The sequence below is a fragment of the Candidatus Polarisedimenticolia bacterium genome (genome assembly GCA_036004685.1).
GTDB lineage: Bacteria > Acidobacteriota > Polarisedimenticolia > Gp22-AA2 > AA152 > DASYRE01.
Genome location: DASYRE010000038.1, coordinates 1 through 42,662, shown reverse-complemented (window position 1 = coordinate 42,662; position 42,662 = coordinate 1). Strand labels below are relative to the sequence as shown.

The window sequence follows — 42,662 nt, the reverse complement described above, 5'->3', positions numbered from 1 at the left end:
CGGCCCCCGATCCATCCCGGCTCGCCGCGTTGCGCCTCGCTTGCGTACCGCCTTGGGTACGCGACGCTCTGGCGCGCCTTGCGATCCGGGCGCCTCGGCGACCTCGGTGTTAACATGATTTCCGAAACGCAACACTAGCGGAGCCCGGGAAGGATGAAGGGGGTCTTTTCCCGGTAGGCGCGATACTCGTCGAATTGGCGGGCCAGCTTGTCCTCCTCGATCCGGGCGCGGAAGAGCTGCAGGGCGTTGATCGAGGCCCAGAACAGAAGGGCGGCGGCGCTCCCGAGAGTGAGGCAGAGTCCCAGCATCGTCAGGGCCTCGCCCAGATAGAGGGGATGCCGCACGAGACGGTACGGGCCCGTGGTGACGGGACGGCGAGCCTCCGCCAGGATGGAGAAAGAGTTGCGGAGGTGGACGAGAGCCCACAGGCTGCAGCAAATCCCGCAAGAGGCGAGCGCCAGCCCCGACAGGACGAGCGCCGGATGCCGCGGCACCTTGTAGCGCAGCACCAGGATGGCCATGCCGGCGATCCCCGCCAGGAAGACGAACATGGGGAAGACGATCTCGCGCAGACCGCGCGCCTTGTCGACGGCTCGCATCCGGGTGAGGTAGGTGCTGCCCACGAGCGCGATGAAGGCCAGGGTGAGGACGTGCCGCGCCAGCTCCAGCGCCGGATAGAGCGCGAAGCCATCCCGGAGCAGCGTCGCGATCGACGCGGGGATCTTGCGGCCGACGCTCACCAGGAACAAAGACCAGAAGGCCATCGGAACGGCCTTGCCGGTGAGCCATTCCCTCCAGGAGGGGGAGCGACTCAAAACGCCACTCCGCGGCCCAGAAATCCCGCCATGTTGTTGATCCCCATCAGGAAGATCAGGACGAACAAGGCGATCGCCGCCGCCGTGAGCCGGCTCTGGGCGCGCCGGTCCGCGGCGATCCCCCAGGTGATGCTGAACGTCCACAAGCCGTTGGCCAGGTGGTAGGCGGTCCCCAGCATCCCGAGGAGGTAGACGGTGAATGTGAGCGGCTCGCTCATCGCCTCCTGCATGTGGGCGAAGTCCAGCGTGAAGCCGCGCAGGGCCGGCTCCACCCGTGTCTTGTAGACGTGCGCGCCGACGAACAGCAGGACGCCGATCCCCGACAAGCGCTGAAGCACGTAGCGCCAATTCCCCAACCGGGGGTAGGCGAGGAGATTGACCTGGCCCCGGAAGGTGATCACCAGCCCGAGGATCGCATGGAAGAGGATCGGCACGTAGATGAAGAGGATTTCGAACGGCGTCATCAAGGGAAGCTCGTTGAGCCGCCGCAGGCGCGCGTCGTAGGCGCCGGCGCCTTTCAGGGAGAATGAGTTGGTGTAGAGGTGCAGCAGCACGAAGAGTCCCACCGGCACCACGCCCGACAGGGACTGAAGGCGAAGCCAAAGGAACTGACGATCCCGTTTCATTCCCTCCCTCTGCGCTCAGCCGCCGCCTGGCGGCGCGAGCTGTTCGAAGAAGCGACGCGCGCGGGCCACGTCCGCGGCGATCTGGCGTTTCAGCTGGTCGGCGGAGTCGAAGCGGACTTCGCTCCGAAGTCGCGCCAGAAAGGCGATCTCGATCCATTCGTCGTAGAGACCGGAAAGCTCCGGGGCCCGATCGAGGAAGTGCGTCTCGATCGCAAACCCGGCCCCTTCGAAAGTCGGCCGGCTCCCGACGTTCGACACCGCGTCGTGCTCGGCTCCGAAGGCGCGGGCGCGCGTGACGTAGACGCCGTCCGCGGGAAGAATCTCGGCCGACGGCGAGAGGTTGGCCGTGGGATAGCCGAGGGCGGCTCCGCGGGCGTCGCCGCGGATCACCCGCCCCGGCACGGTGAAGGGCCGACCGAGAAGCTCGCGGGCCAGCTCGACCTCTCCCGAGCGGACGGCGCGGCGGATGCGGCTGGAGCTCGCGGGGCTGCCGAGGATCAAAAGGTCGGGAAGCTCGGGCACGTCGAAGCGGAGGTCGCGCCCCATCCGCCGGAGGAGACCGACGTTTCCCTCGCGGCCCCTCCCGAAATTGAAGTTGTTCCCGACGAAGACGGCCGAGGCCTTGAGGTCCCGGTGCAGGACGTCGCGCACGAAGCGCTCCGCCGAAAGGGCGGCGAACGCGGGGGTGAAGGGAATCACGACCGCGTGTTCGACGCCGAGCGCCTCCAGGCGGGCCATCTTCTCTTCGTGGCTGATCAGGAGCGGCGGCGCCGATTGCGGGCGGATGATTTTGAGCGGATGGGGGTGGAACGTGACCAGCAGCGCCGGCCGCCCCGTCTGCGCGGAGCGCTTCAGCACTTCTCCGATGACGAACTGGTGGCCGCGGTGGACCCCGTCGAAATTTCCGAGCGTCACCAGGGGACGCTCCAGCGCCGGCGAGATCTCGCCGGCGCTCGCATAGGTCTTCATGATCGGCCGATGAAGTGGATCCCCGCCCGCAGGATCAGGTTGGCATAGACGCCGACGATCAGATCGTCCGCCATGATACCGAATCCGCCGGGCAACTTCTCGGCCCAGCCGGCCGGAGGAGGCTTGAGAACGTCCAGCACCCGAAAGAGGAGAAAGCCGCCCAGGAGGAGGCAGGGGGTCGCCGGAAGGAAGGCCATCGTCACCAGGAATCCCGCCACCTCGTCGACGACGACCAGCGTGGGATCGGTACGCTCCTCCTGCCTCTCGACCACCCCGGCGGCCCAGACGCCGGCGACGGTCGCCGTCGCCACGGCGGCCAGGAAAACCCAAGGGCGGTCGGCCCGCGCCACGAGGTAGGCGAGCGGCACGGCGGCCAGGGTCCCGAACGTTCCGGGGACGAAGGGGATCCGTCCCACGTTGCCGGCCGTGGCCACCAGATACGCCAGTGCCAGGCGCGCGCCGCGTCGCTTCAAGAGGCTCTTCCGCAGGAGGCGTTCACGTCCGCTCGATGTGCCCGACCAGATCGTAGGGATGCGCTTCGAGGATGCGCACCGGCGCGAGCGTTCCCGGCGCCGAGACCCCGTCGGTGATCAGGACACGGCCGTCGACGTCCGGCGACTGGAACTCGGTGCGCCCCGTCAGGAGCATCCGCGTCTCCGTCTCGAGACCGTCGATGCGCACCGGAAGCAGCCGCCCGATCCGGGCGCGGTTATGCTCGAGAGCGATGGCGGCCTGAATCTCCATGAGACGATCGCGGCGCCGGCTCTTGAGGGCCGCGGACACGTCGTCCCGACGGGAGAACGCGGCCGTGCCCTCTTCGTGCGAGTAGGCGAACACACCGGCGTGCTCGAACCGAGCCTCGCGCACGAAATCGCAGAGCATCCGAAAGGAATGTCGGGTCTCCCCCGGAAACCCGACGATGAAGGTGGTCCGCAGCGCGCAGCCGGGAAGGATCCGGCGGATCTTGCGGATCAGCCGGAGGTGCGCGGCGCCGCCGCCTCCCCGTCGCATGCTCCTCAGGATCGCCGGATCGGCGTGCTGCAAGGGGATGTCCAGATACCGGCAGACCTTCGGGGAAGCGGCCATGGCGTGGAGCAGCGCGTCGCTGACCCGGTTCGGGTAGGCGTAATGGATCCGAATCCACTCGATCCCGGGGACGGCGTCGAGGGTTCGGAGCAGGCCCGCGAGATCGGCGCCGTCGCCGAGATCCGCTCCGTAGTCGGTGCTGTCCTGGGCGATCAGAATCAACTCCTTCACGCCGCGCCGCGCCAGAGCCTCGGCCTCCAGGCGGAGGGACGCGACGCTCCGGGAGCGCATCCGGCCCCGCATGGAGGGAATGGCGCAGAAGGAGCAGACGTGATCGCACCCTTCGGAGATCTTGAGGTAGGCGAGATGCGGCCGGGTCGCGAGGACCCGGGCGGCGCGATGATCATAGAGGGCCCGGGCCATTCCCGAGATCGCGGCGGCGGGATCGGAGGCGGCGGAGGCGAGATCCCCCCGGACCGCCTGGACGATCTTGTCGAGCTCGTCGAGCCCCACGAAGGCGTCGATCTCCGGAATCTCATCGCGCAGCTCCCGGTGATAGCGCTGCACCAGGCATCCGGCCACGACGAGCCGGCGGCACCGCCCCTTCTTGCGGTGCTCCGCCATCTCCAGGATGGTGTCGATCGACTCGCGCTTCGCCGACTCGATGAAGCCACACGTGTTCACGACGATGACGTCGGAATCCGCGGGGTCGGCGGAGAGCTCGCAGCCGCTGCCGCGCAGGCTGCCGAGCATCACCTCCGAATCGACGAGGTTCTTGGGGCAGCCGAGGCTGACGAAGCCGACGCGGACCGGTGCGGGGACGGGCATGGGGGTCGCTTTCCCGCCGCTTCAGGGATAGAGGCGATGGAGCATCCGGGGATAAGGAATCGCCTCCCGGAGATGCCGCACGCCCGCGATCCACGAAACAAGGCGCTCGATCCCCATGCCGAATCCGGCGTGGGGAACCGTTCCGTACTTGCGAATCTCGAGATACCACCGGAACGCCTCTTCCGGAAGGCGATGCTCGCGAATCCGCGATAGGAGCAGATCGTGATCGTGGATGCGCTGGCTGCCGCCGATGATCTCCCCGTATCCCTCGGGAGCCAGCACGTCCATGCAGAGCACCCGCTCCGGGTTCGCGGGATCGGGCTGCATGTAGAAGGCCTTCAGCGCGGTGGGATAGTGCGTGACGATCACGGGGCGGTCCAGCTTCTCGGTGAGAACGGTCTCGTCAAAGCCCCCGAAGTCGCCGCCCGGCTCGAACGGAGGAGCGCCCTGCTCGCGGGCACGCGCCTGCACCGCGGGATCGGACAGCGCCTGGGCCGCCTCGTCGTAGCTCATGCGGTGAAAGGGGGCGACGATCTTCTCCAGGCGGGAGGTGTCGCGCTCCAGGACCTTGAGATCCTCCCGGCTCCGGTCGAGCACCCGGACGACGAGGGCGACGACGAGCTCCTCGGCCAGCGCCATGATGTCGGGGAGCTCGGCGAAGGCGATCTCCGGCTCGAGCATCCAGAACTCCGTGAGGTGGCGGCGGGTCTTCGATTTCTCGGCCCGGAACGTCGGGCCGAAGCAATAGACCTTTCCGAACGCCATGCAGGCCGGTTCCAGGTAGAGCTGGCCGGACTGCGTCAGGTAGGCCTTCTCGCCGAAGTAATCGGTCTCGAAGAGGGTGGAGGTCCCCTCGCAGGCCGCCGGCGTGAACATCGGAGAGTCGATGAGAACGTAGCCCCGGGAGTAGAAGAACTCCCGGCAGCCCTGGCAGACCTCGTTCCGGATCCTCAGCAGGGCGTGGGGGCGCGACGACCGGAGCCAAAGGTGCCGGTGATCCAGGAGAAACTCCGGGCCGTGCTCCTTCGGGGTGATGGGATAGTCATGGGCGGCATGCAGGACCTTCAGGTCGCGCAGCCCCATCTCGAATCCCCCCGGGGCGCGAGCCTCCCGGCGGACCGGCCCCCGGACCTCCACCGAAGATTCCTGCCCCAGGGTCCCACACAATGCGAAGACCTCCGGAGGAATCTCCTGCGCCGCGGCCACACATTGAAGATATCCAGTGCCGTCCCGGACGACGAGGAAGCGGATTTTTCCCGACTCGCGGCGGGCGTAGAGCCATCCGCGGACGATCGCCTCCTGATTCTCGCGGCTGCCGAGGTCGCGGATTTCGGTGTGCTCCTGCATCACGGCCTCAGGCTTCCTCTTCCTGGGCCTTCTGCGGCTTGTGCTCGGCGATGATCCGGGTCTGGATCTGGGCGGGAGTTTCCTCGTAGTGGGAGAGCTCCATGTGATAGGAGCCGCGCCCTCCGGTGATCGACTTGAGGGAGGAAGAATAGGTGAGCATCTCCGACATCGGCACCTGGGCGCGAATCACCTGCGCGGAGCCTTGGGAGTCGACGCCTTGCACGCGGCCGCGCCGGCTGTTCAAGTCGCCCATGATGTCGCCCATGAACTCCTCAGGTGTCTCGACCGAGACGTTCATGATCGGCTCGAGCAGCGTCGGCCTCGCCTGCTCCATCGCCTTCTTGAACGCCAGGGAGCCGGCGATCTTGAACGCGAGCTCCGAGGAGTCGACGGTGTGATACGAGCCGTCGTGGAGGACGACGCGAAAATCGACGACCGGGAAGCCTGCGAGATACCCGCGCATCCGCGATTCCTGGATCCCCTTCTCCACCGCTGGCCGGAAGTTCTGGGGAATGGCGCCCCCGAAGATCTCGTCGACGAACTCGAAGCCGCCGCCGCGCGGCAGGGGCTCGATGCGGATCTTGCAGTCGCCGAACTGTCCGTGCCCCCCGGTCTGCTTCTTGTGGCGTCCCTGCGCCTCGGCGCGCGCCTTGATCGTCTCGAGATAGGGAACCTTGGGGGCGTGGAGGATGGCATCGACGCCGAACTTCTTCTTCATCTTGGCCACGGCGACCTCGACGTGCAGCTCGCCGGTCCCGGAGATCAGCATTTCGTGGGTCCGGGGGTCCCGCGAGACCTTGATGGTCGGATCCTCGTCGGCGATGCGGGCCAGGGCGCTCGAGATCTTGTCCTCGTCGCCGCGGCTCTTGGGCTCGATGGCGAAGGAGATGGAGGGCTCGGGGAAGACGACCGGCCGGTAGAGGACGGGGTGCGCCTTGTCGGCCAGGGTGTCTCCCGTGTGCGTCTCTTTGAGCTTCGGAATGGCGGCGATGTCCCCGGCGCGGACCTCGTCGACGTGAATCAGCTCCTTTCCCTGCATCAGGGAGATGGCGCCGAACCTCTCGGCGGCGCCGCGGTTCACGTTGTGGACGACGCTGTCCGACTTCAGCACGCCGCTGAAGACGCGGAACAGGCTGATCCTTCCCGAGAAAGGATCGGCGATGGTCCGAAACACGAAGGCGGAGGCATGCTCTTCGGGGATCGGCCGGCGGGCCACCTCGGTGTTGGTGCGCGGATCCACCCCCTTCACCTCGCCGCGATCGGCGGGGGAGGGAAGGAGATCGACCATGGCGTCGAGGACGGGCTGGGCGCCGACGTTGAGCAGGGCGGACCCGCAAAGCACCGGGAAGATCTTGAGTGCTCGGACCGCCGCCCGCAGCCCGGCGCGCAGGTCGTCGCCCGAGAGATCGCCCGCCTCGAAGAACTTCTCCATGAGGGCCTCGTCGGTTTCCGCGACCATCTCGATCAGCTTCTCTCGGGCCACCTTCGCCTCGTCGGCCAAATCCGCGGGGATGGGTCCCGATTCGAACTTGCCGCTCTCGTCGCGGCTCCAGAGCAGGGCGGTCATGTCCAGGAGGTTCACCAAGCCGCGGAAGTCCTTCTCCGATCCGATTGGCAGCTGCACGGGGATCGCGGTCCTCCCGAACCGGCTCTGGATCGATTCCAGGGCGCGGGCGTGGCTGGAGCGCTCGCGGTCGAGCTTGTTGATGAAGAGAAGGCGCGGAAGCTGGAATTCGTCGGCGAAGGACCAGGCTTTCTCGGTCTGCACCTCGACGCCCGACACGCCGCAGACGACCGTCACGGCGGCGTCGGTCACCCGGAGCGCTCCCTTGGCCCCGGCGATGAAGGTGCCGTACCCCGGCGTGTCGATCACGTTGATCTTCTGCTTCCTCCACTCGCAATGGCAGAGGCTCGAGGCGATGGAGACCTTTCTGTGGATCTCTTCCTCGTCGTAATCCGTCACCGTCGTGCCGTTCTCCACCTTCCCCAGGCGGTTCACGGCTCCCGAATCGAAAAGCAGCGCCGAAGCGAGGGAGGTCTTGCCGGCCGCTCCATGGCCAATCAATCCCACATTGCGGATTTCGGAGACGTCAAAGACCTTCATGCCCGGACTCTCCTGTGACCTCGCCGCGGGCCGGCCGTCCCGACCGGGGCGCGCCGATGGGGACGGCCCCGGGAGGCCGGTCCGTGGAAAGGTTCAATGCGAGCAATGAAATGGCGCGTCAATATAGCACACGCATCAGGAGCCCACAACGGCGACTTTTTCGCGGGGCTAGCCGCCCGCCTTGATCTCGCTGAGGACTTTTTCAGCGAGCCCGCGGACGGTCGGACACTTGGGATCGTTCACCAGGCAGCGCGCAATCGTGTCGTTGGGACAGCCACAGCTGCAGAATTCCTTGTTCACGCGGTCGAGGTACTTCTGCTTCTGCTTCGGGGTCAGCGTGGAGAGGTCGATCCCAGGAAGGTCCAGGTAGTAATTCTCCACGACGGTGACCTCGCCCTGGGTCTGGACCGTGACGTTGGTGGCCGGGCCGGTCTGAGGGGGGGCCTTCTTCGCTTCGGCGGGAGGGGTCTTCGGCTTCTTCTTGGAGGCGGGCTTCGTGTCCGCGGCTGCCAGCAACGCCGGGCCGATCGCGGAGAATGCCAGAAGAACCGCCACGGCGATGGATCGGCGGAATCTCACGTCGAATCTCCTTGACTTGGGGTTTTCGGCGCCTCGCGCCGCGCCATGATGCGAAACTCAAGATAGCCGAAACGCCTTGTCCCGTCAAGGAATGCGCCGATCGGCCGCCGGCGAGGCGCGCCGTGAGCCGGGCTCGGCGCCGGCCTCGGAGTTTGACAGTCCGAGAAGCGCGATGCTACGCTTCAAGCAGGCGCTATTCCAGTCCCTCCCGCCCGTTCTCAAGAGGTCGCAGCTCCCCGATGGCCCGTCCGCGTCGTCAGAATTGTCTCAATCGACCTGTTGCCGAATGGGATCGACTCTTTCGGAGGAGCGATCGGGGCCGAGTGCGGCGCCATCCGGAGCGGAAAGAGCGGGAGATCGCGGGCCGGATCGCGTCCTCGCCGGCCCACGGAATCGTCCGGCCGATTTGCCTGCCGTGAGGCCCAAGAAGCGGGCGGAGCGACGGAAGCGCGGGACGCCCCCGCCGGCTCCCGCGCGCGCCCGGCTCGGAAGCCACATCTCGATCGCGGGAGGAGTGGATCGCGCCGTCCTGAGAGGAAAGACCGTCGGTTGCGAGGCCCTCCAGATCTTCGTCAAGAGCAGCAACCAGTGGCGGGCCGCCCCCTTCCGCGCCGGGGAAGCGGAGCGCTTTGCCGCCAATCTCCGGATGACCGGTCTCGGCCCCGTCATCGCCCATGACTCGTATCTCATCAATCTCTGCTCTCCCGACGACGCCCTTTGGGAGAAGTCGATCCAAGCCTTCGCGGTGGAGCTCGAGCGCTGCGAAACGCTGGGGATTCCTTACCTGGTCACGCACCCCGGATGCCACATGGGATCGGGCGAGAGGGCGGGGCTGGCGCGGCTGTCCCGCGGCATCGATCGGGTGCACGCGAAATACCCGAGCCACCGCGTGAAAATCCTCCTGGAGACGACGGCCGGCCAGGGCTCCGGCCTCGGGCATCGCTTCGATCATCTCGGCGCCGTCCTGAAGGCGGTCGACGACCCCGCACGGGTCGGAGTGTGCCTGGACACTTGTCACGTGTTCGCGGCGGGGTATGATCTCCGCACCGCTTCGAGCTACGCGCGGACCCTCGAGGAGTTCGATTCGAGGGTCGGGACCTCCAAGCTGCAGGCGATTCATCTCAACGACTCCAAGAGGGAGCTGGGAAGCCGGGTTGATCGCCACGAGCAGATCGGCAAAGGGCATCTGGGGATCGAGGCGTTCCGGCTTCTGCTCGTCGATTCGAGGCTCCAGGACGTTCCCATGGTGCTTGAAACGCCGAAGGGCCCCGATTACGCGGAGGACAAGGTGAACCTGGCGTTGTTGCGGAGCCTGATCGCATGACGAGAGAGGCGGAGACGCTCCAGATCACCGAGATCTTCCACAGCATCCAGGGCGAATCGACCCAGACGGGACGTCCCTGCTCCTTCGTCCGCCTGACCGGCTGCAACCTGCGCTGCGTCTGGTGCGACACGTCCTACGCGTTCGAGGGAGGGGAGGCGATGACCGTGCAGGCGATCCTGGAGCGGCTGGCGGCGCACGGGACTCGTCTCATACTGGTGACCGGAGGAGAGCCTCTGGCCCAGCCCTCGGTGCACGCCCTCATGGGATCGCTTCTCGAGCAGGGGAAGGAGGTGATGCTCGAGACCGGGGGAAGTCTCGACATCGGCGGCGTGGATCGCCGGGTCCGCATCGTGATGGACCTCAAGTGCCCCGCGAGCGGCATGGTCGCGCGCAATCTTTGGGAGAACCTGCCGCGGCTGAAGCCCTCCGACGAGGTCAAGTTCGTCATCCAGGATCGCCCCGATTACGAATGGGCCCGGCGCCTCGTGCGCGAGCGGCGTCTGGCGGAAGCGCACGAGGTGCTTTTCTCTCCGGTCTTCGGCGTGCTTCCCCTCCGCTCCTTGGCGGAGTGGATCCTGGAGGACCGGCTCGAAGTGCGCCTGCAGACCCAGCTGCACAAGACCATCTGGCTTCCCGGGACGCGGGGGGTTTGATGAAGGGGAGAGGGGAGCTGGCCGTCGCCCTGGTCAGCGGGGGCATGGACTCCGCCGTCGTGGCCGCGATGGTCTGCCGGGATCACGAGCCGGCCTTTCTCCATCTGGACTATTCGCAAAGGGCGCGGGAGCGGGAGCGGCGCGCCTTCGAGGCGATTGCCGATCACTATGCCGTGCGACGCCGCCTCCTGGCGCGCGTCGATCCGCTGGGCGCCATCGGAGGCTCGAGCCTGACCGACCTGTCGCTGCCGTTGTCGGCGCCGAGTGGCTCGGCGATTCCCGCCACCTACGTCCCGTTCCGCAACACGCATCTCCTCGCCACCGCCGTCTCGTGGGCCGAGGTTCTCGGAGCGACCCGCATCTATTACGGGGCGGTGGAGGAGGACAGCTCCGGTTACCCCGATTGCCGCGAGGCCTATCTGCGCGCCTTCAATGAGCTGGTGCGGCAAGGCACGCGGCCGGAGACCCGTCTCAGCGTGCTCGCCCCGTTGATCCACATGAGGAAAGGGGAGATCGTCGCCGAAGGGATTCGTCTGGGGGCTCCTTTTCATCTCACCTGGTCGTGCTATGAAGGAGGAGAGACGGCCTGCGGAGAGTGCGACTCGTGCCGCCTCCGCCTGAAGGGCTTTCGCGAGGCGGGTGTCGCCGATCCGATTCCCTACCGGAAGGCGCCGTGAGCGGCGCGGAGCGCGCCGGGACGGATCCCGGTGGAAGCGCCCCCGGAGAAGCGCCTATCCTCCTGTCGGATTACGATTACATCCTGCCTCCCGCGCAGATCGCGCAGGAGCCGGTGGCCATCCGGGATCAATCGAAGCTTATGGTCCTGGATCGCCGCCGGGAGACGGCGGATCACGCGAGCTTCGCGGATCTTCCCGGCAGGCTCGAGCCCGGAGATCTTCTCGTCCTGAACGACACGCGGGTCTTCCCCGCCCGGATCGAAGGCAGGAAAGCCACCGGCGGCCGGATGGACTTTCTCTTGGTGCGCGAGCGCCCTCGTCCGGGAGTCTGGGAGGCGCTGTGCGAAGGGGTCCGCGAGCTGCGTCCCGGGATGACGCTGCGCTTCGGGGAAGCGAGCGCGGAGGTGCTCGGAAGATCGGGCGAGTCGATCGTTCTGGCGTTCCCCGCGGAGTGCGACGTGAGATCGCTGCTGGCGCGCTGCGGCTCCGTCCCCCTGCCGCCCTACATCCGGCGCGCGGCGAGCGATCGGCGATCCCCCGGTGATGCCGAACGGTATCAGACGATCTACGCGCGGCAGGCCGGCTCGGTCGCCGCCCCGACCGCGGGACTTCACTTCACCGCCGAGCTCATGCAGCGGCTGGGGGAGCGGGGCGTGCGCCTCGCTTTCCTGACGCTGGACGTCGGGCCCGGCACCTTTCTTCCGATACGAACCGAGGACGCGCGCTCCCACCGAATCCATGCCGAGCGGTTTCGGCTTCCGGAAGCGACCGCCGCCGCGATCCGCGACGCGAAGCGGCGCGGCGGGAGGATCGTCGCCGTCGGGACCACGACCGCGCGGGTCCTGGAGCAGGCCGCCGGGCGGGACCATCTGCTGCGGGAAGACGAGGGCGAATGCACGCTCTACGTCCTTCCCGGCCACCGCTTCCGCTGCGTCGACGCCCTGATCACGAATTTCCATCTGCCGCGCTCCACGCTTCTCCTGTTCGTCTGCGCCTTCGCCGGCCGCGACAGGATTCTCGTCGCCTATCGCCGGGCGGTCGAGAGCGGTTATCGGTTCTACAGCTACGGCGACGCCATGCTGATTCTCTGAGCCTCGGGAGGGAGCTTGTTCTTCCAGGTCACGGCACGCGACCCAGCCTCCCGGGCGCGCCTCGGGAGGATGGAGACGCGGCACGGCAGCGTCTCGACCCCCGCCTTCATGCCGGTCGGGACCCTGGGCAGCGTGAAGGCGGTGGAGCCGCGCGACCTTCGGGAGCTGGGTTTCGAGCTGATCTTGGGGAACGCCTACCATCTCTTTCTGCGTCCGGGGTCGGACACCATCCGGAAGCTCGGGGGGTTGCATCGATTCATGGGGTGGGACGGCGCCATCCTGACCGACAGCGGCGGGTTCCAGGTCTTCAGCCTGGCGAGTCTGCGGCGCATCGATGAGACGGGGGTCGAGTTCGCAAGCCACGTCGACGGACGCCGCTTTCGGATGACTCCCGCGCTTTGCGTCGAAATCCAGGCGGCGCTCGGCTCCGACCTGGTGATGCCCCTGGACGACTGCCCGCCCTATCCGGCGGAGCGCGACCGGGTCGAGCAGGCCGTGGCGCGGACGACGCGCTGGGCCCGGATGAGCCTCGATACGCCGCTCGCCGCCGGGACACGCCGCTTCGGAATCGTCCAGGGCGGCGTCCACGCCGACCTTCGGAGGCGCAGCGCCGAGGAGATCGGCTCGCTGGGATTCGACGGGCTGGCGATTGGAGGCGTCGGCGTCGGCGAGCCGCCGCCCCTGGCGCGCGACGTGGTCTCCTCCGTGACGCCGATGCTGCCCTCGGATTCTCCGCGCTACGTCATGGGGATTGGGACGCCGGAACAGATCGTCGATCTCATCGGGGAGGGCGTCGATCTCTTCGATTGCGTGCTCCCCACGCGCAACGCCCGCAATGGAACGCTGTTCACGTCGGTCGGAAGAATCAACATCAAGCGCAACGAATTCCGCGAGGATGCGGGCCCGCTCGATCCCAGCTGCGCGTGCGGCGTCTGCGGCCGCTACTCCCGCGCCTATCTGCGGCACCTCTATCAATCGGGCGAGATTCTCGCGGCGCGGCTGAACACCCTTCACAACCTCGCCTATTTCGCCTCCGTCATCGCGCGCGCCCGGCGGGCGATCCTATCCGGCGACTACGATCGCTTCCGCAGGCTCGACGAGTTCACGCGCCCGCGCGACCCGTCGCCGGAGGATTCTTGAACCGGTGAAACGGCGGGTGCTATCATGGCGGCGCGCCGCGCTCTTGACGATCCCGCGAACCCGAAGGAGACTCCATGGCCCTCCGCCGACACGCCTCCGTCGCGCTCTCCACGCTGGCCTTGCTGTTGCTGCTCGCCGGCGCCTGCGCCGCCTCCGCGGCGAAACGCGCGGCCGAGGAGGGAGGCCGCCTCTACGACGAGGGGAAGTACGATGAGGCGCTTCCCCTGCTGGAGAAGGCAGCCGACCAGGGGATCGATGACGGGGAGCTCTTCTACCAGCTCGCCTACGTCTACGATCTCAAGTCGATGGCCGACAAGAGCCGGTCCTACCGGGAGAGGGCGGTTCCGCTCCTGGAAAAGAAGGCGCGCGCGAAGGAGGGCAACCTGGAAAGCTGGTACTACCTCACCGCCGTCTATGCCAACCTCGACCGCACCGACGACGTCGCAAAAGCCTCCCGCGAGGGGATCTCCCGATATGGCGAAAAGACCGGCCTCTCCGCGGAAGATCAGTTCCGGCTCGGGCGCCTGTATCAGTTCGCGGGGGACGGATCCCGCGGCGCCGCGGCGTATCGTCGCTCGGTGGAGGCGTTCACGGCTGCCGCCCACCCCAACCCGGTGCTCTTCGCGCTCGCGCTGCTCGCCGACGCGCGAACCGATTTCAGCTCCCACCGTTACGCCGAGGCCTCCAAGAAACTCGACCGGGCCGCGGCACTGGCCCCCCGGCTCGCCCCGCCCCTCTACGAGAGGGCGCTCACGCACCTCGGCGCGGGCGATCTGGAGAAGGCGGCGGCCGAATTCGCCCAGGTGCGGGACGAGAATCTCCTGACGGAGGCGCAGTACGGGGCGGACGTGGCCCGCCGGCTGGGCGCCGCCGGAGGCGCAACCGACAAGACCTCCGAAGGCAAGAGCCTCCTGGAGCTGGACAGCGCCGCCCTCGGAGAGGCGATTCAGAAGGCGGCGGAAGGATTGAAAGCGGCGCGGGGTGCGGAAGCCGCGGGGAAGGGTGGCGGCGAGACGCGGCGCGCGTCCGAGCGCGTCTTTTTCAGCCTGGTCGCCGAGTGGATGCTTCGAGGAAATTCGATCCGGGAGCAGGCTCTTTCCGGAGGGTACGCCGATCTCATTCGCCAATGAGCTGGATCCTCCTGCTCGGTGACGCCCATCTGCGGGACGGCGATCCCGAGGTCGAGGCGTTCGTCGAGTTCCTCGAGACCCTCCCCGCAGACGTCACGGGCCTCTACCTGCTCGGCGATCTGTTCGACCTGTGGATCGGGAACCCTTCGTTGATCGGACCGAGCCACCGGCGCGTCGTGGCGGCGCTCCGCGAGGTGCGCCAGCGGGGGGTGAAGATCGCCTACGTCGAGGGGAACCGCGATTACCACCTGCGCTCCTCGTATCACGGCGATCCGTTCGACCAGCTCGTGGAGGAGGCTCTCGAGATCTCTTTCGGGAGCCGCCGCCTGCTTCTCGCCCATGGTGATTGCGTCAACCGGAAGGACGTTCCGTACCGGCTCTGGCGCTGGGTGTCGAAAGGGCCGATTCTGCCCGCTTTGCTGAACCTTCTTCCGGCGCGCCGGGCCGTGCAGCTGGCCGCGCGACTGGAGCGGTCGATGGCCCGCACCAACGCCCGGCACCGGGCGAGCTTCCCCGAGGAGGAATGCCGGGACTACGCCCTGAAGGGAAGGAGCGCCGGATTCGACACTCTGGTCCTCGGGCACTTCCACCAGGAGCTCGAGCGCAGCTACGTGGGGCGCGAGGGCCGGGTGGAGGTGTTCGTGCTTCCCGCGTGGCGCGACGCGAGGAGGTACTTGAAGATTGGAGCCGAAGGGACGGCCCGCTTCGAATCGTTCCGGCGCCGCGCCGCCGCGGAGTGAGAGGATGATCCTGGGAATCGGCATCGATCTGTGCGACGTGGAGCGTATTCGCCGGCTTCTGGAAAAGGATCGCAGCCGCTTCGTGCGCCGGGTGTTCCTCGAGGCGGAAGCGGCGTATTGCGAGGGGCGCCGGCGTCCCGCGATCCACTACGCCGCCCGTTTCGCCGCCAAGGAGGCTTTCATGAAGGCCGTGGGCACCGGATGGCGGCTGGGATGGTGGCAGGTGGAGGTGGTGCGAGGGCCCTCGGGGCGTCCGGAGCTTGCCCTGTCGGGGAGGGCGGAGGAAGTGATGGAACGCCGCGGATTGCGGCGGGCTCACCTCAGCCTCACCCACAGCGCGGAGTCGGCGGCCGCGGTGGTGGTTCTCGAAGGAGGCCCGCCTTGAGCGGCCATCACGCCGGCCGGGCCGATCGGGACCGAGTCCGCCTGCGCTGGTGCGTGGGCCTGACGGCGACCATCCTGGTCCTGGAAGCCGTGGGCGGCCTGCTGGCGCAGAGCCTGGCGCTGCTATCCGATTCGGGCCACATGATGACCGATCTCCTGGCCCTCCTGCTGTGCCTGTTCGCCATGGGCTTCGCGTCGAAGCCGGCGACCGACCGCAAGACCTTCGGCTATTACCGCCTCGAGATCCTGACCGCGCTCTTCAACGGAACGCTCCTCGCCGTGCTGTCGCTCTATCTGTTCTACGAGGCCTTCCGGCGTCTCATGCATCCCCGTCCGGTCCAGACGACTCTCATGCTTTGGATCGCGGTGATCGGGCTGGTCGCGAATCTCGCGGGAATCGCCCTGCTCTCGCCGTCCCGCCAGAATCTGAACGTCCGCGGGGCGCTGCTGCACGTCCTGGGCGACGCCTTCTCCTCATTGGGAGTGATCGCCGGCGGCCTCGTGATGCGCTTCACGGGATGGTATCGTGCCGACCCTTTGATCTCCCTCGGGATCGGCGTCGTGATTCTCTGGGGCGCCCTGCGACTGATGAAGGAGGCCTGCGACATTCTGCTCGAGGCGGCGCCGTCGCAGACCGTCCTCCCCGACATCGCGCGGGCGATCGAATCGGTGGAAGGGGTTTGCGAGCTCCACGATCTCCACGTTTGGTGCATCACGACGGGGATGCCGGCGCTCAGCGGCCACGTCGTGGTGAGGGATCGATTCCTGGCCGACAGCGATCGGACGCTGAACCGCATCAAGGAGATGCTGGAGGAGCGTTTCGGAATCTGCCACACCACGATTCAGATGGAGTCGGAGCGGTACGAGGAGATCGGAGAGGTCCATCCTCCCCAGGCGAGATCGATCTGAGAGGCTCCGGCCGCGGTGCCGAGCGAAGCCGACGGTCCGGCATGCAGGCGTTCATGGAAGGACGTGGAAAGACGCCGCCTAGGGCTCTTTCAAGGAGATGATGCCGCGCTCTTTCAGCCGCTTCAGGACCCTCAGGGCGTCGACCTCGCGAAGCGGCGAGATGCTCACGATCGACTTGAGATCCCATGATCCGTTGATTCGGCTCACCAGGAAGACCTCTTCCGGAGTGAGCGCCTCGCCCAGGAGCGACTCGAGGGGCCGCGCGAGAGTGGGCACCCGCTTGGCGGGCAGCGGCCCCCGATACAGGCGATCGACCAGGTTCAGCTCCGCGGTCTTGGTGAGCTCGTTCACCTCCGACGTCCTCTCCACCGGACCCGCCATCCGGTCCAAAATCGCCAGCGCCTCTTCGAAGGCCCCCGAGCGCAGCAGCTCCTTCGCCTGGCGGAGCCCGTCCGCGTGCGACCGGTCGGGCGGCGATCCCGGGGCCGCGGGTCCCTGCTCGGCGATGCGCACGTAGCCGCGCTCCAGCGCCGAGAGCAGAAAATAGCTCACCGTGAATTCCGGAGCGTGAAGCTCCAGGCTGATCTCCCGGATCGAGCGGCTTCCGTCGACGAGCTCGAGCGCCCGCTTGGCGAACAGGTTCACGAGGAGGTCGGCGGGCGGCTGGGTTTCGGTGCGGGACAGGACGACGGCGGTGCTCGGGAAGGCTTTCCGGATCCGCTGGGCCAGATCGTAGCGGCGCAGACCCTCGAGCAGCACCTCCTCGACCTTGAGGCAGATGGGAATCGAGTCCATCTCGCGCACGGCCCCCTGCTCGAACGCGAATTCGCCATCGGGCCACAGGAAGAGGCTGTAGAGCGTCTCCTCCGTCTTGCGCTTCAGGGCCTGGACCACCACCTCTTCGGGAATCCATCCTTTCTGCACCACCACGCGGCCCAGCATGACCCGGCTCTTCTCTTGCAGGTCGAAGGCTTCCTTCAGCTGGGCCTCGGTGAGGAGCTGCTGACTCACCAGGATTTGTCCGAGGAACTCGCGCGGATCGTTCGAGCCGGAAGACACGATGTTTCCGTCGACCACGAAGAGGCGCTTCTTGGCCGAATCCCGCTGGAGGACCAGCGTCCCGGTCTTGCGCCCCTGCCCGAGCCATTGCAGGAGATCGGGAAGCGGCATCGTCCGGAGGTTTCCGGTGAGTCCAGACTGGGAAGGCAAGCGCGCTCCACATGCGGCGGGCCGTCGGCGCCGATCGAGCCCGGAATATAGCATCGCGATGCGGGGGAATTCAACCCGCGCCGAAACGCCGCGCCGCCGGGAAGGCTGCGCCCGGAGCGAGATTGTGCTAAGTTAAAACCCCGCTAGGAAAGGAGAATTCCTTGAAGTACAGTGCGTTGTCGTTCCTCGCCTGTGTCCGCTGCGGGCACGGATTGCGAGCCTCCGCCAGCCAGGAAATGTCGGGCGAGATCGTGGAGGGGCAGCTCGCCTGCGAGTGCGGCGCCGTCTATCCGGTGCGACAGGGCATCCCGGAGTTCCTCCCGGAAACCTACGTCAAGAGCTTCTCCTACCAATGGCAGTTCCGCGAGAACTCCCCCCTGGACAACCGCCTGGCTCGCGAGGTCAACAGCTCGTTTCTCGCAACGATCGGGGTTGCTCCGGACCGCCTGGCCGGAAAGCGCGTGCTCGACGCGGGATGCGGCAGCGGCGCCTTCAGCCTCCTGATGGCCGAGCATGGAGCGGAGGCCGTGGGCCTGGACATGAGCGAAGGTGTCTGGGTCGCGGCGAAACGGAGTCCGGAGCTGCCCCGCCCGCACTTCGTGCGAGGCAACATCCTCGTCCCTCCTTTGGCCGACGCTTCGTTCGATGCGGTATTCAGCATGGGGGTCCTGCATCACACGAGCAACACACGGGAGGCTTTTCTTCGTCTGACCCGCTTGGTCCGTCCGGGAGGGCTCATCGCCATCTGGGTCTATTCGGCGTACGGGCGGTATGGCTATGCGGCGTCGGACTTGCTGCGAAAAATCACCGTCCACCTGCCTCCTCATCTTCTTTACGCCTTATGCCATCTGGCGGTCCCTCTCGACGCCCTGCAGAGCATTCCGGTCCTCGGCATTCCTTTTCGCGTCGTCCGAGTCGCGGGCGGCGGACCGTGGCAATCGGTGGTGCTGGGCACCTACGACTGGTACTCACCGCGATTCCAGTTCAAGCACACATTTCCGGAAGTGTTCGGCTGGTTCGAGGAGGCGGGTCTCGTGGAAATTCGCGTTCATGACTGGGCGATCGCCGTCAGTGGACGCCGTCCCCGCTGAATCTCAGGCCAAGCTCGGCCGGAAGAGAGATCGCCCGGTCGGCCGAGCTAGGAGAAGGCGCTGAGCTCGGTGAGATCCTGGCCCACGATCAGGGTGTGGATGTCGTGGGTTCCTTCGTAGGTATAGACCGATTCGATGTTGCAGAGGTGGCGGCCGACCTGGTACTCGTCGGTGATGCCGCTGGCACCCAGAATCTCCCGACCCAGGCGGGCACATTCCCGCGCCATCGAGCAGTTGTTCATTTTGGCCATGGACACTTGCTGTGGAGTGGCGCGACCGCGCTCCTTCAGCCGGCCCAGCTGAAGACAGAGAAGCTGCGCCTTGGTGATCTCTGTGGCCATCCAGACCAGCTTGCGCTGCTGGAGCTGGTGACCCGCCACCGGTTTGCCGAAGACGATGCGCGTCTTGGCGTATTCCAGGGCTTCGTCGAAGACCGCCATGGCGGATCCGACGACTCCCCAGGCGATGCCGTACCGGGCCTGATTCAGGCAGGCGAGCGCCGCCTTCAGGCCCTGGGCTCCCTCGAGCCGGTTCTCGAGGGGAATGGCACAATCCTGCAGGGCCAGCTCGGACGTCACCGAGGCTCTGAGCGAGAACTTGCCCTCGTGGTCCCGGGCGCTGAATCCGGGCGTCCCTTTCTCCACGAGGAAGGCGCCGATCTCGCCGTCGAGCTTCGCCCAGACGACGGCGAGATCGGCCAGGGTCCCGTTCGTGATCCAGGCTTTCGTGCCGTTCAGCACGTAGCGGTCGTTCCGCTTCACGGCGCGGGTCAACATTCCAGCCGGGTTCGATCCATAGTCCGGCTCGGTCAGGCCGAAGCAGCCGATCTTCTCCCCCCGGGCCATGGCGGGAAGCCATCTCTCTTTTTGCGCCTCCGAGCCGAAGGCGTGCAAGGGAAACATGACCAGGCCGCCCTGCACCGACACGAAGCTCCGGAGCCCAGAATCTCCCCGCTCCAGCTCCCGCATGATCAGGCCGTACGCCACGGGTCCGAGGCCGGCGCATTCATATCCCTCGAGCGTGGCCCCGAGCGTTCCCAGCTCCGCGAGCCCGGGGATCAGCTCGACGGGAAACGTCCCATCCCGATAGTGCTTCTCGATGCGGGGCATCACCTGATCGGACACGAACCCCCGGACCGTGTCCCGAATCAGGCGCTCCTCCTCGGTGAGGAGGGACTCGACGTCGTAGTAGTCAAGGGCTTTGAACGGCATCACGCGTCTCCGGGACGCCGGTCTGAGGCGGCGCGCTCGAGAAGCGCCGCCACTCCCATGCCTCCGCTCACGCAGAGAGAGGCGATGCCATAGCGGGCGTCCCGTCGGGTCATTTCGTGGGACAGGGTCACGAGGAGTCGCGCGCCGCTGCACCCGATGGGATGCCCCAGGGCAATGGCGCCGCCACGCGGATTCAGGCGCGACGGATCGATCCGGAGCTCGCGCTGGCAGGCGAGGACCTGGGCGGCGAAGGCCTCGTTGATTTCCACCACGTCGATTTGGTCGATGGAGAGCGAAGCGCGCTGCAAGAGCCGCCGCACCGCCGGGACGGGTCCGATTCCCATCCGCCGCGGATCCACGCCGGCGCTCGCCCAGGCTGACAATCGCACGACCGGCCCTCGATCTGCCGCGCTTCCGGGCGAGGAGGACACGATCAGCGCCGCGGCGCCGTCGGTGATCCCCGACGAGGAGCCCGCGGTCACGCTGCCTTCGGGAGCAAAAACAGGCGGGAGCTTCGCGAGAGAAGCTTCGGTGATTCCGACCCGCGGATGCTCGTCGGCTTCGACGAGGACGATGCCTCGTGGTCCCGGAACTTCCACCGGGGCGATCTCGTCGCGGAACAATCCCTGGTCGCGCGCCTCCTGGCAGCGTCGCTGGCTTTCGGCGGCAAAGCGATCCTGCTCCTGCCGGCCGATGCCATAATCCCGGGCGAGGGCCTCCGCGGTTTCGCCCATCAGCTCGCCGCACAGCGGACAAAAAAATCCGTCGCGGAACATGCCGTCGACGAGCTCCTGGCGCCCCATGCGCATGCCGAAGCGAGCTCCCGGAAGCAGGTAGGGGACCCGGCTCATGCTCTCGGTGCCTCCCGCCAGGAGGGTGTCGGCCTCACCGAGCAGCACCGCCTGGGCGGCGAGAAGGACGGCTTTCATCCCCGAGGCGCAAGCCTGGTTCACGGTGAAGGCGGGAACCGAGTCGGGGACGCCCGCCAGCCTTGAGACTTGTCGGCCGGGATTCGGCCCGACACCGGCCTGGCGCGCGCACCCGAAGATCGTCTCTCCGATCTCCTCGGGTCGGACGCCAGCCCGCGAGATCGCTTCCGCCGCCGCTTTTCCACCAAGCTCGGGCGCGGTCAGGGAAGAAAGAGCGCCCCCAAAGCGCCCGATCGGCGTGCGCACGGCTCCGCGAAGATAGACTGGAGTCAATCCGGCCTCGATCCGTCGCGCCGCCGCGTTCCTTGATCTTTCCCGGGAGGAGCGCGAACGGCCTGTTCGCCGCCGAGATCGGCGTAGGCAGTCAGAGGAAGCGATTCTACCCGAGCGTCCGCGGCGTCACAACCGACATCGAGGCGTCAAAGCACGACAGTGGCGGGATGCCCGGCGAGCACTCCGAGAACGGCCGCCGCCGAGCCTTGGCGGGCGGCGATTTCAAGATAGTCGCAGCTGTTGAAAAGCGCGAACGGCTCGCCGTCGTCCGCCTCGTCGTAGGTGAGGAGGAGGCGCCGGATGGTCCGCCCGCCGATTTCCAGCGTGAGGGCCCCGGGCGCGGGTCTTCCCCCCGCCTCCCGGTAGGCGCGCCGCTTGAGGTTGAGAATCACGTTTCCGAACCGGTCCACGGCCAGAACCTTGAGCCCCAGCCTACCCGCGACCGGGCCGACCGGAGCGGAGAAGGCGCAAGGCATCCAATCCTGGACCGGATCGCCGAACTGGCTCATGTCGGTGCCGAGGGAAAGGTGAGCGGCCACCGGGGCGAGAATGTCCCGGCCGTGGAAGGTGGAACTGACGTCCTGGCGGAAATAGCGGGCCTGGGTGAGTTGCACCACCTGGAGGGCCGGCTCGGCGTCGAAAACCAGCCCGAGCGTTCCGTTGTCGGGGGCCAGGAAGTAATGACGCTCGGTGCTCGCGAGAAGGAGGCGGCGCCGGGTTCCGACGCCGGGATCCACGACCACGATATGGATGGTTCCGTCCGGAAACGTCGGCACGGCGCAGCCCAAAGTGAACGCCGCCTCGGCGATCTGGTGCGGCGCGATCTGGTGCGTGATATCGATGATTTTCAGCGAAGGGTTCAGCGAGAGGAGAGCCCCCTTCATGGAGGCGACGTAATGATCCCGGTCTCCAAAATCGGTGGTCAAGGTGACCATCGGCGTGGGGGTCAAGGCCGGGTTGCCCAAAAGTCCTCCATGAAACCGGAACCGAGCCGATATTAGGAGGGGTTCTCCGCGCCAGTCAATCGGCGGATTCGCGGAAATCGCCCGAGCCACTCGTCGAGCGCCACGGCGGCGAGGACGATCAGGAGGGGATCCACGGTCCCCACCCGGTAACGCTGGCCGCCGATGAAGATTCCGTGTATCAGCGAGCTGGTGGCGAAGAGCGCCAAGATCGCCGTGAAAGCGTGGCTCCGGAGGCGCCTCAGCCGAACCAGGCCGGCGCCGGCCAGAAATAGGACCGGCGCATAGGAGGCCCATCCCACGAAGGTCGCGAGCCCCACCGTGCCGGTCGGAGAGCCCACCTCGGAAAAGTCGAGGTGCAGCCAAATCCTCGCGATGTTGCGGGCGACGCTGCGCAGGAACCGACCGGGATCGGCGCGAATGCTCTGCCGCGCGAGCTCACCGGCCCGCCGGTTCGCCTCGAGCTCGCCGGCAGGGCCTCCCGGCAGAGTGCCCCGAGCAATGTCCCTGTGCCCATACCAGAGTCGGTGCCCGATTTCCTCCTGGCTCACCCCGATCGACTCGAGGTGGCCCAGATATAGCGCCATGCCGGAGTGCGTATCGAGCAGAACCGTCTCGCCGAGCGCCGATCGGTTGCGCGCAATCCAGCCCCCCCAGGCCAGGCCGAAGAGCAGGAAGCCGATCCCCAATCCGGCGAGTCGGGATCGGCGGTTCACCGGGCTCCACGGCCGGGCCAGGATGAGTGCCGCCGGCTCCAGGAAAAGGCCGACCGGGCGAGTCAGGAAGGCCAGGGCAAGGCACAATCCGTGAAAGACGCCGTCGAGGAGGCGTCCGCGCTCCCCCAGACGTGCGGCGGTCAGAATCATTCCGGAGAACGCGGCCAGGAAGAGGGTCTCGGTCAGGATTTCCCCGGTGAAATAGATGAAGAACGGATAGACCGCGCCGATGGCCACGGCGAGCGCCCTGGCGCGAGGGCCTCCCAGGATCCGGGCGAACTGGCCCAGCGCGACGATCGTGACGACGCCGAGAAGGATCTGAATCCAGCGCGCCGCTCCGGGAAGGTGGCCCGCGACGCGGTAGATCGCCGCCAGAAAAAGAGGGTAGGCGGGCATGGCGAATCCACTGGGCTGATTTCCGACTCCGAGAGTTCCGTGAACGGCGAGATTCCAGCCGAATCGATCGTAGACCTCCGCATCTCTGGCCGTGGACCACTGGGTGTAGAGGCTGGAGGCATCGGACATGACCACGTAGAGCGCGCGAAGCAGAATGCAGAGTACTAAGGCCGCGACATAGAAGGCGCGCAGCAGGCGGCCTGCGGACGTGTTATCCGATCTCGTCATCGGTCGAATGCCTCGTGGGTGGCTCGCCCGCCCGGCGGGACTTCGCGGAATTATAGAAACAGGTGCGCGGGGGAATCAAACGGTGCATAATGCGCCGCGCCCGGGAGGACGCGTGAGCAGGTGCTGGCTTTGCGGATCGGAGCGCTCGAGGGAGTTCCTTCCCTCCACGGTGGAAGGCGAGATCCGCAGCGGCGATCTCAGGATATCGGACTCGCATTACGGAAGGACCGCCCGGATCGTCGAATGCCAGGCCTGCGGCTTCCGTTTCGCGGATCCGCTTCCCAGCTCGGAGCTCGTCCGCCTCTATGCGGAATTGGAGGATCCGGATTACAGCGCGGGAAGCGAGGGACGGATTCGTCCGTTCAGGCGCATCCTGAGGCGTTGTCTCAGGATGGCGCCCGGAGCCCGTACCGTTCTGGACGTGGGCGCGGGGATCGGCCTGCTGTGCCGCGCGGCCCGAGAGCTGGGCCTGGACGCCACCGGGGTCGAGCCGAGCTCCTGGGCCGTGAAAATCGCCTCTGCCCGCGAGGGCGTGGAGCTTCTGCAGGGGTCCTATCCGCACCCCGCGCTGCAGGGGCGTCGTTTCGACATCCTCACCCTCATCGACGTTATCGAGCATGTCACCGATCCCCTCGGGCTTCTCCGGAATTTGGCGGCGGCGCTGAACCCCGGCGGCATCTTGGTGGTGACCACGCCCGATTCCTCGAGTCTGGCTGCCCGCCTGCTCGGCCGGAGGTGGTGGCACTATCGAGTCGCGCACGTCTGCTACTTCAACCGCAAGACGATGCGCTCGGCGCTGCAAAGCGCGCGGCTGTCCTTGGAGCGCCAGGAGCGTTACACGTGGTACTTTTCGGTCGGCTACGTGGCGGAGCGTCTGGAGCGTTATCTGCCGGTGGGCCCGTTGCGCCGGAAGCTCTCGGCCGCGTCGTGGGGAAGATCGATCTTCTCGTGGACCGTCCCGGTCAACCTTCATGATTCGATGACCTACTATTCCCGGAAGATTGGGGAGGGGCCTCAGCGATGACGGCCGGCGGAACCAGGCACGAAGGACTTCGCCCGTACGTCGAGCTGGCACGGATCGATCATTGGTTCAAGAACATCTTCATCGTGCCCGGGATCGCCGCCGCGCTGCTCCTGGAGCCCTCGACCCGGAACCCCTCGAACGCCTTCGGCACCTTCATCGCGATTCTGTCCGCCTGTCTGGTGGCTTCCAGCAATTACGTGCTCAACGAAATTCTCGACGCGGGAACCGACCGCCATCACCCTTCCAAGAAGAATCGACCCGTCGTCGCCGGAAGGGTCCGTCTGCCTTTCGCGTACGCCGAGTGGGCCCTGCTTGGCGCCGCGGGGCTGCTGTTGGGCGCGCTCGTCTCCACGCCTCTCCTCGTTTCTCTCCTCGCCCTCTGGACCATGGGACTGATCTACAACGTTCCCCCAATCCGCACGAAGGAGGTGCTGTATCTCGACGTTCTCTCGGAGGCGATCAACAACCCGATCCGCCTCCTGCTGGGGTGGTATGCCGTCGGCGGGTCCGTCTTGCCGCCCTCTTCCTTCCTCCTGGCCTACTGGCTCATCGGCGCCTATCTCATGGCTGCCAAGCGCTTCGCGGAGTACCGCTCCATCGGCGACCCGGAGCGCGCGGCGCGCTATCGCTCCTCGTTCCGCTACTACACCGAGGAGCGCCTGGCCACGGCCATGATGGCCTACGCTTCGGGCTTCATGTTTTTCGTAGGGGTAATCCTGGTGAAGTACCATGTCGAGTACATCATAGCCTGTCCTCTGCTGATGATTTACCTGGGGTACTACACGCATCTGGCCTACCAGGAGGAGAGCGTCGCGCAGAACCCCGAGAAGCTCTATCGCGACCCGCTGCTGATGTTCCTGACGATCCTGATCGTCGTGACGATATCCGTCCTTTCGGTGCTGCACCTTCCCTCACTGGAAAGATGGCTCGGGATCGCGGTGCGCGGATGGTAGTGGCCCCGCGCCGTTTGACCCGCTTGATCCCGTCTGGTAACGTGACCGCCGCGCGTACCTTCCGGAGAGACACCCGTTTGCGCCTTCCTTTCATTATCCCGTCCGCGATCCTGCTCGCCCTCGGCGCCTTGGTTGGGTCCCCGAAGCTCGGGGCCGCCGGGGAGATTCCTAAGTGGCAGCCTCCGAAGACCGGCCTCGGATACGAGGTCGATCTGGACAAGCCGGGAGAGCAGCGCCCGGGGCCGATCCGGGCCGCGGAGGTCGAGGCCCGCGGGGCCCAGCCGCTCTACGCACGGGTTCATTTTTCGTGGAGCCGCATCGAGACCGAACGCGGGGTTTTCCGCTTCGAGGAGCTGGAGTCGACCGTAGGCCGGTTCCGGGAAGCCGGCTTCGACGTGATCCTGACTCCCGTCGGCGGGAATCCCCTCTATGGCGGCGCCGAGCTCCCGCTTCCCTCGCAGGCCGAGTATCTGACGGCCTGGCGCGCGTTCCTCCGCAAGGTGGCCGAGACGTTTCGAGGCAAGGTTCGCTTCTACGAGATCGGCGACCATCCCGATCTGCCGGGAACGCTGGGCTCGGGCGCGGGGCCAAGGGAATTCGCGTTCTTGATCAAGAACGGCGCGGTGGAGATCCGTGGAGCGGACCCGGAAGCTCTCATCGTGCTGGGCTCGGTGGGAATCCGCCGGCTCGATCTGCTCGAGAAGATCCTGCAAGAGGACCTCGGTCCGTATCTGGACGCCGTTCCCCTCCGCGGCGAAGCAGGAATCGACCCCGCTGCGGGCTTGGATCAGGCCGGGACCCTGCTCCTGCGCCACCTGCCGGCCGCCTCCCTCTGGCTGGTGGCCCAGCCTCTTCCCGAAGCGCCGGCCGCGGCTCCGGCAGGGCCAGTTCCTCCCGAAGCCGGAACCGAAGAACAACTCGCGCCGAGCCCAACGAACGAGACGCCTCCGTCCTCGCCGGTAGCGACCGAAACTCCAGGGCCGGCGGCGGGAAGCGCCGCGCCCGCTCCCGAGCCGCAGCGCGCCCCGCGGGTTCGCGAGGCGTCCTTGATCGAGACCTACCTCGGGGCCCTCAGCGGGGGCTCGAGACTGACGCTCTTCGAGCTTCGCCCCGAGGCTTCCGGCGCTCCGGAAGCGTCGCTTTTGTGCGTCCTGCTGCGCCGACTCTTCCCGCCCACCGTAGGTCCGGCGCCCGAAGGGACTTCCAAGACACGCTTCGGCGCCCCCGCGGCGGGAAGGGCGCCCGCGGTGCAAGCCTGGAAGTTCTTCGACGCTTCGACCTTTCAGGTGCTCCTCGCCTATCGGTCGAAGGAGGACCCCCCGATCTCCTCCGAAGCGGGCCTCCTCCTCGACACCGCCGACGTGACGGGCGCGGCCCTCGACGACTTGCTGGCGAACAGCGAAAAGGCGCTGCCGGATCTCGCCCCCGACGCGAAGAGCAACACCACGCGATTGACCGTCCCGCTTGCCGCCACGCCGCTGATCTTGCGTTACCAGCGGTTCGCGACGCCCGGCTACCTCAGGAATCCGAAATCGGTGGACGTGGGAGGCAAGCACGAGATCACCGCCGAGGAGATCATCGCGCACCATCAGGAATTCCAGGCGGACCAGGACAGCCGGCTGCGCACGCTGAGGGCGGCCGCGAAGATCCGCTACCTCTACAAGGTCGCCAGCGCCGACGTCTCGGTCGACGTGACGACGCTCAACAACTTCTATTGGGACCCCAAGACCGGCGGCGAATGGGAGCAGACCGACTTCCTTTTCAACGGCGTCCGCTGGACCGGGAAGAAGCTCCCCGACCTGCCGCTCATCCAGCCCGAAAAAGTGATCACCCTGCCGCTGAACATCAATCTCAACAAAGATTATGCCTACCGCTACGCCGGGACCGACACCGCGGACGGCCGGGACTGCTACGTCCTGGACTTCACGCCCGTCACCCCAGGAAAGAGCCTCTACCAGGGAAAGGTGTGGATCGATCGGAAGAGTTTCGCGAAGATCCGCATCGCCTCCGTCCAGACCGGCCTGGAGCCGCCCGTGACCAGCAACGACGAGCGCGATCACTACGGGCCGGCCCCGGGCTCCGGAGAGCGCCCGCTCTGGGTCCTGCAGCGGATCGTGGGACAGCAGATCTGGAACATCTCCGGAGTGAACCTGGTGGTCCAGCGCGAGATCGAGTTCAGCGACTTCGCGCTCAACGCGCCCGATTTCGAGGCGCAGCGCGCCGCGGCCCATCAATCGACCCACGTGATGCTGCGCGACACGGAGAAGGGCTTCCGCTACCTCGACCGAACCGGCTCGGGCGAGCGGGTCGTCCGGGAAGGGCTGACCAAGCGGACGCTTCTGGGGGCCGTCGGGGTGTTCTACGAGCAGGACCTGGACTTCCCCGTGCCCCTCGCGGGGATCGACTACTTCGATTTCAACTTCAAGAACACCGGCAGCCAGGTCAACTTCTTTTTTGCGGGGGCGCTGCTGCAGGCGTCGATCCAGAGCCCGCGTTTCCTGGGAAGCCGTCTGGACGCCGGCGCGAGCGTCCTCGGGGTGGCCTTCAGCGGAACGGACAACTACTACCTCGGGGATCGGAAGCTCGAGGAGGAAGAGGTTCGCCAGCGCACCCAGAGCGCTTCGCTGAATCTCGGGGTCCCGATGGGGAATTTCCTGAAGCTGAAGCTCATCGGGATGTGGGAGTTCGAGCAGTTCGGAGGTGGGAAGCACACCGAGTCTTTCCGCGTTCCCGGGGATACGTCGATCGCTGGCTACGGCGCGTCCGGAGAGTTCAACCGTTGGGGCGTCACCGCCCGGGCCCATTGGGAGCGGCACCGCCGCGGGCGCTGGGGTCCCTGGGGGGATACCGATCCCGCGTCGGTGGCCGTCGGCACGCGGTTGATCGATTTCGATCCGACCCAGAAGAGTTATTCGGAGGCCGGCGCCCTGCTGGCGAAGCAGTTCATCCTTCCCTTGTTCCAAAAGCTGTCGCTGCGCGCCGAGTACCTCACCGGGGAGAATCAGGATCGGTTCAGCAAGTTCAGCTTCGGGTTCTTCGGCAACCGGGTCCGGGGGTTTTCGGGATCCGGAGTCAAGTTCGACCGCGCGCTCCTCGCTTCGATCACTTACGGGTTCAATTTCGCCGAAGCGCTGCGCCTCGAGGGGACGCTCGATTACGCGAGAGTCCGGGACTCGACCTTGAACGGCTTGCCCCCCCCGCTCCCAGCTCCCTCCGAAGTGAGCTGTCTGGGATGCGATCAAAGTTTCGGGGGGTTCGGGATCGCCGGGAACGTGATGGGCCCCTGGAGCACGCTGCTCCGATTCGATTGGGGAATCGCGGTGAAGTCGGACATTCCCGGCCTCGCCGGCAGGCAGGAAGCCCAGGTCACCCTGCTCAAGTTCTTCTAGGCCGCCGTGCCGGCCCCCAGCGCGGCCTCCAGCGCCGATCGAACCCGCGTCATCAGAGCTTCCTTCTGATCCACGCTGAACGGCCGGGGATCGATCGGATCGCCCACCACCACCGTGATGATCCCGGGACGGATGGACAGACTGCCTTTCGGAAGCACCGCGCGGCTGCCCCGGATGGCCAGGGGAACGACCGGCACACCGGCCTGGATGGCGAGCACGAACGCCCCCTTCTTGAAAGGCAGGAGTCTGCCGTCGGGAGAGCGGGTTCCCTCCGCGAAGATCAGCAGGGATCGCCCGCGCCGGATTCTCTCGGCCGCCCGGTCCAGGCTGGCGATCGCCTTGTCCCGGTTGCGCCGATCGATCGCGACGAATCCCGACAGCCGAAGCGCCCACCCGAAAATAGGGATGTGGAACAGCTCCTGCTTCGCGAGGATCCGGAACTGGATGGGGATGGCGAGCACTGCAGCCGGGATGTCGAACTGGCTCTGATGGTTCGACAAGAAGACGTAAGGTCCCGGCGGGCGAATCTTGTCGCGTCCCTCGACGACGACCCGCACGCCGCAAAGTCCCAGCACGAGCCGCGCCCACACTCTCGCCAGGGCCAGCACGCCGTCCCCGCTAGGGAGCACGAGGCAGCTCAATATCCCGAGCGATCCCGCGATGGCCGTGACCAGAACGATCAGAGAAATGCGGACGAGATTGAGCATGGCGGCTCCGGGGAGCGTGCGGAAGGTGCGTTAGTATAGGGACCCTTTCGAAAGAGGGCAAGATGGCCTCGAAACCGCACCCGATGCTCCGCGTGGGCGTCGATACCGGCGGAACCTTCACCGATCTCGTGGTGGCGGCGCGACGCGGCCCGGTCGCGGTGCTCAAGGTGAGGTCCACGCCGGAAGACCCGTCGCGCGCCGTGCTGCAGGGGCTCGCGGCCCTGGGCCTGGAGCGCTCGTCGATCCGGGTGGTGCATGGGACCACCGTGGCGACCAACGCGCTCCTTCAAAGGCGCGGCGGGAGAGTCGCGCTGGTCACGACCGCGGGATTCGAAGACGTCCTGGCGCTGGGCCGCCAGAACCGGCCGCTCCTGTTCCGCCTGGATCCTCCGGCGCGGGAGCCCCTGCTCGCCGATCGCTTTCGCCTCGGGGTCGCGGAGCGCTGCGGTCCGCGAGGAGAAGTCCTGCGGCGGCTGAAACCGGCTTCTCTGCGGCGTCTCCGCGCCCGGCTCCGACGCCTGAACGTGGAGTCGGTCGCCGTCTGCCTGCTCCATGCCTACGCCAATCCCCGGCACGAAAGGGAGGTGGCGCGCGCGCTGCGCGGCTCGGGCTGGCATCTGTCGCTGTCCCATCGGGTGGCGGGCGAGTTCCGCGAATATGAGCGCACTTGCACGACGGTGGCCAACGCCCTGCTCGTCCCGCCGATGGAGGCCTACCTGGGGACTCTCCGCCGACGCCTGGGGAGCCGGCGCCTGCGGATCATGTCGAGCAGCGGCGGATGGATTCCGGCCTGGCGCGCGGCCGCGCAACCCGTCCGGACCGTTCTCTCGGGTCCCGCCGGCGGCATCGTCGCCGCCATGAGCGCGGGCCGCGCCTGCGGAATCGATCGCCTGATCACGCTCGACGTGGGCGGAACTTCGACCGACATCTCGGTGTGCGAGGGGCGGGAGCCCCGGATTCAGGGCACCGTGCTTGAACGGATTCCCCTGAGGATTCCCAGCCTCGATATTCAGAGCATCGGAGCGGGCGGCGGCTCCCAGGCGCGGGTGGACGCGGGAGGGGCGCTGCGCGTCGGTCCCGAGAGCGCCGGAGCCGATCCCGGGCCGGCCTGCTACAGTCGCGGCGGGACGGAGGCGACCGTGACCGACGCCCTTTTCTTCCTGGGCCGCCTGCCCGAGGAGGGGCTGTTGGGAGGCGAAATCCCCCTGGATCGGGCGGCGGCCGAGCGGTCGCTCCGTCGGATTGGCCAGCGCCTGGGCGTTTCGGCGCGCGCGGCGGCGCATGGCATCCTGCAGGTCGCCAACGCCGCCCTCGAAACGGCGGTCCGGAGAATCTCCGCGGGCCGGGGCCATCACCCCGCGCGCTTCGCGCTGCTGGCTTTCGGAGGCGCCGGCGGGCTGCTGGCCTGCCCGCTGGCGTCGGCGCTGGGAATTGAGCGCATCGTCATTCCTCGCGATCCGGGTGCTTTCTCGGCGTTCGGCCTGTGCTCCAGCCCACCGATTTGGGAAGTCTCGCGCACCGTCATCGGCCGGGCTGCCGGTCTCGAAGCGCGAGAGCTGAGGCGCTGGCTCGGACCGTTGGAAGAGGAAGCGGTGGCAGCCCTCGTGCGGGACGGACACCCGGCCTCCTCTCTGCGCCTCGAACGGGAAGCGGACCTGCGATACCGCGGCCAATCCCATGAGCTGAGCGTTCCGGTCAGGGCTGATCTGAGAGAGGCTTTCCATCGGGCGCACGGCGAGCGCTTCGGATACGACCGCCGGGACGACGACGTGGAACTGGTCAACCTGCGGGTGCGGGCCTTGGCACCGGCCCCTCGGCTCGCGACGGCCCGCTCGTCCCACCCGCGGTCCCCGGCATCGGCACGGCGCGTTGCCCCGGAGGCCGGTCCGCTGCGAAGATCCGGAGCGCTGCCGCGTCATCGCCGTGAGGATCTCCCCGCGGGGCGCCGTCTTCACGGGCCGGCTCTCATCACCGAGTACAGCGCGACCACGTATCTGGCTCCGGATTACTGGCTGGAGGTGGATCGAATGGGCCTCCTCCACCTGCGCCGCCGGGCTGCAAGACCATGACCCGTCGCGGGCGGAGGGAGAGCCCGGAGCGCATCGAACTGGAGATCGCCCGGCACCTGTTCGCTTCCGTGACGGAGGAGATGGGCCAGGTCCTGATGCGCTCCGCCTTCTCCTCGAACATCAAGGAGCGGCGCGACTATTCGTGCGCCCTGTTCGATCGCCGGGGCCGCGCGATCGCCATGGGCGATCACATGCCCGTGCATCTGGGCGCCATGCCCTCGGCCGTGGCCGAAGTCCTGAGGTCCTCTCCGCCGCGGGCGGGAGAGATGGTGGCGGTGAACGATCCGTTCCGCGGAGGAACGCATCTTCCCGATTTAACACTGGTGGCCCCTTATCCCCTCGATGCTTCGCGCCCGCGCTTCTATGTGGCGAACCGTGCCCATCACAGCGACGTGGGAGGCATGTCCCCGGGCTCGATGCCGGCGGGGGCCCGGGAGATCTTCCAGGAGGGGGTGATCGTCCCGCCCATCCGCCTGGTGAAGCGCGGCCGGCTCGATCCCGATCTCCTCGCGATGTTCCTGGCCAACGTTCGCACTCCACGGGAGCGGGAGGGAGACCTGCGCGCCCAGCTTGCCTCGAATCGGGCCGGCGCGCTGCGTCTGGCCGAAATGGAGGAGCGCGAGGGGACCCGCCGCGTGAACCGCTGGGCCGCGGCCCAAATCCGTTACGCCGCGCGCCTCGTCGTCGCCTTTCTCCGGCGGATTCCGGACGGCACCTACCGGGCCTCCGAATGGCTGGAAGGAGACGGCGTGAGCCAGCGGCCGATCCGCCTGAAGGTCGCGCTGTCGGCGCGCGCGGGACGGATTCGCTTCGATTTCGCGGGGACCGATCCGGAGACCGCCGGAAACGTGAACGCCGTGGAATCGATCACTCGATCGGCCGTTTACTACGTCTTGCGCTGTCTCGTGCCCGAGGAGATCCCCTTCAATGCGGGGTGCTTCGAGGCCGTGGAGGTCCGAATTCCGCCCGGCACGGTGCTCTCCGCGCGCCGCCCCGCGGCCGTAGCAGGGGGGAACGTCGAGACCTCTCAGCGAGCGGTGGACCTGCTTCTCGCCGCCCTCGCCCAGGCGCTGCCGGGCCGCATCCCGGCCCAAAGCTGCGGCACTATGACGAACCTGACGCTGGGGGGCCGGGACCCGGCGAATGGCTCGCCGTTCACTTACTACGAGACGATCGCCGGCGGGATGGGGGCTTCGAAGTCGTCCCCGGGAATGTCGGGTGTCCATACTCACATGACCAACTCCCTGAACACCCCGATCGAGGCGATGGAGCAAGAGTACCCCCTGCAGGTCGTGACCTACCGGGTCCGGCGGGGATCCGGGGGAGCCGGGAAGAGGCGGGGGGGAGACGGAGTCGTCCGCGAGATCCGCTTTCTGGCTGCCGGCCGGGGGGCGCTGCTGGCCGAGCGGCATCGGATTCCTCCGAAGGGCTCCGCCGGGGGCCGGCCGGGCAAGCCGGGGGGCGCCTGGAGGATAGGCGGCCGAAGCCGGCGTCTGGGGTCCAAGGTGAGCTTCGAGCTGCGACCCGGTGAATCGATCCGGGTCGAGACTCCCGGGGGAGGGGGATGGGGCCGCGCGCGGCCCCGCCGGCCTTGACTTGCGCGAGAGGGGTTGTTTAAACTACCGCGGGTTTCCAAGTCCTTGCTTCGTCAATACCTAGCGCCGCCGCCGGGGAGGCGGATTGGTCGAATTCCTGATCCGAGCCTTGGAACACGTCGGGGGACTAGGGCTGCTCGTCAGGGACACCTTCCGCCAGGGACTTCGCCGCCCTCGCGAATGGCGGATCTGTATCGAGCAATTGCATCATCTCGGAGTCGGCTCGGCGCCGATCGTCCTCACGACCGCGCTGTTCACGGGGATGGTCCTGGCGTTGCAGACCGCCGCCTCATGGGTGGCGTTCGGGAAGTTCCTGATCGGGGACGTCGTGGCGTTGTCGATCGTGCGGGAGCTCGGGCCCGTGCTGTCGGCATTGATGATCGGAGGCAGAGTCGGAGCGGGGATCACCGCCGAAATCGGCAGCATGAAGGTCACGGAGCAGGTGGACGCCATTCGCGCCCTGGCCGCGGACCCCGTCAAGAAGCTGGTCTTCCCCAAGGTCCTGGCCACGCTGATCATGCTTCCGATCCTCACCATCCTGGCGAACTTCGTGGGGATTCTGGGGGGCCTGCTCATCGCAAGCAGCGAGCTGAACCAAACTTCGGAGTTCTACTTGAAGCACGTGCGCTCGGCCCTCGAGGTGCATGACATTTTCAGCGGCATCGGCAAGACTTTCTTCTTCGCGCTCTTCATCTCCGCCATCGCCTGCTACAACGGCTTGAGAGCCACGGGAGGCGCGGACGGGGTGGGCCGGGCGACCACGCAGACGGTGGTCGCCGCGTCGATCTCCGTCTTGGTGTCGGATTTCTTTCTCACGAAGCTGTTCCTGATGTTCTAGGCTATGGAAGCAACGTTCATCGATTACGAGGACCTTCACAAGAGCTTCGGAGCCAAGACCGTGCTGCGCGGCGTGAACCTGCGCGTGCGGGAGGCCGAGACCATGGTGATTCTCGGCGGCAGCGGCTCGGGCAAATCGGTTTTGCTCCGTCATACGATCGGGTTGATGTCGCCCGACCGGGGAAGGGTCCTGGTCGAGGGAACCGATCTCAGCGGGCTCAGCGAGGAGGCCCTCGTGCCCGTCCGGAAGAAGATCGGAATGCTCTTCCAGGGCGGGGCGCTCTTCGACTCGATGGACGTCTTCGAGAACGTCGCCTACGCGCTTCGGGAGCATACCGACTTGTCGGAGGAGCAGATCGCCGAGCGGGTCCGCGAGAAGCTCGCCCTCGTGGAGCTCGAGCCCTCGGTGGAAAGGCTGATGCCCAGCGATCTCTCCGGGGGGATGCGCAAGCGCGTGGCCCTGGCCCGATCGATCGCCCTGGAGCCGCGGGGCATCCTCTACGACGAGCCGACGACGGGCCTCGATCCCCTGACGGCCCACGCCATCAACCTGATGATCCGAAGCCTCCAGCGGACGCTCCAGGTGACGTCGATCGTCGTGACCCACGACATCGCCAGCGCCTATCAGGTCGGGGATCGGATCGCCTTTCTCGACGAGGGACAGATGGCGTTCGTGGGCAGCGTCGAAGAGGCCCGGAGTTCCCGGGACGCGCGCCTGAGGAGCTTCCTGACGGGCGGAGGGGAGCAGGAGCTTGCCTAGCTCGAAGGAAGTGACCGTGGGCTTCACGATGCTCCTCGCGGGGGTCGTCCTGATCGTGGGGATCCTCGCCGTCGGCAAGGAATCTCGTCTGTTCACCCGCAAGGTGGAATACTGGACCGCTTTCCCGAACGTTTCGGGCCTTTCGGAGGGCTCGCCGGTTCAGCTCGTCGGCGTCCGGGTGGGGACGGTCAGCCGCGTCGATTTTTCGCCCGATCTGGGAGACCGGCAGATTCGCGTGACGATTCTGGTGGAGCGCTCGTACGCCGACCGCATCCGGGAGGGAACGCAGGCGCTGCTCAAGTCCCTCTCCTACGTTTCGCAGGAGCGCTACATCGAGCTCACCCCCGGCGATCCCGATCGGCCCGTCCTGCGCCCGGGGAGCCGGATCGAGCCCGGACTTTCCGGCCTCGCGGAGCTGACGGAGATGGGGCGGGGCATCGCGGACGACGTCAAGGACATCACCGCCCAGCTCCGGGAGTTGCTCATGTCCCTGAACAAAGGAGGCGGGATCCTTCCGGAGATGATTCGGAATCCCGATTTCGGAAAGGAGAGCCTCCAGGGGGTCCAGGACACGGTGACGTCGATCCAGCGAATCACGGGAAGAATCGAGAAGGGGGAGGGATTGGCGGGCCAGCTCCTCATGAACAAGGAATATGCGTCGCGGCAGATGGCGAGCCTCGAGTCGTCCCTGGATCGCCTGCGCAGCGTCCTCGAGAAGCTCGAGTCGGGACACGGCGCGGCGGGCGAGCTGCTCGCGGAAGGGGGAAAGGGAGAGAAGCTCCTCGACAGCCTCCTGGCGACCACCACCGACCTCAAGGACGTGACCACTCGGATCAAGGGGGGCGAAGGCCTGGCGGGAAGGCTCATTCAGGACGACGCGGCGGCGAAGGCGATCCTCTCGAACCTGCAGAAGACGACGGCGCACCTGGAATCGATCACCGCCAAGATCGATCGGGGGCAGGGAAGCGTCGGGGCGCTGATCAACGACCCGGAAGTGTACGAAGGGCTCCGCGACGTGGTGGCGGGAATTCGCAAGAGCCGCATGGGGAAGGGCGTCATCCATCATTACCAGAAGAAAGGGAACCGCGAGCGCTCGGAGCAGAATCCGGAGCAGAATCCAGAACAGAATCCGCCTCCGGCCGAGAATCCGTGAGCGGGAGAGGATCGTGGGACTGAAGGAAAAAATCGAATCGGGAAGCGCGCGGATCGGGATCATCGGGCTGGGGTACGTGGGGCTGCCGCTCGCGTGCGAATACGTGCGCGCCGGATTCCGGGTGATCGGAATCGACAACGACGCGTCCAAGGTGGAGCGCGTCAACCGCGGATCCTCGTACGTCCAGGACGTCTCCGACGAGGCGCTCCGCGCCCGCATCGGAGAGAAGGGCCTGACGGCGACGAGCGACGTCGCGTCCCTGAGGGAATGTGACGCGGTGATCATCTGCGTGCCGACTCCGCTGCGCAAGACCCGGGACCCCGACATCTCCTACATCGTCGCCGCGGTCGACGGCATCGCCCGCGAGATGCATTCCGAGATGCTCGTGATTCTCGAGAGCACGACCTATCCCGGAACGACCGAGGAGGTGATCCGCCCCCGCCTGGAGGCCAACGGACTCAAGGCGGGGCGCGATTTCTTCCTGGCGTTTTCGCCCGAAAGGGTGGACCCCGGCAACGCGCGCTTCAACACGCGCAACACCCCGAAAATCGTTGGAGGCGTGACTCCCGCGTGCGGGGCCATGGCGGCCTCGCTGTATCGCAAGGCCGTGGACACGGTCATCGAAGTGTCCTCGACCCAGTCCGCGGAGATGATCAAGCTCCTGGAGAACACGTTCCGGAGCGTGAACATCGGACTGGTGAACGAAATCGCGCTCATGTGCGATCGCCTCGGACTGGACGTGTGGGAAGTGATTGACGCGGCAGCCACCAAGCCGTTCGGCTTCATGCCCTTCTACCCGGGACCGGGGCTCGGAGGGCACTGCATCCCCATCGACCCGCATTACCTTTCCTGGAAGCTCAAGACGCTGAACTACTACGCGAAATTCATCGAGCTGGCCAGCGAAATCAACGGCAACATGCCGCATTACGTCGTCAGCAAGATCGCGGACGCGCTGAACGCGCACCGGAAATCGGTGAACGGCTCGCGCATCCTGGTGTTGGGGGTGGCCTACAAGAAGGACATCGGGGACGTGCGCGAATCCCCGGCCCTGGACGTCATCAAGCTGCTGCAGGATCGCGGGGCGGAGGTCCTCATGAACGACCCGTACGCCGGGGAAATCCACCTCGACCACGGTGTTCTCCAATCGGTGCCGCTGGGCGACGAGGTCCTCGCCGCCGCCGATTGCACGGTGATCGTGACGAATCATTCGTCCTATGATTACGCGCGGATCGTAGAGAAGTCGCGCCTCGTGGTGGACACGCGCAATGCCACACGGGACATTCGCGAGGGCCGCGAGAAGATCCGCAAGATCTGAAGGAGCGAACCTTGGGCGCCATCCTGGTCACCGGAGGAGCGGGATTCATCGGGTCTCATCTGTGCGAGCGCCTCATCCGCGGCGGCCGGGAGGTCGTCTGCCTCGACGTCTTCGACAATTTCTACGCCAAGACCGTCAAGCTGCGGAACATCGAGGCCCTGAAATCGGAGGAGCGCTTTCATCTCTACGAGGGGGACATCCGCGACCCCGCGCTCCTGGAGAACCTGTTCGGCCACCACGCCCTCGACGCGGTGGTCCATCTTGCCGCCCGGGCCGGGGTGCGCCCCTCGTTGGAGATGCCGCGGCTTTACGCGGACGTCAACGTGACGGGAACCGCGTCGCTGCTCGAGCACTCGCGGACCTTCAAGGTGAGGAGGTTCCTCTTCGGATCGTCCTCCTCGGTGTATGGAAACAGCGAGACGGCCCCGTTCTCGGAGTCGGCGCCCGCCGCCGAGCCGGTGTCCCCCTACGCAGCGACGAAGCGCGCGGGCGAGCTGCTCGCCTACACCTACCATCACCTGTACGGCATGGACGTGGGTTGCCTCCGGTTCTTCACCGTCTACGGTCCCCGGCAGAGGCCGGAGATGGCCATTCACAAGTTCGCGCGCCTGATCGACCGCGGCGACGCGGTGCCCGTTTTCGGAGACGGCAGCTCGGCGCGCGATTACACCTACGTCGACGATATCGTCAGCGGCGTCGCCGCGGCGGTCGATCGCGTTCAAGGCTTTCAGACGATCAACCTCGGGCGCGCCGAAGTGGTCACGCTCACGGAGCTGCTGGGCCACCTCGAGCGCGCCCTCGGCAAGAAGGCGAGGATCACCCGCCAAACCGAGCAGCCCGGGGACGTGCGCCAAACGTGCGCCGACGTGTCCCGCGCCCGGGAAATCCTCGGCTACGAGCCGAAGGTGGGAATCGAAGAGGGGATCGGGCGTTTCGTGGAGTGGTACCGCGCGCAGCCCCCCTCCTGACGCCCCTTACGGAGAGCGAACCGAGTCATGAATATTGCCGTGGTCGGAACGGGCTACGTCGGTCTCGTCACGGGAACGTGTTTCGCAGAGTTCGGCGTCAACGTCAGCTGCGTCGACGTGGACACGGCCAAGATCTCCCAGCTCCGCGAGGGGAAGGTCCCCATCTTCGAGCCGGGGCTCGAGGAGATGGTACGGAGGAACCTCGCGGAAAAGCGCCTCTCCTTCACGACCGATCTCGACGCCGCGGTCAAGGCGTCGCAAGTGATCTTCATCGCCGTCGGGACTCCTCAGGGGGAGGACGGCGCCGCCGATCTCAGCTTCGTCCGGCAGGTCGCGCGAGGGATCGCCCGTTCGATGAAGGATTACAAGGTGGTGGTCACGAAGAGCACGGTGCCCATGGGGACGGGGGCCATGATCCGAAAGCTCATCCGCGAGGAGCAAGCGACTCCGGTGGAGTTCTCCGTCGCCTCCAATCCCGAGTTCCTGCGGGAAGGCTCGGCCATCGAAGATTTCATGAGGCCGAACCGCGTCGTGATCGGAGCCGACGATCCGCCCGCCATCGAGATCCTCAAGGAGCTCTACAACCCCCTGTACCTGATCGAGGCGCCGTTCCTGATCACCACGGTGATCAGCGCCGAGATGATCAAATACGCGAGCAACGCGTTTCTCGCCACTAAGATTTCGTTCATCAACGACATCGCGCATCTGTGCGAGAAGGTCGGCGCCGACGTGCACGACGTGGCCAAGGGGATGGGACTCGATCATCGGATCGGCAGGCTCTTCCTGCACCCGGGGCCGGGCTATGGAGGGTCCTGCTTTCCGAAGGACACGCTGGCGATTCTCAAGGTGGCACGGGAGAACGGCGTCGATCTCCGGGTGATCCGGTCGGCCGTGGAGGTGAACGACGACCAGGTCGAGCGTATGGTGCGCAAGATCGAGCAGGGTCTGGGAGCGTTGAAGGGGAAGAAGATCGGCGTACTGGGACTCTCGTTCAAGCCGAACACGAGCGACATCCGGGAATCGCCGGCCATGCGAATCATCACGGCGCTGCTCGACTTGGGCGCCTCGGTGCGCGCCTACGATCCCGTCGCGATGCCGGAGGCCAGAACGCTCCTGGGGAGCGTCGAAATGGGGAGTGACGCCTACGATACGGCGACGGGCTGCGACGCGCTGGTCCTCGCGACCGAGTGGAATCAGTTTCGGAACCTCGATCTCCCGCGCCTCAAAGAGCTGATGCGATCGCCGGTTCTGATCGATCTGCGCAACGTCTACGAGCCGGGGGACATGGCCCGGCTCGGTTTCCGGTACGCGGCCGTCGGCCGCTGATCGGGCGAAGAAAGGACCGGGTGCCGTGCCGCGTTTTCTCGTCACCGGAGGGGCGGGCTTCATCGGGTCGAGCCTCGTGCGGGAGCTGGTCGCGCGCGGAGAGCAGGTGCGGGTGCTCGACAATTTCGCCACGGGACGGCGCGACAACCTCCGATCCCTCGCGGGCCGGATCGAGGTGGTCGAGGGCCGGGTGGAGGAGCCCGGCACCGTCGCGACGGCGATGCAGGGCATCGACTACGTCCTGCACCAGGCCGCGCTTCCCTCGGTGCAGCGCTCGGTCGAAGCGCCGGTGGAATCCCACGCCGCGAATCTGACGGGTACCCTCGTTCTTCTGCAGGCCGCGGCGGCCGCCGGGGCGCGGCGCTTCGTCTACGCCTCCTCGTCGTCGGTCTACGGCGACAGCCCGACGCTTCCCAAAGTGGAAACGATGCCGACCGATCCCCTCTCGCCCTACGCGGTCGGGAAGCTGGGAGGAGAGCTCTACTGCAGGGTCTTCCATCGTCTGCACGGGCTCGAGACCGTGTCGCTGCGATACTTCAACGTTTTCGGCCCGGGCCAGTCCCCCGATTCGCAGTATGCCGCGGTGGTGCCGCGCTTCATCGCCGCCCTCAAGGCGGGGCACCCGCCGGTGGTCTTCGGAGACGGGCTCCAGTCGCGGGACTTCACCTACATCGACAACGTCGTGCAGGCGAACCTCTCGGCGTGCTCCGCCGGGAAGGAGGCGGCGGGGGAAGCGTTCAACATCGCCACGGGCCAGGCCGTGACCCTGCTGGATCTCCTGAACAGGATGAAGGAGCTCCTCGGTTCCTCCGTCGACCCGCGGTTCGAGCCGGGCCGCAAGGGGGACGTGCGGGCCTCCCTCGCCGATGTCCGCAAAGCCGAGCGCCTCCTCGGCTATCGCCCTCGGATCTCCCTCGACGAGGGCCTGAAGCGGACCTTGGAGTCCTTCGCAACCTCAAGCCCCGCATGAGAGTCTCGGTGGTCATGCCGGTCTTCAACGAGGAGAAGACCGTCGAGACGATCATCGGGCGGGTCCTGCGAGCTCCGGGAGTCTTCGAGCTCGTCGTCGTGGACGATGCTTCGACCGATTCGACGTCCGCCGCCCTGGGCCGGGTTTCGGACCCGCGCGTCAGGGCGTTTCGTCACGATAGGAACCAGGGAAAGGGCGCGGCTCTTCGCACCGCCTTCGGGAAGGTGCAAGGGGACCTCGTGATCATCCAGGATGCCGACCTCGAATACGATCCTTCCGACTATGCCCGCCTTCTGGCGCCGATCGAAGCCGGCCTCGCCGACGTCGTGTACGGCTCGCGGTTCTCGGGAGAGACCCACCGCGTGCTGTTCTTCTGGCACTATGTGGGGAACCGCCTGCTGACGACGCTCTCCAACATGTTCACGAACTTGAACCTCACCGACATGGAGACCTGCTACAAGGCCTGCCGAGTCGAAGTCGTCCGCAGCCTCAGCTTCCGCTCGAACCGGTTCGGCATCGAGCCCGAGATCACGGCCAAGATCGCCCGGCACGGCTTCCGGGTCTACGAGACGTCGATCTCGTACCACGGAAGGGACTACGCGGCCGGCAAGAAGATCACCTGGCGCGACGGATTCAGGGCTCTCGTGGCCATCGTCTACTATCACTTCTTCGATTGACGTCCCGGCCGGACATTCGCGGGACACGCGGCGGCGGCGCGTGGGAGCTTGGTTGAGAAGTCGGGCGTCGAGGCTTTGCGTGATGATTCTGGCGGGGGGCCGGGGCGAGCGTTTCTGGCCGCTCTCCCGCGTCCATCGTCCCAAGCCTCTGCTCGACCTGGGCCTCGGGGAGACGCTTCTGGGCGCGACGCTTCGGCGGGCCGAGGGACTGGCCCCTCGCCGGGCGATCCGCGTGGTGGCCAGCGCGCCGCTGTCCCGCATCCTCCGCCGGCAGGCGGGAAACCGGGGCCGTGCTGGGTGGCTCTTCGAGCCGGCGGCACGGGATACCGGACCCGCGGCCCTCCTGGCGACCTGGACCGCCTGGAAGGAGGACCCGCGATCCGAGGTGCTCGTTCTCCCGGCCGACCATCACATCGAGGGTGAGGCGGCGTTCCGCTCGGCCGTGGCGCGCGCGCGGAAACTGGCCCGGGCCGGATATCTCGTCGTCTTCGGAGTGGCTCCCAGCCGCCCGGATTCCGAGTTTGGCTACGTCGTTCCCGGCAAGCGCCTGGAGCGGAGCGCGTTCGAAGTGCGCCGGTTCGTCGAAAAGCCGTCGCGGTCTCGCGCGGCAGCCTTGATTCGCAACGATTCGGCGCTCTGGAACTCCGGCATGTTCCTGTGGAGGGCGGACGCGTTCCTGGACGAGGCCTCCCGATGCGAGCCGAGCTTCGCCGTCTGGCTCGAAAACCAGAAAAAGCGACGGAGCGCCGTCTCGGCCCGGAAGTCCTTCGCGAGCCTGCGGCGCCTCTCGGTCGACCGGGCCGTCATGGAGAAATCCCGCCGCGTGGCCGTGATCCCGGCGCGCTTCGGCTGGTCGGATCTCGGATCCTGGAGATCTCTTTATGATCTCCTGCGGCCGGACAAGCGGGGTAATGCCGGCTGGGGTGAGCTCGTCGCGCTGGAGAGCCGTGGAAACCTGGTGTTCCACCCGCGCGGGCTTACCGTCCTTGCCGGAGTCCGGGATCTTCTCGTGGTGAACGCCGGGAGAGTTCTGCTCGTCTGCCCGCGAACCCGGGCGAACGCCATGAAGGACATCGTTCAGCAATTGCGGGAGGCGGGCCACGTCGACCACCTTTGAAGCGTTGCCGCGGCGCGAATCCGGCGCCCGCCCGGCTCCGGCGGATGGCGTGACCCCGCGCTGGCTCCGAATCGGCGTCGAAGCGATTCTCTGGACCCTCCTGATCGTCTCTCCGCTGGCGCTCGGCTCGGTCTCCGAGCTCGCCCTCGCGCTGATCGAAGGGGCTTGCTTCCTTCTTCTCCTCGCCGGCTGGTGGCGACCGGAGCGCGTCCTTCCCCTCCCCCCCGGACTCGCGCTCATCGCGGGGACCTTTGTATGCTGGTCCTTCCTGCAGATGGTCCCGCTTCCGCCCGCTCTCTTGAAAGTCGTCAGTCCCGGCACGAGCCGGCTTTATTCCGCCTATCTCCCCGGCTACGCCGGCGGAGAGGGTCGCGCCGATCTGCAATCCTGGCTCCTGTCGCGCCGCGAGGATCGAACCTCGGCCCTGAGGCCCCGCTCCGGGATC

39 protein-coding genes are annotated in these 42,662 nt (G+C 66.9%); 25 read left to right on the top strand and 14 right to left on the bottom strand.

What is annotated here, in order from left to right; all coding sequences use genetic code 11:
- Positions 1-134: 134 nt before the first annotated feature.
- From VGR67_10520 to VGR67_10485, 8 genes are all read right to left on the bottom strand, one after another.
- Positions 135-815 (bottom strand): isoprenylcysteine carboxylmethyltransferase family protein, encoded by a 681-nt coding sequence (locus tag VGR67_10520; GenBank protein ID HEV8336841.1) that lies wholly within the window; start codon positions 813-815, stop codon positions 135-137.
- Entirely contained in the window at positions 812-1,441 is a 630-nt protein-coding gene (locus VGR67_10515) for a succinate dehydrogenase (GenBank protein HEV8336840.1), read from the bottom strand. The genes VGR67_10520 and VGR67_10515 overlap by 4 nt, the downstream gene beginning before the upstream one ends.
- A 15-nt stretch (positions 1,442-1,456) precedes the next feature.
- Positions 1,457-2,410, bottom strand: coding sequence for a bifunctional riboflavin kinase/FAD synthetase (locus tag VGR67_10510; GenBank protein ID HEV8336839.1), 954 nt, complete (start codon positions 2,408-2,410; stop codon positions 1,457-1,459).
- On the bottom strand, positions 2,407-2,883 hold the full coding sequence (locus VGR67_10505) for a phosphatidylglycerophosphatase A (protein ID HEV8336838.1): 477 nt from the start codon (positions 2,881-2,883) through the stop codon (positions 2,407-2,409). Before VGR67_10505 ends, VGR67_10510 begins: the two co-directional genes overlap by 4 nt.
- A gap of 22 nt (positions 2,884-2,905) precedes the next feature.
- The gene (gene rimO / locus VGR67_10500; protein HEV8336837.1) at positions 2,906-4,264 is read right to left on the bottom strand and encodes a 30S ribosomal protein S12 methylthiotransferase RimO; all 1,359 of its coding nucleotides are present in this window, start codon (positions 4,262-4,264) and stop codon (positions 2,906-2,908) included.
- Positions 4,265-4,285: 21 nt separating this feature from the next.
- Positions 4,286-5,611, bottom strand: a complete 1,326-nt coding sequence (gene asnS, locus VGR67_10495; protein HEV8336836.1) for an asparagine--tRNA ligase — start codon at positions 5,609-5,611, stop codon at positions 4,286-4,288.
- A gap of 7 nt (positions 5,612-5,618) precedes the next feature.
- On the bottom strand, positions 5,619-7,715 hold the full coding sequence (gene fusA / locus VGR67_10490; GenBank protein HEV8336835.1) for an elongation factor G: 2,097 nt from the start codon (positions 7,713-7,715) through the stop codon (positions 5,619-5,621).
- A 168-nt stretch (positions 7,716-7,883) separates the two neighbouring features.
- The gene (locus tag VGR67_10485; GenBank protein ID HEV8336834.1) at positions 7,884-8,294 is read right to left on the bottom strand and encodes a hypothetical protein; all 411 of its coding nucleotides are present in this window, start codon (positions 8,292-8,294) and stop codon (positions 7,884-7,886) included.
- A 415-nt stretch (positions 8,295-8,709) separates the two neighbouring features.
- Between VGR67_10485 and VGR67_10480 the strand changes: the two genes are divergently transcribed.
- The 9 genes from VGR67_10480 (at position 8,710) to VGR67_10440 (ending at position 16,342) form a co-directional block, all read left to right on the top strand.
- On the top strand, positions 8,710-9,618 hold the full coding sequence (locus VGR67_10480) for a deoxyribonuclease IV (protein HEV8336833.1): 909 nt from the start codon (positions 8,710-8,712) through the stop codon (positions 9,616-9,618).
- Positions 9,615-10,271 carry a radical SAM protein gene (locus VGR67_10475; protein HEV8336832.1) on the top strand — a complete coding sequence of 219 codons (657 nt, stop codon included), beginning with the start codon at positions 9,615-9,617 and terminating at the stop codon, positions 10,269-10,271. Before VGR67_10480 ends, VGR67_10475 begins: the two co-directional genes overlap by 4 nt.
- A complete protein-coding gene (gene queC, locus VGR67_10470; GenBank protein HEV8336831.1) occupies positions 10,271-10,948 on the top strand; it encodes a 7-cyano-7-deazaguanine synthase QueC in 678 nt (225 codons plus the stop codon). The genes VGR67_10475 and queC overlap by 1 nt, the downstream gene beginning before the upstream one ends.
- Positions 10,949-11,004: 56 nt before the next feature.
- Positions 11,005-12,039: a tRNA preQ1(34) S-adenosylmethionine ribosyltransferase-isomerase QueA gene (queA, locus tag VGR67_10465; protein ID HEV8336830.1), complete on the top strand. Its 1,035-nt coding sequence runs from the start codon at positions 11,005-11,007 to the stop codon at positions 12,037-12,039.
- 15 nt (positions 12,040-12,054) lie between these two features.
- Positions 12,055-13,179, top strand: coding sequence for a tRNA guanosine(34) transglycosylase Tgt (gene tgt, locus VGR67_10460; GenBank protein HEV8336829.1), 1,125 nt, complete (start codon positions 12,055-12,057; stop codon positions 13,177-13,179).
- A gap of 74 nt (positions 13,180-13,253) precedes the next feature.
- Complete coding sequence (locus VGR67_10455) at positions 13,254-14,309, top strand: hypothetical protein (GenBank protein HEV8336828.1); 1,056 nt, start codon at positions 13,254-13,256, stop codon at positions 14,307-14,309.
- Entirely contained in the window at positions 14,306-15,049 is a 744-nt protein-coding gene (locus VGR67_10450; GenBank protein ID HEV8336827.1) for a UDP-2,3-diacylglucosamine diphosphatase, read from the top strand. Before VGR67_10455 ends, VGR67_10450 begins: the two co-directional genes overlap by 4 nt.
- 4 nt (positions 15,050-15,053) lie before the next feature.
- Positions 15,054-15,434 (top strand): holo-ACP synthase, encoded by a 381-nt coding sequence (locus tag VGR67_10445; protein ID HEV8336826.1) that lies wholly within the window; start codon positions 15,054-15,056, stop codon positions 15,432-15,434.
- Positions 15,431-16,342 carry a cation diffusion facilitator family transporter gene (locus tag VGR67_10440; GenBank protein ID HEV8336825.1) on the top strand — a complete coding sequence of 304 codons (912 nt, stop codon included), beginning with the start codon at positions 15,431-15,433 and terminating at the stop codon, positions 16,340-16,342. The genes VGR67_10445 and VGR67_10440 overlap by 4 nt, the downstream gene beginning before the upstream one ends.
- A 78-nt stretch (positions 16,343-16,420) precedes the next feature.
- Here the strand turns inward: VGR67_10440 and VGR67_10435 are convergent, their stop codons facing one another.
- A complete protein-coding gene (locus VGR67_10435) occupies positions 16,421-17,551 on the bottom strand; it encodes a DUF4388 domain-containing protein (GenBank protein ID HEV8336824.1) in 1,131 nt (376 codons plus the stop codon).
- Between the two features lie 161 nt (positions 17,552-17,712).
- On the opposite strand from VGR67_10435, the gene VGR67_10430 reads away from it, so the two are divergent.
- Entirely contained in the window at positions 17,713-18,642 is a 930-nt protein-coding gene (locus VGR67_10430; GenBank protein ID HEV8336823.1) for a methyltransferase domain-containing protein, read from the top strand.
- A gap of 47 nt (positions 18,643-18,689) precedes the next feature.
- Here VGR67_10430 and VGR67_10425 read toward each other — a convergent pair whose 3' ends face one another.
- The 4 genes from VGR67_10425 to VGR67_10410 all read right to left on the bottom strand — a co-directional run bounded on the left by VGR67_10425 (position 18,690) and on the right by VGR67_10410 (position 23,357).
- Positions 18,690-19,853, bottom strand: coding sequence for an acyl-CoA dehydrogenase family protein (locus VGR67_10425; GenBank protein ID HEV8336822.1), 1,164 nt, complete (start codon positions 19,851-19,853; stop codon positions 18,690-18,692).
- Entirely contained in the window at positions 19,853-21,028 is a 1,176-nt protein-coding gene (locus VGR67_10420; GenBank protein ID HEV8336821.1) for a thiolase family protein, read from the bottom strand. Before VGR67_10420 ends, VGR67_10425 begins: the two co-directional genes overlap by 1 nt.
- Before the next feature lie 173 nt (positions 21,029-21,201).
- A complete protein-coding gene (locus tag VGR67_10415; protein ID HEV8336820.1) occupies positions 21,202-22,020 on the bottom strand; it encodes an SAM-dependent chlorinase/fluorinase in 819 nt (272 codons plus the stop codon).
- Between the two features lie 32 nt (positions 22,021-22,052).
- The gene (locus tag VGR67_10410) at positions 22,053-23,357 is read right to left on the bottom strand and encodes a glycosyltransferase family 39 protein (protein HEV8336819.1); all 1,305 of its coding nucleotides are present in this window, start codon (positions 23,355-23,357) and stop codon (positions 22,053-22,055) included.
- Between the two features lie 112 nt (positions 23,358-23,469).
- Here VGR67_10410 and VGR67_10405 point away from each other — a divergent pair, with 112 nt between their 5' ends.
- The 3 genes from VGR67_10405 (at position 23,470) to VGR67_10395 (ending at position 28,723) form a co-directional block, all read left to right on the top strand.
- Entirely contained in the window at positions 23,470-24,381 is a 912-nt protein-coding gene (locus VGR67_10405; protein HEV8336818.1) for a class I SAM-dependent methyltransferase, read from the top strand.
- Positions 24,378-25,334: a UbiA prenyltransferase family protein gene (locus VGR67_10400; GenBank protein ID HEV8336817.1), complete on the top strand. Its 957-nt coding sequence runs from the start codon at positions 24,378-24,380 to the stop codon at positions 25,332-25,334. Before VGR67_10405 ends, VGR67_10400 begins: the two co-directional genes overlap by 4 nt.
- Positions 25,335-25,411: 77 nt before the next feature.
- Positions 25,412-28,723: a hypothetical protein gene (locus tag VGR67_10395; GenBank protein ID HEV8336816.1), complete on the top strand. Its 3,312-nt coding sequence runs from the start codon at positions 25,412-25,414 to the stop codon at positions 28,721-28,723.
- Here VGR67_10395 and VGR67_10390 read toward each other — a convergent pair.
- The gene (locus tag VGR67_10390; GenBank protein ID HEV8336815.1) at positions 28,720-29,430 is read right to left on the bottom strand and encodes a lysophospholipid acyltransferase family protein; all 711 of its coding nucleotides are present in this window, start codon (positions 29,428-29,430) and stop codon (positions 28,720-28,722) included. The genes VGR67_10395 and VGR67_10390 overlap by 4 nt on opposite strands.
- Before the next feature lie 62 nt (positions 29,431-29,492).
- On the opposite strand from VGR67_10390, the gene VGR67_10385 reads away from it, so the two are divergent.
- The 12 genes from VGR67_10385 to VGR67_10330 form a co-directional block, all read left to right on the top strand.
- Positions 29,493-31,499 carry a hydantoinase/oxoprolinase family protein gene (locus VGR67_10385; protein ID HEV8336814.1) on the top strand — a complete coding sequence of 669 codons (2,007 nt, stop codon included), beginning with the start codon at positions 29,493-29,495 and terminating at the stop codon, positions 31,497-31,499.
- The gene (locus VGR67_10380) at positions 31,496-33,094 is read left to right on the top strand and encodes a hydantoinase B/oxoprolinase family protein (GenBank protein ID HEV8336813.1); all 1,599 of its coding nucleotides are present in this window, start codon (positions 31,496-31,498) and stop codon (positions 33,092-33,094) included. Before VGR67_10385 ends, VGR67_10380 begins: the two co-directional genes overlap by 4 nt.
- A gap of 85 nt (positions 33,095-33,179) precedes the next feature.
- Complete coding sequence (locus tag VGR67_10375; GenBank protein ID HEV8336812.1) at positions 33,180-33,932, top strand: ABC transporter permease; 753 nt, start codon at positions 33,180-33,182, stop codon at positions 33,930-33,932.
- Positions 33,933-33,935: 3 nt separating this feature from the next.
- Positions 33,936-34,691, top strand: coding sequence for an ABC transporter ATP-binding protein (locus VGR67_10370; protein HEV8336811.1), 756 nt, complete (start codon positions 33,936-33,938; stop codon positions 34,689-34,691).
- Positions 34,684-35,844 (top strand): MlaD family protein, encoded by a 1,161-nt coding sequence (locus VGR67_10365; GenBank protein ID HEV8336810.1) that lies wholly within the window; start codon positions 34,684-34,686, stop codon positions 35,842-35,844. Before VGR67_10370 ends, VGR67_10365 begins: the two co-directional genes overlap by 8 nt.
- 13 nt (positions 35,845-35,857) lie before the next feature.
- The gene (locus tag VGR67_10360) at positions 35,858-37,159 is read left to right on the top strand and encodes a nucleotide sugar dehydrogenase (GenBank protein HEV8336809.1); all 1,302 of its coding nucleotides are present in this window, start codon (positions 35,858-35,860) and stop codon (positions 37,157-37,159) included.
- Between the two features lie 11 nt (positions 37,160-37,170).
- Positions 37,171-38,127: a GDP-mannose 4,6-dehydratase gene (locus VGR67_10355; protein HEV8336808.1), complete on the top strand. Its 957-nt coding sequence runs from the start codon at positions 37,171-37,173 to the stop codon at positions 38,125-38,127.
- 27 nt (positions 38,128-38,154) lie between these two features.
- Complete coding sequence (locus tag VGR67_10350) at positions 38,155-39,453, top strand: UDP-glucose/GDP-mannose dehydrogenase family protein (protein HEV8336807.1); 1,299 nt, start codon at positions 38,155-38,157, stop codon at positions 39,451-39,453.
- 25 nt (positions 39,454-39,478) lie between these two features.
- Positions 39,479-40,423 carry an SDR family oxidoreductase gene (locus VGR67_10345; GenBank protein ID HEV8336806.1) on the top strand — a complete coding sequence of 315 codons (945 nt, stop codon included), beginning with the start codon at positions 39,479-39,481 and terminating at the stop codon, positions 40,421-40,423.
- The gene (locus VGR67_10340; GenBank protein HEV8336805.1) at positions 40,420-41,100 is read left to right on the top strand and encodes a glycosyltransferase family 2 protein; all 681 of its coding nucleotides are present in this window, start codon (positions 40,420-40,422) and stop codon (positions 41,098-41,100) included. Before VGR67_10345 ends, VGR67_10340 begins: the two co-directional genes overlap by 4 nt.
- 52 nt (positions 41,101-41,152) lie before the next feature.
- Positions 41,153-42,217 carry a sugar phosphate nucleotidyltransferase gene (locus VGR67_10335; protein HEV8336804.1) on the top strand — a complete coding sequence of 355 codons (1,065 nt, stop codon included), beginning with the start codon at positions 41,153-41,155 and terminating at the stop codon, positions 42,215-42,217.
- Positions 42,218-42,266: 49 nt separating this feature from the next.
- The coding region (locus VGR67_10330) for a hypothetical protein (GenBank protein ID HEV8336803.1) at positions 42,267-42,662 on the top strand (396 nt) is incomplete at its 3' end.

Coding starts and splice junctions, on each gene's coding strand:
- VGR67_10515 (HEV8336840.1), bottom strand. CDS start 1,441: ATGAAACGGGATCGTCAGTTCCTTTGGCTTCGCCTTCAGTCCCTGTCG.
- VGR67_10510 (HEV8336839.1), bottom strand. CDS start 2,410: ATGAAGACCTATGCGAGCGCCGGCGAGATCTCGCCGGCGCTGGAGCGT.
- rimO (HEV8336837.1), bottom strand. CDS start 4,264: ATGCCCGTCCCCGCACCGGTCCGCGTCGGCTTCGTCAGCCTCGGCTGC.
- asnS (HEV8336836.1), bottom strand. CDS start 5,611: ATGCAGGAGCACACCGAAATCCGCGACCTCGGCAGCCGCGAGAATCAG.
- fusA (HEV8336835.1), bottom strand. CDS start 7,715: ATGAAGGTCTTTGACGTCTCCGAAATCCGCAATGTGGGATTGATTGGC.
- VGR67_10475 (HEV8336832.1), top strand. CDS start 9,615: ATGACGAGAGAGGCGGAGACGCTCCAGATCACCGAGATCTTCCACAGC.
- queC (HEV8336831.1), top strand. CDS start 10,271: ATGAAGGGGAGAGGGGAGCTGGCCGTCGCCCTGGTCAGCGGGGGCATG.
- VGR67_10455 (HEV8336828.1), top strand. CDS start 13,254: ATGGCCCTCCGCCGACACGCCTCCGTCGCGCTCTCCACGCTGGCCTTG.
- VGR67_10450 (HEV8336827.1), top strand. CDS start 14,306: ATGAGCTGGATCCTCCTGCTCGGTGACGCCCATCTGCGGGACGGCGAT.
- VGR67_10445 (HEV8336826.1), top strand. CDS start 15,054: ATGATCCTGGGAATCGGCATCGATCTGTGCGACGTGGAGCGTATTCGC.
- VGR67_10425 (HEV8336822.1), bottom strand. CDS start 19,853: ATGCCGTTCAAAGCCCTTGACTACTACGACGTCGAGTCCCTCCTCACC.
- VGR67_10410 (HEV8336819.1), bottom strand. CDS start 23,357: ATGACGAGATCGGATAACACGTCCGCAGGCCGCCTGCTGCGCGCCTTC.
- VGR67_10400 (HEV8336817.1), top strand. CDS start 24,378: ATGACGGCCGGCGGAACCAGGCACGAAGGACTTCGCCCGTACGTCGAG.
- VGR67_10390 (HEV8336815.1), bottom strand. CDS start 29,430: ATGCTCAATCTCGTCCGCATTTCTCTGATCGTTCTGGTCACGGCCATC.
- VGR67_10385 (HEV8336814.1), top strand. CDS start 29,493: ATGGCCTCGAAACCGCACCCGATGCTCCGCGTGGGCGTCGATACCGGC.
- VGR67_10380 (HEV8336813.1), top strand. CDS start 31,496: ATGACCCGTCGCGGGCGGAGGGAGAGCCCGGAGCGCATCGAACTGGAG.
- VGR67_10370 (HEV8336811.1), top strand. CDS start 33,936: ATGGAAGCAACGTTCATCGATTACGAGGACCTTCACAAGAGCTTCGGA.
- VGR67_10350 (HEV8336807.1), top strand. CDS start 38,155: ATGAATATTGCCGTGGTCGGAACGGGCTACGTCGGTCTCGTCACGGGA.
- VGR67_10340 (HEV8336805.1), top strand. CDS start 40,420: ATGAGAGTCTCGGTGGTCATGCCGGTCTTCAACGAGGAGAAGACCGTC.